The organism is Coleofasciculus sp. G1-WW12-02, assembly GCF_040219735.1.
Lineage (GTDB): Bacteria > Cyanobacteriota > Cyanobacteriia > Cyanobacteriales > Coleofasciculaceae > Coleofasciculus.
On record NZ_JAVJRX010000111.1, the window covers coordinates 1 to 47889 of the forward strand.

Sequence of the window (47889 nt, forward strand, 5' to 3'; positions counted from 1 at the left end):
CAACCCCAGAACAAACGTAAAAAATATAACCAGAACAGAGGGTCATTTTTGCCCCTAAATGCTAATAGCGAATGCTTCGCCCAACCCCAGAACAAACGTAAAAAATATAACCAGAACAGAGGGTCATTTTTGCCCCGGCGACTAGAAGTCGCGGCTACACAAACAAAGTCCGCCTTCGCGGACTGGACGATAAAGGAGATAATCAACTCGAATATCGTATTAGACGGACATAATAGCACCCAAACAACGAACCAAGGACAACGGACAACGGACAAAAGACAGAGGACAAAGCTTCAATTTTCCTTAACCTTAGCGTTAGCAACTGTCTTAACCTTGCCAACGTTAGCCACAGCCCAATCACCAAATTTACGAGTAGTCGTTAATAGTACTCAGGATACAATTTCACCCGATGAGTTGCTCACATTACGGGAAGCGATTGAATTAACCAATGGTGACTTGACGGTTGATCAATTAAGTGATATTGAAAGGACGCTGGTTACGTCTTCTGAACAATCCTCCCGAATTGAGTTTAGTTTACCCCCCCAAGACACCACGATTTATCTGAATGAATTATTACCGCCCTTGGCAAGTCCAGGACTCGTGGTGGATGGGACAACGCAACCGGGTTATGATGCGACAACATCGCCCACGGCGGAAATTGCTATTCCCCAACCGATTGTGACGATTACCCCTACACCGGGTCAATCGATTTTGCGGGGATTAACGATTGTAGCGGATGAGGTGACGGTGCGAGGCTTGAGTATTTATGGCTTTAAATCCGTAAACGAGGCAACTTTAGCCACCCCTCCGGCTGATATTTTTATTTCCCATACTTCACCGCCCCCGGATATTAGTCAGCAACAACAGCCGAATTATCGGTTTCCTTTTTATCCTGATGATATTCCGCCCAAAGATGTGAGAGTTGAGTTCAATTGGTTGGGAATTCCTCCGGATGGGGAAATGCCCCAAAATCTGTCTGCTTTTGGGGTGTATGTGTTTAATAGTTTAGGCACAACGGTTTACCGAAATCGGATTAGTGACCATGAAGGAAGTGCGATTATTACCTCCGTGCAAGCGAATAACTTACAGGTGAGCGAAAATATTATTGTGGGGAATGGCATTGAGGGAATGCCCGATGCGATTCGCTTAGAAGGGGTGATTGATGATTCGCAAATTACCGGAAATTTGATTTGTGGCAATGATGGAAGTGGCGTGTATTTGTTTAAACCCGAAGGGGCGGTGCAAATTCGCGATAACCAAATTATTTTTAATGGGAGACGCCTGCGACGGGCGGCGGTGTATTTGATGGGAAATAATCACCAAGTTGTGGGGAATCAAATCGCCTATCAACCGGGACCCGGTGTGGTGGTGACGGCTTATCCGGATAGCGATCGCAATGTGATTGAAACCAATCGTTTTGCGGGGTTGGAGGGGTTGAGTATTGACCTGAACGCTCAGCAGCATCTGGAACCGATTCATTTCCAAGTCGGGGATGGTCATAATCCCCCCCGTACTACTAAATACCAACGCCAGACTACAGGGAACAATGGGATTAATGCCCCTCAATTTGTCTCCGAGGAGTTCTTGCAGTTGGGTGATCAGATAGAGGTATTTGGTCAAGCTGAACCGGGTTCAACAGTGGAACTCTATCGGGTGCGGGAACCCGCCGAGAGTTTCTATGGTCCGTTGAGTGAACCGATTGGTAGTACGATAACCGATGGGGAGGGTCAATTTAGCGTTACGCTGACTGGGTTACAGCCTGGGGAGACAATTAGTGCGATCGCAACCACTTCCCAAGACGGGACATCAGAACCCGCCCTGAATGCGGCGGTGAAGTTCTCCGATGGTACAGTTGTGCCGAACCCAGAACCATTACCACCGGTGATACCTCGATGTCTCAGCCAAACCACACCTCCACCACCCCCCGCAGAATTCACTCCACCCGTTCAACAACCCCTGACGCTGCGGGTTCCTCGGAATATACATTTTGCCCTAGATCGTTCCGATATCTCTCCAGAGAGTGCGGCGATACTGGATCAAGTGGCGGCGGTTCTGCAAGAGTATCCCTTCCTAACTGTTGAACTACAAGGACACACTGATCCTCGCGGGAATGTCGCCTATAACCAAGCGTTGGCAAACCGTCGGGCGTTAGCGGTGCGGAATTATCTGTTGCGTCAAGGAATTGCTCCAGAACGCATGACGATTCGATCATTTGGCGAAACCCAGCGCCGGACAACGGGTAGCGGCGTTGTGGATTATGCACGCGATCGCCGAGTGGAAATTATTTTCCAGGATTTGAGAGGCTTGGAGATTATTTTTGAAGACCAAGAAACAGACTTACAAATTGAACCGACGGGAGGGGGAAGATAATGCTGATTTTAGATCCATTGCTCAGTTTCTGTTGGCTAATTGTCGGGGCAAGGTTTAGTGGTAAAAGCGTTCCCAACAAGGGCATCAATACTGCCTGAAAGAAACACCTGTAGGGGGTATTTAGGGAGCGGTCGCCTTATCTAAATCTCAGGGCAATAGCTACTCCATTGATTGGGTCGCTTAATAGATTCCGTCAAGAAGCAAAAGACCTGATAACCCCTTGTTTTTAAAATATACAGCTAATTGAAATTTGCTATGCGTCAGAAGAAAAAACCTAGACTTATTCATAGAGATAAATCGCCGTTTTCTGGGTTTAGACAACGCTGGATTCGATTTATCGCCTTAGTCATTTATGTGGCTAATTTTGTCACGTTTTTAGGAGCGCCACCGCCAGTTTTAGCGCAAACACCATTCCCCTGCGATCCCACACTCTATATTAGTCAAGCAGAAGGAGCACAAGACCCCACTGGACTCAACCGACTGATTACGAATGTGAGTCCATTTAGACTAGAGGGCATCGGTGGGGCTACAGCACGGTACAATGCTATAGGGTTTAACGTGCAAGATGGCTTTATCTATGCGATCGGTCCAGATCCGGTTGATGGGGCTTTTCCGGTTTTCCAAATTGATCAAAATGGCGCTACTGCTCAAATTGGCTCCATTCCTATTGCTGGAACTAATATTCCAGCAGATACTCGATTTATTGCCGGAGATATTGATGACAGGGGTAATTATTACGTCTACTCTCCCCCAAATGGAGTCCTGGCTAGGCTAACTGTTTCAGAAAATTCGGTAGCATTTAACTCTTTCACAACAGTGAATGGTGCTCCTAACTTTGCCGACATAGCTTTTAATCCAGTAGATGGGAATTTCTATGGCTATGCCAGGAACTCTGTAGGTACTAACGTAGGTCGGCTTGGATTCTTTCCACGAGTAGAAAACTTAAATAATCCCCTTAATGTCACATTTTTCAGTATACCATTTGAATCACCAGAGTCCTTTGGAGCGATATTTTTTGATGCGAGTGGTCAGTTATTCGCCTATCAAAATGATATTAATCCTCCGGGCCAGCCAGATGCTAATGGAGTCTTATACAGTATTGATGTTGGGGTGAATGGTATGGGTGCAGGTGAATTTATACAACGCAGTGTAGCTCCAGCCGTTAGTCAAAATGATGGTGCTTCCTGTGCCTATGCTCCAGTTGTCCAGAAAACTGTTTCACCTACAGAGGTGACGGCTGGAGATATAGTAACGTATACCTACCGATTTATTAACCGCAGTTCACTCGACATTACACGGGTTACCTTTACCGATAGGCTTCCTTCTGGTACTGCTCCTCCTGACGGACGCACATTCTCAAGAATAACCAACAATGTAGGATTGCCAATTAACGGTGATATTACTGGGTTAGGCACTAATGAATTGACCATTACAGGTATAACGGTTCCTAGGAACTCAGAACCAACACTGGAGATAGAAGTTCAGATACCCCAGACTCTAAATATCGATTTGCCAGGTACATTCCTTAATCAAGCTACCATTGAAGGAATCGTGGGTGAAATACCCCCCAATCTTCCCGGTGTACCAACGACAGCGGTTTCTGATTTTCCAAATTCACCGGAATTCCCCGATCCAACACCGGTAACGGTTAATCCCAACCCAGTTAACTTAGTTCCCACTAAGACAGTGGAACCCCTCGATAGCAATGGGAATGGTGCGGCTGATCCGGGTGAAGAACTGCGCTACACGATCACTATTCAAAATACAGGTACTGATACAGGTACTGGAACATCAACCAATACCATTCTCACCGAAGACATTCCCGCGAATACCACGTATGTCCCTGGTAGCGCTACATTAAATGGCAATCCGATTCCTGATGTAAATGGCACACTACCATTCGTGAGTCCCACTGGGGGTTCCGTGGGAAATATCGCTGGAGGAGAAACGGCTACAGTTACGTTCCGAGTCACCATCAACGATCCCCTACCCCAAGGCGTCACTGAGATTAACAATACAGCGACGGTGACTAGTGACCAAGTAAGAACACCCGTACCATCAGATGATCCCAATACGCCAGGGAATCCCAATGATCCGAATATTCCAGAAGACCCAACAAGCGTTCCTATTGGCGGCGGAACGCCCCCTGTAGCGCCTGTAATTAATAAATCAGTACGTTTCCTCAGAGATAATGATGGGAATTCAGCGTTGACTATTGGTGACGATGTGGAATATACCATTATCGTCCGCAATCCCAGCAATACTCGCACCATTAATAATGTGGTGGTTAGCGATATTGTGCCGATTCAGGTTCGCATACTGCGGGATGGTTCTAATCCAATTGATATTGATATCGACGTCCCTGATGATATCGACGTCCCTGATAACTTAGGATTTGCCCTAGCGCCAACATTGCCCAATACAAGTTTTGATGGCACCGGTGAACCTGTTCAGTTTACCAATGGTGGCACCCTACCTCCTAGCGCACAAGTGACGATAACCTATAATGCCAAAATTTTACCGGGTTCATCCAGTCCCATTACCAACCAAGGGTTAGCCAATTATGCGGGTGATGGTGGAACTCCCGTCCGTTCAGATGCTAGTGATTCTACCAATCCTGATGAAGAAGGCTCTGGAAACAACCCTGGAAACCCGCGTCCTGTTAACCAGGGGGGTGATGTAAACCAACCTGCGGGGGGTCCAGACGACCCAACGATTCTGAACTTTGTCTCACCCGTCAATCCAGCCGGAACCAAATCGGTACGTCTATTTGAAGACGTTGATGGTAGTGGTTCGATTAGCACCGGAGATATTCTGGAATACACGATTACCTATACCAACAACGATCCTCAGACAAACATTACCAACTTCCAGGTAACAGACACAATAGCTAGTGGTTTAAGCTTTGTTCCTGGCAGTTTGGACATCAATGTCACCCCTGGGACAACGGTGACGGCTAATCCCAACTATAACGGCACACCTCCTACCAACAATGTCCTCAATCAACAAAACGACAATTTAGCTAGTGGTGGTGGTCAAGTTGTATTCACCTATCGCACACAAATCACCGCAGGTCCTGGAAGTTCGATTACCAACCAAGCCGTTGCTAACTTTGAAGATAATACCGGGACTCGCTCTGTACCGACTGATGCCATTCAAAGACCTGGAGATTTACCGCAAACTAATAATGGTGGTGATCCTTCCGATCCCAGGTTCGATGACCCGACGGTGTTGACAATCGAAGAGCCAACGACGCCCACGCGCCCAGTCGCTAATAAATCAGTGCGTTTCTTGAGAGACAATGATAACAGTGGTAGTCTCACCATCGGTGATGATATTGAGTACACAATTATCGTCCGCAATCCCAACCCGACTCGGACTCTCAATAACGTAGTGCTGAGTGAAATCCTGCCGATTCAGGTGCGAATCTTACGCGACGGTTCTAACCCAATTAATCTCAATAGCGGATTTTCCCTTGCCTCAAACCTACCGGTGAGTAGCTTTAACGGCACAGGTAGCCCGATTCGGTTCACCAATCCCGGAACATTACCGCCAACGGGTGAAGTCGTTCTCACGTTCAACGCCCGGATTCTACCGGGGGCGGCTAATCCAATTACTAACCAAGGGCTGGTCAACTTTGACGGAGCTGGCGGAAATCCCGTCCGCACCGACGCCAGTGATACCCGCAATCCCCGACAGCCAGGTTCTGGGGATGAGCCGGGAAACCCTGATTCTGTAGGGGAAGGGGGTAATGTCAGCCAACCGAATAATAGTCCCATCGACCCCACGATTCTCAACTTTGTCAGCCCTGTAACTCCTACCGGAAGTAAATCGGTGCGTCTGGTTGTCGATGCTGATGGGAGTGGAGCGGTGACCACGGGTGATACCCTGGAATATACGATCATCTACACCAACCCTGGAGCCAATGCTCCGATTACGAACGTCTTAATCACGGATCAAATCGAAGCCGATAAGGTGAGTTTTGTGACCGATAGTTATAACTTCCGGCGTACTGATGGCAGTGGACCTGCCGGGAATACTACAGTACAGGGGAATCCCAGGTTCAATGGCACCACGGATCAAGACCTGAGTGATCCCAATAATCGAGGACAACTGGGAACTGGCGGCGGTCAAGTCATGATCATGTACAGTGTCCGTGTCACCGCCGGGGCTGGCACACAAATTCAAAACCAAGCCACAGCCCAATCTAATGGCGGTTCTGTCGAGTTCTCTCTCACCGATGCCCTTTCGGGGTTAGGAGATGATGGCACACCAGATTTGCCCCAAATCAATGATGATGGAGAAAATCAGGGTAACCTTCCCGGTACTGGCGATGATGAGCCAACTATTGTCACAGTTGGTAGTCCTGGCAATCCACGTCTGCGGTTAGTCAAGCGGATTACCACTATCACCCGAAATGGTGCACCGATTAGTGGTATTGACTTCAACAGCTTTAACGATGACCCAGCTAACCCCGATGACGATGCAGCCGGTTGGACTCAACGTCCGCCTGTGGGCATTATCCAGTTAGGAGCGGAAAATACCCTGCAAAGCGGTGATGATGTGGAATACACGATTTACTTCCTCTCCGACGGTGGGAGAACCGTTAACGGTGTTCAGGTTTGTGACGCGATTCCCGAAGGCACAACCTTTATCTCGGATAGTTTTTCACCGGGTGAAGGGATTTTGTTGAATCAAGCGGGAATTGATAACCGTCTAACTAATGCCTTAGATGCAGACTTAGGCACATTTTTCGGAGAGTTGACCCCAGTCAATACGTTCTGTCCCAATCCCAATAATCCAGATGGATCAGTATTAGTTAATGTGGGAAATGTGTCAACAATTAGCCCAGATAATATTGGCTTTGTCCGCTTCCGCGTCAGGATTGATTAGATAAAATCAGTTAAACCACCCTCTGTAGGGGCGCGACATGTCGCGCCCCTACAGAGGGTCTGTGGGTAATTGACAATTGACTTATTCTTGATTAGAATTCACTAACTGTGGTTAGTAAATCGCCACTCTAGGAACTCAGCCAATCAGCGTATTCATATTAAGAACTTTTACGGAGGTATTCACTTAGGGATTTAGTCGATAATTAGAATAACCACCAAAACCTTTATAGATGCACTGTCCGATGATTATACCGTCTCTCCTGATTCTCGCGATCGCTCTCGTCGCCGTTTATATTCATACCCATGTCACAGAGGAATTGGTGCAGGTAGGGGCAACGATTATCGCTTTGCTTTGTCTGGTGTTGAATCTGATTTTAGCGCCACTAGCGATAAAATTTATAATTGTCGGGGCGATTTTACTCACAGCAAAACGGACTTCATTAGCGCTTTTTAACTCGCTTCTCCAGTAATTCGTCCTTTGTCATTGGTAAGGGATTGAATGTTGTTTATGAATTTTAATATCGTTGAGTTGATTTAGCGATCTACTCAAAGGGGCTATAGGATAGTTCTACCAAGTTTAAGGGAATCTCGATCATCAATTCTGTTCCTTTCCCTAGACTAGAAACACAACTAATATTACCGTTGTGTTTATCCACAATAATCTGATGGCTAATGGCTAACCCCAATCCTGTACCACTTCCGACAGGCTTGGTCGTAAAAAATGGGTCAAAGATATGCTGACGCACGTCTTCATTCATCCCACATCCGTTATCAGCAATGCGAATAATAATACATGGGGACAGTTTTGACCCTTCAGGACTTTCGAGGGAACCTGGTTTTGAGTGTTGAATTAATTCCTTTGTCTCGCTTATCCTATTGGTGGATACTTCAGTTGTGATCTTAATCCATTGGGGTTCGGGTTGGTTGCTTAAGGCTTCAATGGCATTATCTAAAATGTTAATAAATACTTGATTTAGCTGACTGGCATAACAGTTAACTTGAGGGAGTTGACCATACTCTTTGAACACGATGATTTCCGGACGATTCCCTTCGGCGCGGAGTCGGTTTTGTAATATAAATAGCGTATTATCTAAACCTTCATGGATATCCACCTGTTTTAACTCGGCTTCATCTAATTTTGAGAAACTTTTTAGCGATCGCACAATCTGTTCGATGCGTTGAGTTCCCAACTGCATGGAGTTGATCAGCTTTGACCAATCTTTGATGAGAAACTCTAAGTCGATCTCGTCACTCAGTTGCTGAATCTCTGGTGTGGGACTGGGGTAGGTTTTTTGGTAGAGTTGCAGCAGTGCGAGTAATTCTCGGAAGTATTGACGGGCATAAGTCAGATTGCCAAAGATAAAGTTAGTCGGGTTATTAATTTCGTGTGCCACACCTGCAACCATGCGCCCTAAACTGGACATTTTCTCGGTTTGGATCAGTTGGGATTGAGTGCGTTTTAATTCTTTTAAGGTTTGTTGCAATGCCTGAGCTTTTTCCCGTTCCCTGGTTTCAGACTGCTGCAAGGCGATCTCGATTTGTTTGCGATCGCTAATGTCTCTATGCGTCCCACTCATCCGCACGGGTAAGCGATTCTCATCCCAAGCGACCACTTTACCATAGTTACAAATCCATTTCCATGTCCCGGATTTCGTCAGCAGTCGATAGTCAAATTGGTAGGGAATTGAGCAGTTTTTTAAATGCGCTTGTAACAGGTTCATCACCCAAGGTTTATCATCGGGATGGATCAGGTTTTCCCAAGTGCTGATATCTGTAGGAAGTTCATCGGACTCATACCCCAACATATCACTCCAACGCTGGTCAATATAAAAGTCTCCCGTTGTGATCATCCAATCCCACAACCCATCCCCAGAAGCGTTTAACGCAAGCTGCAAGCGTTCTTGAGTCTGGTGCAAAGCTTGTTGCGATCGCTGGCGTTCAATGGCAATTGTGGCAAGATAAAGGGTTTGGGCGATTAAGTCTTGATCGAGATCGGTTGCTGTCTGCGGTTGGTCATAATACCCACCAAAAGTCCCCAAAACTATCCCATCACTCGACAAAATCGGCATCGACCAACAGGCTTTAAGTCCGTAGGATAATGCCAAATCCCGGAAATTTACCCACAACGGGTCGTTGGCAATATCGGATACAATGACAGTTGCCTTACGATAGGCGGCGGCACCGCAAGAACCAACATCTGCACCAATCGCTAGACCATCGATGGCTTGTGTGTACTCTTCGGGTAGACTGGGGGCGGCGGCGAAGTGCAATTTACCCTGTTGATCCAGCAACAGAAACGCCGATCGCATTTTTCCCGATTGTTCCTCAACGAACCTCGCCAAAGCGTCCAGGATGTCTGGGAGAGGTACATCAGAGGCAATCAGTTTCAGAATCTGGTTCTGTCCAGTCAGCAGCATCTCGGCATGTTTGCGATCAGTAATATCCATCGCTGTTCCGAAGAGTCTGATCACTTGCCCCTGTTCGTTTACAACAGGTTCACCTCTTGCCTCGACATGGCGCACTTCACTACTTCCCTGATTCCCCCTAGGGAGAGATTGCACATCAGCAGCATGGGTTTTACCTCGGATAATGCGGAAGTCAAGATTATACTTTATCCCCTGTGCGATCGCGCGGTCTACGGCGTTTTTCCACAGGTCTCGATCTTCTGGATGAATCGTCCCCAGCAGTTCAGCATGGGTGGGTTCACCCTGTTGAAGATCACGTCCCCAAATGTGAAACAATTCCTCTGTCCAAGTCATTTTTCCCGTAGCCAAATCACAATCCCAACTGCCAATATGGGCAACTGTCTGGGCTTGTTTTAGAGAGGCTTCACTATGGCTGAGTTTTTCTTGGATACGTTGGCGTTCTACTATCTCTTGTTTCAGTCGGGTATTTTTAGCCAAGAGTTGTTTGGCTTGGGTTCTTAGACGCAATTGATGCTTGACCCGCGCCATCACTTCTTGAAGCTGAAATGGTTTAGAGATATAGTCTGCCCCACCCACTTCAAAGGCTTTAACTTTATCGAACCCTTCTTTCAACGCGCTGATAAAAATAACCGGAATATCTTTAGTTTTATCATCTGCTTTCAAGGATTGACAGACTTGATAGCCATCCATCTGTGGCATGACAATATCCAGCAAAATCAAATCGGGGAGATTGGCTTTGGCAGCTTTGAGCGCCAGAATGCTACTGGGGATAGTCCTGACTTTGTACCCTTGCTTGGATAACATATCGGTTAACAGGTACAAATTAGCCGGAGTATCATCTACAACCAGGATACTGCCTTTGTTATTTGTCCGTTGTCCTTGAGCATTCGTCATTTTTCCTTTGTCTTATGTCTTATGTTATACTCGCGAAGCGCTAAGCCAGCTACGTCCTTTTTTTCTACCCAGGACTAATACAGCGTTGGGGCGTGGGGCGACTTGCTCAACATTTCAGAGAAGATAAGGTGCATCCTCTTCTTTTGTAACATCTTATTATCTTTTATTAAAATAATGCCGCGATAATGTAAAGAGTTGATGAAGTTTTTCTCAAGATAGGAGTTGCTACATTAGGTTGGGAAACCCAGGTTCTGTCTGCCGTAGCCTCCTATACATTGATTCCCCTTAACTCCAACAATTTGGGCGTAGACGGCTAATCGTTTCTCCGACTTGGGTTAAAACCCAAGGCTAAAAGCTGAAGTCGTCTTTAGACGACTGGATAAGAGTTTGATACAAAGTTGCATTCAAAGAGATAACTTTCTCGTCCCCTGCTCCCCTTATCTACTACGTTTGAGCGCAACTCTGTATGAGTTTATTTTAATTCAACTCCCATTTAAGTTTGAACGATCGCGTAACTCCGAATCTGCCAAGGTGCTATCCTCAAGGCTTGCAGCGTCGGGGACTCTGGAGACTGATCCACAGGACGTTCTAACAAATCCACGGAAGCATCTATCGCCAACCCTAAATCACTATTTAACAAGAATTCCGCTTCCTTTCCCTGACATTCATAACACCGCAGAATCCACCGTTGTGGATTATCTTGCGATCGCTTAAACGCAATGATCACTAAATTTTCCGCCGATAACTCCAGCAAGGAACCCCCAGGGGGCAACGACTTAACCCCCTCTGTCGCCGTATCTTCCAGCCTGACGACTTGCAGGGGGAAATTTAACTCATACCCTCGCTGAACGGTTCTCGCGGCTTGCCAAGTGTCCGAATGAGGATAAATGGCGTAAGTGAAGTGGTGAATTCCGCGATCGGCATCGGGATGGGGCCACATTGGACTTTTGAGTAAAGTTAATCGGAGTTGAGAGGGTTGGGCGTCATAGCCGTATTTACAGTCATTGAGTAAACTCACGCCATAAGTTTCATCACCCAAATCCGCCCAACGCAATGCTGGAACCTCCCATTTGGCTTGTTCTGCGGGGGTTTTGGGTTTGGTGGGGCGTTGGATTGCGCCGCAGGGAATCTCATACGTGGCGTAGTCGGCTTCTAGGTTTAAGGGGAATGCGGCTTTGACTAATACCTGGCGTTCCTGCCAATCTACGGTTGTGGCTATTTTAAGTATGGGTGAATCTGATGTCAGGATGTAGTCTTGGCAAAACTGGGATTGTCCTAATTGGCGAATAACTTGAAGACGCGATCGCAGGTTTCCCTGTTCTAGCCATTGAATCGATTTCAGTTGGGTTGGCGGTAGGGGATGCTGATAATAATTGGGGTCAATATTCCAGGCGTCCCAATATTGTCCTTTGTCTTCAAAGGCTTGCAGTTGATTTCCTGCACCGCTTAATATTTCTCGCTGGTTTTGTTTATCAAAGATGCTGCTTAAGTCGCCAGTATTTGGATCGACGATAACTCGCAGGTATTCATTTTCGAGGATAAATTCTTTATTGGGATTGGGGTTATCGTTTTCTGGGGGAGTATCAGTGGGACAAATCCAGACTATTTTATAGCCGATTGCGGGGATGTCTTTAGCCTGAAATAGCAGATGGGTTTGTCGGGGCTGGTTTAGGGATTCTTGTTTGGCTATTGATGATAAATTTTGTTCAAAACTCGCCCTGACTAAGGTTTGGCTGGGGATTTTTTCGCCGTCACTATCGTATAGTTGCCAGGTTTGATTGTTGGTGATTGGGAACTGTTTTTCCAACGCAGAGGTTCGCAGAGGTTCGCGCAGAGGGGCGCAGAGGGAGATAGTAATGAGTTCTGAATGTTGCCAGTTGAGGGGGTTGAAAATGATTAGGGGTTGGGCGTTGGGGTGGGGGGGTGAGGGGAGGGTGATTTGGGACGCGATCGCGCTTAGGGATTCGGCTATAATATCTTGGGTTACTGTCTCGACATCCTGCCATGCTTGGTTGGCTTCAACGAATACTTCTGGAATGGAAGTTCCGGGTAAGATATCGTGAAATTGATTAAACAGAACTTTTTTCCAGGCGGCTTCTAATTGAGATTGAGGATAATTTGTCTGGGTGATTAAGCTAGCGAGAGAGGCAAAGAGTTCGGCTTGGTAAAGTAATCCTTCACAGCGACGATTCCAGCGTTTTTGATCAGCGTGGGTGGTATAACATCCGCGATGGAGTTCTAGATAAAGTTCGTTATTCCAAATCGGATTAGGAATTGAATATTTGTCCGGGTGGGTGTCACTATTATCGTTTTTTGTTCCCCTGATGTGACTAAACCCGCCCCCGGAGACGCGCCGTGGCACGTCTCTACACATCATCTCCCTATCTCCCATTTTTTCTAACTGATGTCTCAGATTCTGCAAATACTTCAACGCGGTGGTAAATTCTAAATTGGGGAAGAAGGGAGACTGTTGCCAACGCTGTGCCACTTCTAACATATCGCGGGTGGGACCACCGCCATGATCGCCTACACCAGGTAACCAAAATACATCCTTAATCTTTGTTTGCTTTTGCCAATTAATCCCATAATTTGTCATGGTAATTGGATTGGTATCCATGACTCCGGTTATATTGGGCGGCGACATTAAACTGAGAATTTTAGTCCCATCCGGTGATTGCCACCAAAAGAGGTGATAGGGGAATTCAGTGGTGTCATTCCAATGCAGCTTTTGGGTAATAAAATAGTTTATTCCCCCTTTTTTAAGAAATTGAGGTAACTGCCAATTAAAGCCAAAACTATCCGTTACCCAGGCAATTTGAGTAATTTTACCGAATTTTTCTTGGGTATAACGTTGACCATAAAGAATTTGCCGGACAATGGATTCACCGTCAATTAAATTTAATTCCGGTTCAACCCACATCCCCCCAACAATTTCCCAGCAACCTGCCATCACTTGTTGTTGTATTTTGGTAAATAAGTCGGGACGATTCTGTTCTACCCAGGCATAAAGGGCGGGTGTAGTATGACAATAGGTTAAATTAGGAAAATCTTGCTGTAAACTGAGAACAGATTCAAAGGTTCGCACTGCAACATCCCAGGTTTCTTGAGTAGACCATAACCAAGCCATATCTAAATGGGCATGACCTAATAGGTGAAATGTGGCGTTAGGGGTTATATTTTTGGATAGCAGAGTTTGGCGCAATTGGGTTAGCGATCGCGTAAACTGATCGCCATGGGATACCCTCTGCCAGTCAATCTCAGCCACAGCAGCAGCCAGTGTTTCTAATTTTTCTGGTGCAAAGGCGGTTAAATAGTTCTGCAATACGGTTAATTCATCAGCAACAAATCCAGGATCAATCGAATGCGTTGATTCATAAATACAGAAAGACCGCATTAAGCCGCCAATATCATGACCCGGACTCACTAACCGCAACATGACGGTAATAGTTTCCCCAGGACTAACGGCTGAACTTAGGAAGACTCTATCTGAAGAATCAAATAAGTCTCCTTCTTGGACTAACTCACCATTAACAAAAATCTTGGCATCTTCCGCCCACCAGGTTAGCGCTAGTCGTAAGGTTAATCCAGCTAAAGGATAACCTTGTAAATCCTGGGGAATAACAAATTGTTGACCGAACCACATAACTTGGTGTCCGGCTGACCAGATAATATAGCCTTTATCATTGAGTTCACTACTTGACCCCTTGGCAAAAATATGGTTACTTATCTCCTCCAGAGGTAGGTCTTCAGACCACAGTTTCCAATTAGTCTGCACATTCACCTGAGTCAAGGCGCGGAGTTTAGCAATAGATTTAGACAGGAAGGGTAAGGAGGACATAGTAATGGATGATAAACGTTAATAACTAGCAATTAGGATTAAGAAATTTTTAAATAACAAAGTACCTGTCGCATTAATCAGCCTTGGGTTTAAACCCAAGGAACCAAAAGCTTGCATTCGTCTTTAGACGACTGGATAAGAATTTTAGTCCATTTTAATGGACAGTAGCTCTTAGCCCGGAGTTTGAACTCCGGGCGGATGATTAAGTTTCTGGGAATCTTGTCCCCGGGTGCATGTCACAGTATGAAATAATAAATGAGTCATCGCTGCTTCTGCTTGCATCACTATGTCTGCTTCTACCCCAGGTCGCTACCGCAGTCGATTGTTCAATCTTATCAATCACCATTCTCGCCGATTCATCGATCGCGGTGAACGGGCAATCCGAAATCTGAAAGTAGCTGCAGTTTGGGGAACGCAGATTCTCCTCTATCCTATATATATGGTTGTCCAAGGCAGTCTCACGGCTGTTCGGCAACTTTCGGCAGAGGCAAAAACGGGATGGACTCGATTAAAAGCTTTGACCCAATCCCAACCGTCAGAACAACCGCCTGCTGTTGATACCCCGATTCAACAGGTTCTCAAGCAAGTTGAAACTTTACTTCTACCTGAACCATCTCAGTCACAACTCACATCTTGCACCATTCTCAATAGGGCGGTTAAAACCGCAGCTACACAAACGAAACCCGCCTTCGCGGGTTCCCAAATCCTTGTTCCGCCAGTCCGCGTTAACGAAGCTTACCGAAGGTTAGGCGGACTGGGTTTGTCTAGCTGCGAATTCCATTCGCCAAGGCTTATTGGAATAGACATAAATAAAATAACCGATACCTCATCCCCGAATCAGAATATTTCCACATCCTCACGGGTAGAAATTCAAGGCGTAGCCACCCTCCTCTCCACCCGAACTCTAGTTCTCGTTTCCGTCGCTAATGAAATTCTGGATATCCTCACCCCAGAACAACAGCAAAAATTAGCCGCTAAAATAAGCTGGGAACTGGCTACCCTGTATCGTCAGTGGCGTTTAGTTGATAATTTAAAGACTTCTGGGGTGCAACGCCAACTCACTCACTTGGCTAAACCCTCTCTCTTTCTCCCCTTAAGACTATTCTGGCAACTCATGGCATGGGTACAAACCAGTCCCGTTGCGATCGCGATTAATCTCTTTGGTGAGTCTACCTTCTCAGAACAGCAAGAACCGACTGTTGCGATCGCATCTGGCGCCAAGAGCCCCCAAAACCTTGCCTATTCCTGGCTGAAACAATTTGCACCGGGGGGAACATTAGCCGCTATAGATGATACTATTGCCCAATGGGAATCGCACCCTTTACAGACATCCAATCACGTTGCGATCGCACTCCGTCAACGTAGCCAAACTCTACTGCAAACCTTCAAAACCTCATTCATCACCTATCGAGAGCCAGCTAATCCAACCGAGACATCAGAATCTCACCCCTTTTGGCTGGTAGGATTAATTTACGCCGCGATCGACTACTTTTTTAGTCAGGGTAGTTCTCACCGATTCCGCCAACAAGAAGCAACCTCGATTAACCCCACCGAGGATATTAACCAACGATTCACTAACTCAACCGCTTCCGTAACCCTTCCGGGGACAGCATTCTCCTATACGAATGAACCCGATCCGTGGTTAACCTGGGATGATTTATTTGGCGATCCAGAACCCACTTCCACACCGAATCCTTTTGTCACTGATTCCATTTGGCTGAAGGGAAAACCGCAACCCAACCCAACCCCACTTCCCCCAGGGTTTACACTCAAAAAAACTGCCATCTGGCAAAACTCCATTGGTGCTATTCTCCAGCGTTTAAGTTTCTCCAAAAAACAAAAAAAACTGACTGTAACGGCTCGAAAACAACCAAAGGCACAACCGCCTCAACCCCAGAGGCAAAGGGTTAACCCGACAAGCCCACTTTTCTATCCAGTTCCATTACAAAATTCATTAATTACGGGATTATCGAATAATTCACAAAATCGAGTATTTGTCAAGGTATCTCCGGCTACGTTCTTAGAGCAAACTCCTACAAATTCTCCTACTCTATTAACCCATTCAACCTCTCTAACACTCAACACTCAAAACATTCCAGAACAACCCATTCAGCATTCCCCAATTAGTGATATCGAACCAGCACCCGACTGGATTGAAACTCAAGCAATTCCCACAGGGTATGTTAAACACCCCTTAGAGGAAATCATGGAATGGTTGGATGTGGGTATGCTTTGGCTGGAGGAGGTAACAATTAAAGCTTGGCGATGGGTGCGACGGCTTGTCGTTAAAAATAAAGGGTAAATCGCCTTTAAACCCTTACTGTTCCCTGTTAAGAGTTCCCTAATCTCAACCGTTAACTTTAATTGTGTCCACCTACTCATTGGGATTATAGGGTTCTCCCTGCGGCAAAAATTGTTGCGGCGGTTAAATTCAATTCCGGAAACGTTTTTGAGATAATTTTGTCATCGCCTCGAAATTGGCGAATTTGATATTCATCATCAATCAGTTCGCATACCGTCAACGTTGGCTGCTTGGGAAAACCAATATGGCGACGCCCTCCTAAGCCAAGATAGTCAACAATCCAGTATTCTTGGATGGTTAAGGCTTCGTAGTCGGTTAATTTATGACCATAGTCATCGCGCCAATTGGTACTCACGACTTCAATAACTAATGGTACGGATGAACCTTGGGTAATCGTAGAGGCTGGTTTCCAGAGGGGTTCTTCTGGAATAGCCCTTTGATCCAGCACGACAATATCAGGTTTATAGCCCATGTAGAGGGTTTTGGGTTTGATGGTGCAGGTTCTGGGTAAAAAATAAGGGCGCTGCTGACGGCGTATCTCGAAATTTAGTTCGGCAACAATGAAGGCGATAACTTCTTCATGATCACCCCTAGGGTTCACTGCAATAATTTCTCCGTTGATCAGTTCGTAAATGCCGCCGTCTTCAGGATATAGGTCTAAATATTCTTCAAAGGTCAAAGGTTGAGACTGGGCTTGAACCATAGTACTTACTGTCGCTGGTACTCGTACTTGGCTAAAGTATAGTGTATCAGGGTTATCCGAGATTAGGTTAACCGTCTGCCTGGTTGTCCCATAGATTGAAAAAAACCCCCAGTTAGGGAACTGGGGGAAGTCGGCTACAAAAGAGCCTTCCATCCTTGTCGAACTCGATGATGTCTCTAGATTATGCAAACAAAGTGAAAAACTAGTGAACGCCAAAAAAAATACCCCCGCCATTTCGGTAGGGGGTGGGTAATCACTTCCACATCAGGGTAACAACTATGATTAAATCTATCGAACAATTGTGAAGAAAAGGTGAAAAGTCAAAAAAAACTCAGATCTCGGCTGAGGGGGCATAAATATAAAGGAGCATAACCCTTTATAAATTTTCTCTCTTCCCTAAAATTTTACTTTTGATTTCGATAAAGCAGCCACAGGAAATAGAGAGCGCCAAGCGAGTAGGACGATTTAATTTTTTTCCCACCTGAATCGCGAGGGGAATCTTGCTTCAACCTTTACGAAGTGGAGGTAAGCCGTAGGGGGATAGCAGGAGATACAAGGGCTAAATGCCCGAAGTATTTCCAATTATTTCCCGATAGGTGGTAAAATGCTCGCCATGAAACAAGTTCTCACGATAGTTGTAAAGCTTCAACCCACGCCTGAACAGGTTGCCTTCTTAGAGGTAACCCTTCAGGCGTTTGCGGATGCATGCAACTACGTGAATGAACATACAGACCCTAAGCTGACCAACAAGATTGCCATTGTGTCCCTAACCTACCGAACCATCAAGAACGAGTTTAACCTCGTGGCAAATATGGCTGTTAGGGCTTGTGCAAGAGTATCGGCTAACCGTAAGGTGGCTAAGTTAAAAGGCAAACCTGTTAAAAGCTTTGCCCCAACCAGCATGGACTGCGATAAGGACTTGTTTCGACTTCGTGAACACGACTGGACGGTAAGCCTTGCCACCATTCGCGGTAGAGAGCGAGTTGAATTGACTCTGGGTAACTACCTCCAGAGGAAAACTCAAAGGGAGGAACCCAACTTCCGCTCAATTGTGTAAGCACCAAGATGGTCGCTTCTACCTGCACATTCAGATTAAGGATACTCCTCCCGATCCCCAAAATACCGATAAGGTAATTGGTATCGATTTAGGGCGTCGCGACATTGCCGTTACGTCCGTTGGGGAGAAATGGGACGGCAAACATATCCAATCAGTGCGAGAAAGGAAAGTCTTACGCCAAGTGGCAAGACTTTCAAATGTGGGCATTGTGGTTGGCATGGAGATGCCGACTTTAATGGAGCCAATAATATTGCACTTGTGGGGCTGTCTATAAACCAGCCTGGAGGCACGGGGCTCTCGTGCAAGTTAAACAGAACTCCCGAATGTGTTCAGCTTAGCTTGTTTGATAGCTTCAGGGCTACTGAAAACCCAGACCTCTGCTCTTAGCAAGTCTGGGTAGTTTATCTACTGATTTGAAGCCGCGCTGGTCTAGTTTTTCGGTGGCAATTCCCTCACCCAGCGACCCATTGGTACACACATCGGCGTCCCCGCTACCGGGTCAGGCACAATCCGACAGTCCAAACCAAACACTTCACGCACCATCGCCTCCGTCACAACTTGCATTGGCTCTCCTTGTGTATAAACTTGACCCTGCCGCACGGCAACCAGATGATCGGCGTAGCGACACGCCTGATTCAGGTCATGCAGTACCATAACAATCGTCCGCCCTTCGCTCTGGTTCAACTCATACAGCAAATCCAATACCTCGACTTGATGCGCCAAGTCTAAGAACGTTGTTGGTTCATCCAATAGCAGAATTTCCGTATCCTGAGCGAGTGCCATAGCAATCCAAGCTCGTTGCCGTTGTCCACCAGAAAGCGTGTCCAGTACTCGGTCTGCTAGTGGGGTTATCCCTGTAATGAAAAGCGCCTTCTCCACCAAGATTTCATCGTCTTTTGACCATTGCTGCAACCAGTTTTGGTAAGGGTAACGACCCTGAGCGACCAAATCTCGAACCGTCAACCCCTCCGGAGCTACTGGACTTTGGGGGAGAATTCCCAGTCGCTTCGCCACAGCTTTTGTTGAGCGCTTGAAAATATCAGTCCCGTCTAGGTAAACTGTACCTGCACAAGGCTTGAGCAACCTCGCCAGTCCCCGCAACAGTGTTGATTTACCACAGCCGTTGGGTCCAACCAAAGCCGTAATCTTCCCGACAGGAATTGCCAGGTCGAGGTTCGTGATCACTGGTGTTCCATCATACGCCAGAGAAAGTCGGCGAGTTGACAATAAGCTCATTTTATGAATAAATAGGGTCATCGCTTGCGGTTGCGAACCAGCAGATAGAGAAAATAAGGGGCACCGACAGCGGCGGTAATCGCACCACAGGGCAACTCGATGGGCGCAAAGAGTACCCGTGCCAACCAATCAGCCAGCACAATAATTAGTCCACCCATCAGTGCTGCTGTTGGCATTAACCCTTCGTGGTTGGGTCCAACCAACTGACGCCCCAAGTGCGGTGCCATCAATCCCACAAAGCCAATCGTACCCGCCACAGCCACAGCCGCGCCCGCCATTGCCGCACTCATTAGCAATAGCAAACCCCGCTGCCATTCCACTCGCGCCCCCAGTCCTCTGGCAAGGTCATCTCCGAGGGAGAGGGTATTCAGTGGCATCGAAAGCGCCAACGACAGGGGTACAAACACCGCCAGCCAGGGGAATAATGCCCCGACATGCTGCCAACCCCGTCCGTAGACACTTCCCGCCAGCCAAACCAATGCCTGACTGACACTATTAATTTCCCCCAATGTGACCATTAAATTCGTCAAAGCCCCTAGGATAGCGGCTATTCCGACACCGACGAGAATTAACCGGATGGGAGAACTGCCCTTATCCCAAGCCAGAAGGTAGATAAAGATGGCAACAACCAACGCCCCAGCAAAGGCAGACAAAGGTAGGGCAAACAGCGGCACATCTGGAAATAAAACGATTAAACTGACAGCAGCTAAACTCGCACCCGCATTCACCCCAATGATGCCGGGATCGGCTAAGGGATTGCGTGTCAGTCCTTGCAGAATCGTCCCAGAGATGGCTAATCCTACTCCCACCCCAAAGGCGACCAACGTTCTGGGCAACCGCAGCACATTTACAATAAAGGCATAGTCGGGGTTAGCCGTCGGCAACCCCACAATCGTTTTTAAAACAGCCAATGGTGGGATGGGATATTCCCCCTGTCCCACATTGATAACGATCGCCGCGAGAGTAACCAAAACCAATACGAGTAGTACGGTTGGCACTCGCCGTTCTATACGGAACGATATAGGCAATAGTCGGGGACGAATAATCAGCCAGCTTTTTCTCATCGTCTCACCTTGAACCGCGCTAGATAGATGAAGAACGGAGCGCCCACTAGAGCAGTCATGACACCCACGGGTAGTTCTTGAGGACTAATCAACACCCTGGCAGTGATATCGGCGACCAAGAGTAAGATGGCACCAAAAATGGCAGAATAAGGCAGAATCCAGCGATAATCAACGCCCACTAAGAAGCGGACGATGTGGGGAACGACCAGACCAATAAATCCAATCGGACCAGCCGCCGCGACAGCGCTCCCTGCCAGCAAAACCACACTCACGGCGGCGGTTAGTTTCACCCATGCGGTTTGTTGACCCAAGCTTTTAGCAACATCGTCACCAAGGGTTAGGGTGGTCATTTGTTTCCCTAAGGCAAACGCGATCGCTAATCCAATACCGATGTAAGGCAGCACTTGTAAGAACAACGTGAAATCCCGACCCGCCACCGATCCAGCTAACCAGAAGCGGATTTCATCGAGGGTTTGTTGACTAAGGATGAGGATGGCAGTTGTGAGTGAGGACAGTAAGCTCGTCAATGCCGCACCCGCAATCGTCAGGTTGAGTGGAGTCAGTCCTCCTCGACCCAGAGATCCGAGCAAATAGACGGTGATTGCCGTAACACCTGCCCCCCCAAAGGCACACCAGGCATAGACACTCAGGGAAGACGAGCCGAAGAGGAAAACAGCAATGACAACTGCCATTGCCGCACCCGCATTAATGCCCAGGATTCCGGGGGACGCTAAAGGGTTGCGAGTTAATCCCTGCATCAGGGCACCTGCCACCCCAAGGGCGGCACCCACTAGCATGGCAATCAGCGATCGCGGCAATCTGACTGTGCGGATAATCAGGTGGTCGGTAGAGCCATCAAAGTTGGTTAAAGCTGCATATACAGTGCTAAAAGAAATATCTGCGACACCACTGGTAATGCTTGCCACCAAGCTGACTAGCAGAATCAACAGACTCAGTGACAAACCCACTGGGAGTAAAAGGCGCGATCGCACCCTACTTTTCCCTCTTACCGTAGCACTCTCACTTGCCAATCGCTTCTTCCTTCAATCAACAATTATTGCCATTTCAACTAGAAAGGGTTTAGATTTTAGGTTCTAAGTCTTAGAGAGTTTTAAGTTATGAATTATGAATTCATAACTTTCTATCACCTATTCCCCATTCCCCATTCCCTTAAAAAGAAAACTAATTTTGAATCTCCCCATTTTCCCACATTCCCTCCACACGGGTTCCGTCAGCAAAAATATAGACACCTTCCCCCTGCCTTTGTCCATTGCGGAATTCTCCTTCAAAGCTATCCCCACTGGCATAGTTACAGACAGCTTTGCCGTTTAACTGACCCTCACTGAACTGTCCTTCGCAGCGATCACCATTAGCAAACGTATAAATTCCAGTGCCGTTGAACTTACCGTTACTAAACTGTCCTTCGTAACGATTATCATTGGCGTCGGTGAAAACACCTTCGCCATTAAATTGACCGTTACTGAATTGACCTTCGTAGCGGTTTCCATTAGCGAAAAAGTACACCCCTTGACCCTCGGGTTTGCCGTTACTAAATTCCCCTTCGTAGCGATTGCCATTGGGATATTCCCGAACCCCTTTGCCATTGAACTGACCATTGCTAACAGTTCCTTCGTAGCGCCCCCCCTCAGAGAAGGTGTAAACTCCTTGACCATTCGCCTTACCATCACTCAGTTCACCTTCATAGCGATTGCCATTCGCATAGTCGCACACCCCCATCCCATTAAGACTACTGTCTTGAATTTCCCCTTCACAGCGATCGCCATTAGCTAAAATAAAGGCTCCCCTACCGCTGGGATTGCCATCCGTAAACTGTCCCTCATAGCGACCGCCATCAGCGCTAATGTAGGTTCCCGTACCGTTAGGCTGACCATCCTTAAACTCCCCTTCGTAGCGATCGCCATTTTCGTACACCCGGACACCTTTGCCATTGGGTTGGTCGTTGCTAAACTCACCTTCATAACGACCGCCATCAGCAAAGGTGTAGATGCCTTGACCTTTCTTGTTACCATCTACAAAGTTTCCTTCATAGCGATCGCCATTCGCGTATTCACAGACGACTTCACCGTTGAGGTTACCGTTGCTCATTGCCCCTTCGCAGCGACCCCCATCGGGTAAGGTCACGACACCTGCTACTGCGATCGCGGGATTGAGAACATGGCTGGCAATATCTACGCTTGAGGCAATGAGTAACGTTATTCCGAATCGTCCGATTGTACGAAGCATTAGACAAATACCTCCTTTATTGGAATAGATGGGGCTAATTGTTGAGTTATTTTTAGGAATTGCCTCTGGCATTGGGTTACATTCTTACTCTTTCGGTTCGGGAGGGGGTACTTCTTCCACCTGTTCTTGGCGTTCCCGTTCAAGTTGTTCCTGGCGCTCTTGTTCTTGGCGTTCCCGCTCTAGCTGTTCCTGACGTTCTTGTTCTTGACGTTCGCGTTCGAGTTGTTCCTGGCGCTCTTGTTCTTGGCGTTCCCGCTCTAGCTGTTCTTGACGCTCTTGTTCTTGACGTTCGCGTTCGAGTTGCTCTTGGCGTTCTTGTTCTTGACGTTCACGTTCAAGCTGTTCCTGACGTTCTTGTTCTTGACGCTCTTGTTCTTGACGTTCGCGTTCGAGTTGCGCCTGACGCTCTTGTTCTTGACGTTCGCGTTCGAGCTGCGCCTGACGCTCCTGTTCTCTTTGCTGGCGTTCGCGCTCATTCTGTTCTCGACGTTCGCGAGCTTGGCGATCACGCTCAGAGCCTGGTTGTGTAAAGTTAATATTTACTGTGACGGTAACAGAGTTTCTACCTTCAGGTTTTGTAAACTTCATCTTCCTGGCGGCTGCCTCCGCTTCTTGCACAAATTGGCTACGGCGAGTACCGTCAGTTTCAACCCTAAGCGCTCGCGCATTCACTACATTACCGTTTCTATCCAGCTCAACATTGACAGGGACTCTGCCTTCCTCACCTTTTAAAGAGGAGTTGGGATAATCGGGATTGCACCCACTAATACAACGCAATACCCTGCCTCCATCTTCAGTTCGATCCCCCCCGGGTTTTGGTCGCGTAGGAGCTGAGGAATTCGTTGCCACTTCTCCTGGTACTCCAGGATTAGCTATTGAGTCGCCCTCACTTGATGAAGCTCGTTCGCCAGAACTGCCACCGCCCAAGCTTTCTCTGAATGGTTGGGAACCCGAAGAAGAACCTGAAAGCGGTTGGGAACTACTGCTTGGTCGTGTGGGGGCTGAGGGATTGGTCGCCACTGCTCCTGGTGAGCCAGGGTTAGCAATATCACTTAAAGAATCTGTCGATGGGGAAAAACTATCGCCCAAGCGCTCTCTAATGTTTTCGGTAATCTTTGACGCATCAGAAAGTATTCCAGAAACTCCTCTGGGTCGTGGGGGAGCTGAGGGATTTGTTGCCACTGCACCTGGGGGTGTGGGGTTGGCTTCAGAGGCGTCATCATTGGGGGGCGCTGTTGATTCTGTCGTCGTTGGTTCGCTTAAGCGTTCTCTAAGTTTTTCTACGTCTGAGTCAGTCTGAAGCGGTTGGGAATTTCTGTCTGGGCGTGGCGGTGCTGAATTATTAATGGCTACGGGTTCAGGTGGTGATAGAGCCGGGTCTGAGGGTTCACGAATCGGTTCTGAGGGAGGTGTAACAACGGTTCTGCGTTCCCTTGTCGGTTCAGTGGGTGGCTCTACTGAGGTGGGTGCAGGTGGCGTTACGGCTCTTTGAGGTGTTGCTGGTATAGCGGGTACGGGTTGCTTGACGGGTTTTTGAGGCAAAGCTTCCGCCCGTTGCTGCGGTTTAATTGGCTCTGGTATCTGCGTTTTTGTCGGTTGCGGTGGAGTTGGGGTTTCAACTGCCTTTGGTGTTGGCTTTGGCTTTGGAGTCTCTTTTAGAGGTTGTTCTTCTGCCTTAGGTACTTCGGGTTCCTCCACAAGTATGATTTCAATGGGGTCTTCGGCAAGTTCTGGTCTTGTTTCCCAAGCCAAGCTTATGCCAAGGGCTAGCACTATATGCAGTACCGCGCTCCCGGCGAAGCTATAGACGAGAAACTTTTTGAGAGTCTCTTGTTCCTTTTTGTGCTGCTCTATACAGAAGCTTGATATGCTCATAACCCTACACACCTTTCTTGATAAAGGGAGCGCTTATCGTCTCAACTGCTCCAAATTATTGCATATAACTTGCATTAAGTTCTTAACCATAAAATGACGAAGGTGTCATTGTCAAGCAAAGTCACTAGAGGCATTGCGGTAGGAGCGTCCAGCAAAAACCGAAGAAGCACGACGCTTGTATTTTTTAACATTTTGACACACAAGTTTAAATCTCTTACTCTTGTTGAGAAAACTTAAGGTCAATCAATTGACAAAAAATTGCAATAATATGCTAGAGAGCTTGGTGGAATAGGATTGACAGTCCCAAAAGTTGACAAGAAGCCACTGAACCTAGCTACTGTCGGTCTCAAAAACTGCTCTGCAAACCGATGCGAAACGTCAAACCGGGGTGATAAATCCGATTGGCTTTCTCGTACCTCACATCTGCCAAGTTTTCTAAATAAACAACTAGCCCTATGTTTGGAGTGACAGGAATACGGGCACTCAAATCTAAATTGAGCCAGGATGGAATGAACTCTGTAGTACTCTCACCAGGATTGAGAAAAAAGGCTCTACGAGAACCACTGTTGTAACTGGCATAAACGTTAAGCTGCCACCCGGCTGAGGCATAGCCGATACCTAGTTGTGCCACCGAGTAAGGAACCATAGCTAACTGCAAGCCTTTCTCTGAACCCGTCTTAATCTCTGCATCAGTGTAAGTGTAGTTGAGGAAGGTTGACCACTCTGGAGCCATTTGCCACCGAAGTGCCATCTCGATGCCGTTAGTCTTGACAAGACCAATATTTTCCCACCGCCCTACTTGTATTCCGATGCGATCGCTTAAGCTACTCCCGAAGTAGGTAAATTGTCCAATCAAACTCGGAGAAAAACTCACATCTAGTCCAGCCGTCCAAGAAGAACCCGTTTCTGGGTCTAGATCGGGGTTGGGCAACCAGTTATGAACTGTGTCATAGACATATAACTGGTCTAAACCAGGATTGCGCTGCACTGAAACCCAACTTCCACGCATAGCAATACCTGGGGTTATCGCCCATCGTGTCCCAACACTGGGGTTTAAATTACTACCAAACTCACTGTTAAAGTTTTGCCTTAGCCCCAAATCGATTTGGAATGCATCGGTGAGCTTCCAGGTATTTAAAGCAAATAGTGCTGCATGAAATCTATCTCTATTTTCAGTTTCATTTAGGTTACTGCGAGCGGGCGCTGTACTCAATACATCGCCATTTAAAAAGTTGTTTTGCAAATCAACACCCCAAATCAGCTTGTTGCTAGGAGTTAGTTGCCACTGATGCTCTACTCGTGCCGTAATCGCTTGGGAATTGAGTGTGCCTGTGCGATAGTAAATATTTTGAGTCGGTCCATAGGTGTTGAAGTAATCTTGGTTATAGGCAAGTGTAGTGGTAAGTACCGAGTCTTCACCGCCACTCAACAGGGTTTTCCCAGATAGACCAATGTTGAATACATCATGATCTAGTCGGTCTCGTTGTAGGGGAAATCCAAAATAAAGTAGACCCCGACGACTACTGATTTTGTAAGCATCCAAACTGATAGTGTTTCTGGGATTTAAATCGAGCGTGAGATTACCAAAGTAGTTGCTAGTCGCCGTATCTCCATTAAATAAACGACCCTCTGAATCCCGATTGGCTGCACCTTCAGGAACCCGATAATGGTTATCTGCCTCGTATTCCTCATAGCCGAAGTTGTATCTTAAGGAACCATCCGAACCGCCATAGCTAATTCGAGAGTTCAATTGTTCGTAAGAGCCATACTGGAATCCCGCATCCAGTCTAGGAGTTTGTTGACCTTGTTTTGTAACAATGTTAACAACTCCCCCAAACGCTTCTGAGCCGTATAGAGTAGAACTCGTACCACTGGATAATTCCACCCTTTCAATCGCCTCTACGGGAAGGCTATTGAGGTCAGTTGCACCATGATAAGTGTTGATATTAGTCCCAATTGGTCTACCGTTAAGTAGAAATACAGACTGATTGATAGAATTCCCTCGGTAGTAAGTTCCTGTATGAATATCGGCACCAAACCCGAAATCATTAATTGCAAATCCAGGTAAACCTCTCAACACTTCAGCTACGCTATTAGAGCCTCGATTTTGAATTTCTTCTTCGGTAATCACATACACCGGATTAGAGGATTCAGGAAAAACCTCTCTCTCATCAGTGACGATAATTTCTATTTCACTTTGCTCCTCGATATCAGAGGGTTGGTTGGTTTGGGACAGTGTGGGAGTGGAAGAGATTGGTTCGGTGATTAGCAACTCAGCGCTGGTGTAGGGAAAATCTATGTCACTGAGTCGAGGAATGTCTGAGTTTGGCTGTTGTGCAGATGACGCTTCTGTGGTATTTTCCCGCAGCGATGATACAGACTCTTGATTATAGGAAGTTGCATTCGTAGATAAGAATTTTTCTCTTTTGTCTCCATCCCCCTTGTCTCCCCTGGTATTAGGACTCGTATCTGCTTGGTTGAACTCAATAATTGAGGAATCTGAATCTGGCTGAGCGATCACAATTGGCGCAATGCCGCAGCTAAGCAGGATCAGGCTAGGCGCAAAGAGATTCAATTTCATGATTATTTGACAATAATGGCATAGAATTCCCCATTTCGCTTCTTTTAGCAAGTGCTAAGCGAATATCTTTGGCTCTGACCCAAAAAAGCTACAGTTTAGCTTAAGTGATACGGTCATCTACGTCAAAAGACATACTGTCAAACTTCCCTCTTTAGCACCTAACGCCACTCGCACGGTTGAGACCTGACTGACTTGCCTAAAAAAATTTTTATTAAAAAGTTAGCTTTGGTATGCCTGTCAAGTCAAAAATTGTGAGGCAGTTGCAATAAATACCTAGGTGTCAAGTGGTTAAAAAGCAGATACAGCGGCAGTTTTAGCCTTTCTACTCTTTGTAGAAAGTTGATCGTCACTCCTTAAACGCAAGACTTTTTTCACGGAGCTACTTGACAATGAGGACGATTAGCAATAATTTTATTGAAAAGAATTCTCAGTTTGTTTTCGCACAGTCAGCCCAAAAGCTGGCTGATCTTGTTGAATCATAATTGCAAGAGAGGCTATGCCCATTATTCCATTTTTCCAGGCAGGCGGAATCGTCGCTTGGCCCCTACTCCTATTTTCCCTGGCGGCAGTCGCCCTGATTGTAGAGCGATTGTTTTTTTGGTTTCGGGTCACTCGTCGGCAACGCCGAGTTGTGAAAGACGTTCTGAAGCTTTACCGAGAAAAGCCAGACGCGGCTATCAACTATCTACAGCAGAATGCTGATTTGCCGATTGCCAAGATTTTTCTCGAAGCGTTAGAACTCGATAACCCGAACCCAGAGGAATTCCGTCTGGCTTTAGAGAGTGCAGCTCAGGCAGAATTGCCAACGTTGAAGCGATTTAATACCGTGTTTGATACGATTGTTGGTATTTCTCCTCTCCTCGGTCTTTTGGGAACGATTTTGGGCTTGATAACAGCGTTTTCTTCCCTGAATATTGGTGATGTTGGGGGAACCCGCACGACGGGAGTCACGGGTGGAATTTCCGAAGCTTTGGTTTCAACCGTCATGGGGTTGGTTGTGGCAATTTTTACCCTCTTTTTCGCCAATATGTTCCGAGGATTGTATCAGCGACAACTGGCGTTGATTCAGGAATATGGCGGTCAGTTAGAACTGCTTTATCGTCGTCAATATGAGCAAAGGAGAGATGTTTATGCGGCTTCCCGATGAGTCAGAGAAGCCAGGGGAAATCAACATCGTACCGATGATCGATGTGATTTTCTCGATTTTGGCATTTTTCATTATTTCGACGCTATACTTGACCCGTTCAGAAGGGTTGTCAGTGAATTTACCGAATGCTACAACTGCCCAAAATCAGCCGAGTACTGAAATTACGGTTACGATTCAGCCCGATGGAAAAATTGCACTGAATCGCCAGTCGATTGAATTAGAGGCGCTTGAAGAAGCCGTTCGCGCTTTAGTTGTGCCGAATAGTGAATCCCTTGTCATTGTCAATGCTGATGAAAAAGTCGATCATGGTCGGGTGGTAAGCGTGATGGATCGGTTGCGTCAAATTGAGGGAACCAAATTAGCGATCGCAGCTCAGAGACAGTAGAGGCGATCGCACGCTTTGTCAATGACAATTCTCGGCAAGAATTGGCAACAGCAACCTCTCGGCTGAATGCAAAAAGAAGTGATCTCCAGGCAACATACGCAATGAGAATGCAGCCCTGGTATGAATCCGCCACCCTTCCAAATCATTCCAGGTCGCTTCTGGATCATCTGAACCCCCAAAGGCGGAAATCGGACAATTCAGGGGTGACTTAGGGGTGTAAACATAGGTTTCAAGTACCGCAAAATCCGATCGCAGGATAGGCAGCACAAACTGCATCAGTTCGGCATTCTCTAGCACAGCTTGGGGTGTACCATTGAGACGGCGTAACTCTTCCAGGAACTCTGAATCAGGTATTGCCTTTTTACTCAATTGTATTGTCCTAACATCAATGCGTAGTGCTATATCACCGAGGAAAATTTTATGAATTGCCGAAACGTTGCCGAAAGTTCCGAATTGATTCTTCTGGCAGCGTATAGTCCCCACAATGCAAGTCAGCAGCCTGAAACCCTAACCTACTGAGAAATTCGTAGTGATCAACCGATGTTCTCCAATCCAATACTCCTACAGTTGGCTTAAGATCGAAGCAAGAAGAAAGTAGACTGGAAAAAACACAGCCCATTATGTTGAAGGGATTACCTTTAAAAAAATCCTCCATTTCGGCTGGACTCATAATTTTTTCTAGATATCGTGGTAAATATCTCAAACGAGTGATGGGATGTGGCGAGCGCAATACGCCTCCTTCGGTAAAGAGAATATCTTCCTGTGCCTGAAATCGCTCAATAGCAAGTTTTGATACAAAACAGTGGGGAGCTGAATCATCAACAATCAGAGTTCCAGGTTTAACCCGTGTGATATCTAGGACATCAGGTACGTTGGTCGCGCCAATTATTAAAGTTGCCTCGTAAAATTCATCTGGAACTTGTGTCTGTGAGGCTACTATACGCACAACTCCTTTAAAACCTAAATCGCTGACGATTTCTTGCCGAATTTTTTCGAGGAAGCCGAGCTTTGTATAGACATCGCAAAGCGTTATTTCTTCTGGATGCGGCAAACAGTTCAACATGAGACGAAGAGAGCTAATCCCAACAGAACCTAAACCTATGAATCCAACTCGTTCTTGAGCAATGTTACGCCCACTTGCAGCGCAAATTTTTTTGACTGCTAGGACAACAGCAGAACTGGTTGTAGCATGACCCGTCGAAATCATCGGTAAATTCTGCCAATCCACAATTGCTTTGGTAATTGCACAACCATAATCGGTTGCTGAGGGGATAAGACCAGTTAAAGAAACAGTCCGAGCACCGAGTCGTCCAGCAATTTCCAAGGCTTCGACAATCAGATTGATTATATCCTCTCGGTTACTGTAAAGTTCAAAACTAAACCGAGGCAGCATTAAACCAGCAATGCGCCCCCAAGGGGTTTCAATGATACTAGTTATGACAGGAAGGTTGTCAAGACAGTTGTAAATAAGATCATCATGACTCAGACCTTTTTCTTCAAAGTAAGAGGCGTTGATGTTTAAATAACTTAGGGCAACTGCATCGACAGGGGCAATCTTCCCGGTGGCAAACAAGGAAAGCAAAGAGCGGCGTTCTACTTGGAAGAAAGGGGAAGCTTGTTGTAGGGGAAGATTTTCAAAAGATGCAGTCTGGACTGAATCAGAGACAGATTTTGAAGACCCTGGCTTGGGACATTCCTGCTTCTGGAGAAGATTCTCAAGTTCATCCGCTAGCTCAGCAATGGTAGGGTGCGAGAATAGAAGCTTAACAGACAAATTCAAGTGCATTGCTACTGATATCTTTGATACCAATTGTATGGTCTGCAAGGAATGTCCGCCCAATTCAAAAAAGTTGTCGTGGACACCGACCTGTTTAAGTCCCAAGACTTCCGCCCAAATCGCTGCCAGAACTTCTTCTGTGGAAGTACGGGGTGCGACAAAGCCCTTCTCTAGTTCAGGGTGTGCCTGATATGGTGCAGGTAAGGCACGACGGTCTACCTTGCCGTTAGGGGTTATGGGGAGGGCTTTGAGTATCACAAAGGTAGAGGGAATCATATAATTGGGCAGCTTTTTCTTCAAGAAGCGGCGCAGTTTCTGAGTAGAGGAGGCTTGCTTCCCTTTAGGGACAAAATAGGCTACTAGACGCTGATTGCTGGGGTAATCTTCTTGAACGATGACCACGGTCTGAAGTACCTCAGGGTGCCGACTCAGTACCCTTTCGATTTCTCCCAGTTCGATGCGAAAACCTCGGATTTTTACTTGATAGTCTACCCGTCCGAGAAATTCAATCGTACCATCGGGTAAGTAGCGTGCTTTATCCCCCGTTTTATACAGCCTTGGGGAGTGGATATTTTGTCCGCCTAGATTTTCTAGTGTAATAAACTTCTGTGCCGTTAGTTCGGGACGATTGAGATAACCCCTGGCTACCCCAGCACCGCCAATGTACAATTCGCCCGGTACGCCGATGGGTACAGGTTGCAATTGTTCGTCGAGGAGGTAAACTTGGGTATTGGCGATCGCACGACCGATGGGAACGGTTTTGGCGTGATAACGATTACCCTTGTTCTGAACCGGATAGGTGAGGACACCAACCGTCGTTTCTGTCGGACCATAGTGATTGATAATGCGACAGTTCGGTGCAGCTTCCTGGATTTTGCCAACTAATTCCCAGGTGGCTACTTCACCCCCCAGAACTAAACATTGACGCGGTAGGATGGACGCAGATGCAGAGGAGGCTAAGAGGGTAGCCAGGTAAGAGGGAACGATTTTAAGACAGTCAATGGGATGGTGTTGGACGTACTCGGCGAGTGCTTCCGGGTCAGAGGCTCGCTCTTGGGATAGGATATGTAAGCATCCTCCTGTACACAAGGCGGGGAAAATTGCCGTGTTGCCTAAATCAGCGGCAAAGGTGGAAACGGTAGCAAAGCTGACACCTGCTGGTACATCCAATTTTTCGGAAATGGCATACAAGTAATTCAGGATTTGGCGATGTTCAATAGCAACGCCTTTAGGTTCACCTGTAGAACCAGACGTGTAGAGGACATAGGCTAAGGTTTCCGGTGTCACTTCGCTGGTGGGATTGGTATCAGACTCTTGGGCGATTGTTTGCCAATCTGCATCCAGGTACACCACGGTAGGAACTTGAGTATCCTGGCGTTTGAGAAGTCTCTTTTGGGTTAAGAGGATGGGTACTTTGGCATCTTGCAACCGGAAGGCTAAAGGTTCTGGCGGTAATGCTGAATCAAGAGGAAGGTAAGCTCCACCAGCTTTGAGAATAGCCAGCATCGCAATGATACTATGGATTGACCGCTCGGCATAAATTCCCACTAATACTTCAGCACCAACACCCTGGCGTTGCAAATAATGAGCTAATTGATTGGTACGTCTGTTGAGTTCGGCATAGGTGAGTTGTTGGTTTTCAAAGACAAGGGCAATTTTGTCTGGTGTGCGTTCTACCTGCTGCTCAAATAGATGATGAATGCAGTGAGTTTGAGGATAGTGGGTTTGAGTATCGTTGAGTTGGACGAGTAGGTGATGGCGAGTGCGATCGCTGATATAATTTAACTCACTCACTACCATCTCTGGATTGGTGACAGCCTGTTCAACTCCTGTTTGAAATTGTTCGGCAAAGCATTGAATCACTTCTTGGTCAAATCGTTGCCTATCGTAGTGAAATTCAGCAATGATAGACTCTTGTTTGCGAACACAGCGAAGCTTTAATTTAAATCGCTCAAAGCAAACAGACTGCTGATCAATAGAAAACGAAACATCACCACCATAATACTGATCAGACCAGTCATCGAACTCAAAACTAATCGGCAAGTTGGTGTTTTTATCAGCATCTGTACTCTCTTGTCCGGTAAAATAGTCCTGCCACTGGTCAATTTCACCCAAGTTTTCACCCAAGTTTGACAAGAATTCGCTAAATTTTAAGTTGTTTTTTAACGAACAGTGGACAGGTAGCCATTTGGCAAGCAGTCCCATCACTTCATGCAATTCTTCATAACTTCTGCCACTGTAAACTGTATTGACCGTAATCTCTGATTGTTCTGTTAATTGCCAAAGTAAGGCATACCAACAGGCGAATAAGACTTCAGCCGGAGTAAGGTTACTTCTGTGAGCTAAGGCTTCAATGTTTGCCGCAACTGCTGGAGTAAGGTTTACCCGATAAACGTCAGGTTCAAAGGGTACAGCACTTAGAGATTCAGCCTCAAAAGGAAGTGTTATCGTTTGAACGTCTTGCTCACGCCAGTAAGCCTCTCCTGTGGCGGCATCCTCGTCCTCTAGAATTTCATTTTGCCATTCAGAAAATTGCAGGTATTGTACGGGTTCTGCTTCAGATACGTCTTCACCCTGCAAACAAGCCTTATAGGTTTGGCTAATTTCTTTAACCAAGTTTTTTAGCGTCCAACTATCTGCCCATAAAGCGGGTAATATTACCAACAGAATATGGTGATTCTCTGACAGTGTTAGCAGCGATGCAGATACTATAGATTCCAGTTGAGAGAGAAAATTCAAGTCTATTTTTTCTTGAAGTCGTTGCTGAATATGGGCGGATTGGTCTTGCAGACTTAATTCGTTGAGATTGACGTGAGTCCAGGATAGGGTTCCACTTGTTTCTATCACCTGAATTGGCAGTTTAATTCCCGGTTGTCGGTGAAAGCGGGTGCGGAAAATGTCATGTCGATTAACAATTCGTTCTAAGGCTTCTTTTAAATGATCAACATTCAGATTTCCTTGAATCTGGATCGCGCAAGAAGCCTGATAGACTCTACTACCTTGTTGTAATAACCAAAGCTGCTTTTGTTGAGGTGACAGCCGAAATCCTTCAATCGTTTGAGCTTGCATTTGTTACTCCTAAGTTTATGTCAGTGTGCTGAAGGAATGTCAAGCAGTTTAAAACCTTTTAAAATCAGGTTTTTAGCGGCACAAGATGAAGCATTATTGACATTCTTATTGACAGATAAAGCCCACCTAATGAGATATATTCTAGCGTTGCGTTGTGCAGGGGGTATGGGGGAGGCACTCGTCCTATCCCCCTCCCGTCCCCCTTGTGAAGGGGGAAGCCAGATGTTGCTTCGCTTTTTTTACACGGGGGGTCTGGGGGGCTAGTCCCCCAGAAAAAACTGCTATCTTTGACCCTATCTGTGACGAGAATAAAAGCAAGATAGCTCATGCTAGGGTAATCAAATCTGCCATGGCAACAACGATTTTGCGAGAACCGACATAAGGATTGCGACTGTGAGCCGTTAGCATATTATCTAACATCAACATATCTCCTTTCTGCCATGTAAAACTAATTTTACTGGCTTGATAAATTGCTTCAATTTCTTCCATAACTGACTCCTCAATCGGCGTTCCATCGCCGTAGTAAACATGACGCGGTAACTTATCTTCTCCAAATAGAGACAATAAAGATTGGCGAACGCCTGAGTCTAAGCAAGATATATGGTGCAACTGAAGCTGATTGAAAAATACCAACTCTCCAGTTTTAGGATGCTTGGCGACAGCGGGGCGGATTTTGCGCGTTTTCAAACCATTATTCTCTAGCCATTCAAACTCCATATCGGCTTGACGACAGTAGTGTTCCACCTCTGCTTTATTCGTGGTATGGAAGAAATCTTGCCAGCTTACATCTAATCCTTCCGTGTAGTTACGAACATACATTAATTGCTTTTGCTCAAATTTTTCTCGCAATTTAGGATTGAGTCGCTGATAAACTTGCCGACAGTCAAGAATGGGGGTTTCTCCACCCTGTTGGGCGGGTTGAATGCAGAAGAACCAAATTTTTAGCGGCAAACGATGCAAGTGAGAACTTTCATTATGAAATAGGATAGTTTTATCGGGTGGATAAGGGGTGGAACCGTAAACTTTGCCGCTGACGCCTTCGCGGGGTAAATCCCCATAGTCTCCAAATAAATTCGGGTGTATGGCATTGGCAACCTTTTCAAAATCGGCAGCAGAATTAAGATTAAATCCCCGGAATAAAATAGCTCCGTGTTTGAGCAAGTTAGTTTCAATGAATTCTCGGTGGCTAGTTGACCAGTCGGCTAGGTCTATTTCAGCGCTATCGGGTTCGATGACTAACGGTAAGGATTGTCCAGGTTGAAGAGTACGGGTCTTAATTAATTGCCGTTGGGGTAAACTGACGGCTTTGGGTTTGATAGATTTAAATTTGCTAAATTTGACTTGTTTCCGCTGGGTTTGTTCTGTCATTTGTTTTTCTTTTTCAGCTTCACTAAGCAGTTCTAACGTATCAATTCTGGTGTCAGGGTTTTTGAGAATGCGACTGATCAGCGTTTCAAAGTGATGGCAAAATTGGGTAATCCCCTTGGCTTCAAATCGATCAGTATTATATTTAAACCTGCCAATTATTTCCGTCTCGGTTTGTTCCATAAACAGACCTAAATCGAATCTAGCAATTTCCGTATTTATTTCTACGGGTTTGACCGTTAATCCTGAAAGATCTAAGTCAGGTAAAGGAGCATTTTGCAGCACAAACAATACCTGAAATAGGGGGGTATGACTCGAATTGCGATCCGGACGCAAAACTTCTACTAACTTGGCAAAGGGCAAATCTTGATGTTCGTAAGCGGCTAATGCTACGTCTCGTACTTGCTCAAGCAACTCCCGAAAGCTAGGATTACCGGATAAGTCAGTCCGCAGCACTAAGAGGTTGACAAAAAAGCCAATCAGTGGCTCAATATCCTGGCGATTACGATTGGCAACATCGGTGCCAACAACGATGTCTTTTTGATGACTGTAGCGATACAACAGGGTTTGAAATGCTGCCAGTAACGTCATGAACAGAGTGACTCCCTCTTGGCGACTGAGGGTTTGGAGTTGTTCGCTGGTGGCACTAGAGAGGTGAAATGACTGGTTAGCGCTGCGGAATGTAGGAATAGCGGGGGGCTGGCGTTGTATGGGTAAGCTTAAGGTTGCCGGGATACCCGCTAATTGTCGTTGCCAGTAAGACAGTTGGGCGTCTAATACCTCTCCCTGAAGCCACTGACGCTGCCAATTGGCAAAGTCGGCGTATTGGATTGGCAATTCTGGCAGAGGTGATGGTTTTCCGTTAACAAAGGCTTCGTACAACTGGGTGAATTCCCGAATCAATACCCCAAGTGACCAAGCATCACAGACAATGTGATGAATCGTGAACAGAAGAATGTGTTCCGATGCATTTAATTTTAGTAGCTTGATTCGTAATAGCGCTCCCTTGGCTAAATCAAAGGGAAACAGGGCTTCTCCTTTCGCCTGTCGCCGCACTTGAGCCTCTCGCTCAGTTTCCGACAACCCTTGCAAATCGACAACTGAAATAGTTAGGGTCAAAGTGGGAGCAATAACTTGAACGGGTTGTCCATCCACAACTGTAAAGTTGGTGCGTAAGACATGGTGACGCCGGACAATTTCGTTGAAACTATCCTCCAATGCTTGAATATCCAGCACACCTGTAAGACGCACGGCAGCATGCATATTATAGGTAGCAGTCGTTGGCTCTAACTGGTGGAGAAACCACAGCCGTTCTTGGGCAAAGGATAAAGGTAGGGGTTGCTCCGGTGAAACTGGATGTAGTGGGGGAAGGTGTAAATGGGAGTCCTGTATGGTTTGGATAGAATCTGCCAAACTAGCTACCGTGGGACTCTCAAAAAGAGTGCGTAGGGGCAGTTCTACTTGGAAAACATTTCGCACCCTAGAAATAACCTGGGTTGCTGAAAGGGAATGTCCTCCCAAGTCAAAGAAGTTATCCTCAACCCCCACTTGCTGAACACCAAGCACCTGAGTCCATATCCCGGCAATCACCTCTTCAATGGGTGTGCGAGGTGCAATGTAAGTCTGCTCTGGGTTGCGTTGTGACCAATCTGGTGCAGGTAAGGCGCGACGGTTAATTTTACCATTGGGCGTCAGGGGCAGTTTATCGAGTACCATCAATGCCGAGGGAATCATATAAGATGGCAGCTTTTGTGCTAAAAAGCGACGCACCTGAGAACTGGTGAGAGTCTGCTCTGGCTGCAAGACGACATAGGCGACTAAGCTAGGATTTTCCCGTTCATCCTGACGAAGTGCGATCGCAGTTTCTGCCACAGCCGGATGTTGGGTTAAAATCGTTTCGATTTCTCCGAGTTCGATGCGGAACCCCCGAACCTTAACCTGCTCGTCAATCCTGCCCAAATACTCTAGTATTCCATCGGCGCGGTAACGTACTAAGTCTCCTGTCTTGTATACCCTTGGGGGGAGAGCATCCTGTTTAGCCAAATGGTCTAGGGTGAAAAACTTCTCTGTCGTCAGTTCTGCCCGATGCCAATACCCACGGGCTAAACCGACACCGCCAATATACAATTCACCGGGAACGCCTATAGGAACGGGCTGCTGATGGGAGTCTAGAACGTAAAATTCAGTATTCGCAATGGGGCGACCGATGGCAACAATACCCTTATCCTCTTGAGGCTCAACTTTATAGACGGCTGACCAGACGGTCGTTTCTGTCGGACCATATAAGTTCCAGACTTCCGTACTCCGTTCTAGCAATTGATTGGCGAGTTCACGGGATAACGCCTCACCCCCGCAAAGAATTTTCAGGGGAGAAGACTGCTGCCATCCCGCCGCTAATAACAGCCGCCAGGTTGCAGGTGTGGCTTGCATAACAGTGGCTTGCGTCTGGGCTAATTGCTGGGATAACTGGATGCCGTTAGCAGCAATATCACGACGGAGAATGATGACGTTTGCCCCTAGGATTAAAGGGAGATAAAGTTCCAGCGCAGCAATATCAAAGGATAGTGTCGTTACGGATAAGAGACTATCGTTCTGACTCAACCCCAGCGTCTGACCCATGGCGGTGAGAAAATTAACTAAGGCACGGTGGGTAATTTCTACGCCTTTGGGTTTGCCCGTCGAGCCGGAGGTGTAGATGATATAGGCGAGGTTGTCAGGGGTGGCTCGGTTTGGGCAAGGCTGATCACTGCATTGACGAATGCCCTCCCAGTCGGCATCTAGACAGACAACCTGCGCGTGATGTTTCGGCAACGTGGCGATCAAGTTTTCCTGAGTGAGCCACACTGAAACTTGGGAGTCTTCAAGCATGAAAGCTAGACGCTCTGGGGGATAGGCGGGATCGAAAGGAACATACGCTCCACCGGCTTTGAGGATGCCCAATAATCCAACAACCATCTCGATTGAGCGCTCAACACAAATCCCCACCAAGACTTCGGGTTTGACACCCAATGTTTTCAGGTAATGTGCCAGTTGATTGGCTTTTTGGTTGAGTTGTCGGTAAGTCAGTTGCTTGTCTGCAAAGACGACTGCCACAGCATCGGGGGTTTTTGAGGCTTGAGCTTCAAACAGTTGATCAAGACAGTGATTTTGGGGATAGTCCCGCTGCGTCTGATTCCACTCAACCCATAGCTTTGTCAGTTCGGCGTCTGTTAACAGGGGTAAGTCTTTGAGTGGGTGATAGGGATGGGCAACCATGCCTTGAAGCAGGGTTTGGAGATGCCCCAGCATTCGGCTAATGGTATGCTGGTCAAAGCGATGGCGATTGTAAGAGAGGATGAATTCTAATTCAACACCGGGTATAGCGATCGCGGTTAAGGGATAGTTAGTTGCTTCAATACTCCTAACGTTGTGAATTTCTAAATCAATATTCCATTTCTCTCTCCCTCGCTCCACGGGGTAGTTCTCAAACACCACCAAACTCTCAAATAAGGGCACACCTCGTGGTATTTCACTCCACCCTTGAACCTTGACCAGGGGGCTATATTCGTACTGGCGCATCTCCACCAGTTGAGTCTGAAGCTGTTGCAGCCAGGGGACTAAAGCCTGTTCGCTATCGATGGTAACCCGCACGGGCAAGGTATTAATAAACAGTCCCACCATCGCCTCGGCTCCCACCAAATCTACGGGACGACCCGATACCGTGTTACCGTAAATCACATCGCTTTCCCCACTGTAGCGACTGAGCAGTAACGCCCAAGCTCCCTGAACCAGGGTGTTCAGCGTGAGTTGATGCTGCCTTGCCAGGGATTGCAAGGCTGTTGTGGTTTCTGCCGATAGCTGGATGTGCTGTTCCTCGTAGTCTGGTTTTTGGTCAGGGGAGATATCACCCGTCAGACTGATTAGAGGGGTGGGGGCTTGTATTCCACCTAGCGCTTGCCGCCAGAACCTCTCGGCTTTGGCTAAATCTTGTTGCTGTAACCAGGCGATGTAATCTCCATAGGCTCCGCTCGCTGCTAAGGGCAAATCTTGACCTTGACAAAGGGCTTGGTACTGTTGAACAAAGTCTTTGAATACCAATGCGGTTGACCAGCCATCCAGAATCAGATGGTGTTTACTCCAGATAAATTGATAAGCATCCTCAGCAATGCGGATTAGCGTCAGGCGGATTAACGGAGCTTGAGCAAAATTGAAGCCGGAGGCGCGATCGCGTTTCAAAAATGTGTCTAACTGCTCTTGCTGCTCCTTTGCCGCCATTTCTCGCCAATCCTGTTGCTCGAACGGCAGTTTTACCTGCCGATTCACAACTTGTAGCGGTTTGTCAAGGTTTTCCCAATAAAAGCTAGTCCGCAAAACTGTGTGCCGCGCTACCACCCGTTGCCAAGCGTCCTCAAACGCTTCAGGATTGAGATAACCCCGCAAAGTACAGCACAGTTGGACGAAATACACCCCTGACTCTGGAGAGTACAAACTGTGGAAGAGAATACCCTGTTGGGCGGGGGAAAGTTCGTAGATATCTTGGATGTTGTCTGCTTTCATGAGTTTTCGTTCATCGCTGTTGTGCCAAGTATTGCGTCCCTATCGAATTTGCCCCAGCAAGCGATTCAGGTCTTTTTGGCTCACGTTTGCTTTCTGGAAGTCAGACGGGGTATAGCCTCCAGCTTCGGCAGATTGGCAATGGGCAATCAGTGCTTGTAACGCTTCAACAAACCCTTGCGCTAACTGTTCAATCGTGATTCGTTGATGGATTTGTTGGCTATAAGTCCACTCCAGTTGCAGTTGACCCCCAAGCACGAACCCGTTGACATCTATCAGATAGCGACGATTACCTTGGGGACTGCGACTTATACCAGGAGTTGGGTAAACCAGCTCAAATAACCGGGATTCGGATAGAATTTGGTCAAACTGACCCAAGTAGTTAAATCTCACCTCGGCTTGAGGAAGGCTTGACAATTTTTGGATGACTTCTGCATCCTCGCTCAGATAGCGCAGCACGCCATAGCCAATTCCTCGATTGGGAATACCTCGAAGCTGCTCTTTAATGGCTTTGAGCGCCTCCCCTGGCTGCGAAATCCCTTCTAACGTCAGCAGCACTGGGAAAATCGTGGTAAACCAGCCCACCGTCCGTGATACATCGATATCCTTGTCAATTGCTTCTCGTCCGTGTCCTTCTAAATCCAGCAGTAGGAAAGGCTCCTGTGTCCACTCGGCAAAGGTTTGTACCAACGCCGTGAGCAAAACATCGTTGATTTGAGTTTGATAGGCTAATGGCACCTCTTGCAATAAAGCACGAGTTTCTTCAACGTTGAGAGCAACGGATACAGTTTCAGCCGACCCCACTGTGTTCGCACCCTTGGGATACTCTATTGGTAAACCGGAGTAATCCGATGTTGTGAGCCAGTAGTTGCGTTCTTGCTGAAGCTGCTCCGAACGGGCATAATCCTGCAAAGACTCAGACCACTGCTGGAAAGAATAGGTTTTCGCAGGTCGTTGAACCGCTTCTCCCTGGCTGAGTTGCTGGTAAATCTGCTCCAAGTCTTCCAGTAAAATTCGCCAAGAAATGCCATCCACCGCCAAGTGATGAATCACGATGAGTAAGCGGTTCGACTGATTGTCCCCGAGGTGAAACAACGCCACCCGCAGGATTAACCCTTCTGCCAAGTTGAGGCTAGCTTGTAACTCAGAAGCGGTGGTTTCCAGGATGCTTTCCTGTTCTGCTGCTGGAATACCGGATAAATCAATCTCGGACAAAGGTACGGATTCAATCCCATCCAATCCAGCATTCACTTGTTGCCAACCCGATGCTGTGGAAGTAAACCGTAAGCGTAGGGCATCATGATGTTCCATCAAGTGCTGCACTGTTTGCTGGAGGAGTTCAGGACGAATGGATTGTCGTACCTCTAACAGTAATGCCTGATTCCAGTGGTGCATATCATCAAGCTTCTGCTCAAAGAACCAATGCTGAATCGGCGTGAGGGGAATTTCACCCGTCACGGGTTCCTGTTGAGCTTTAATGGTTGCGGTTGTTCCCGCGACTGCGGCTAATCCGGCTATCGTCGGAGACTCAAAGAGTTGGGGGGGAGTGAGTTGTAAACCTGCTTGATTAGCTCTGGAGACAATCTGAATGCTCAGGATTGAATCGCCCCCCAACTCAAAGAAGTTATCATAAATGCTGATGCGATCGCGTCCTAGAACTTGCGCCCAAATCTCGGCGATGGTTTTCTCTACGGGGGTACGGGGGGGGACAAATCGCCCTTCTATCTCTGGTTTAACGCTATCGGGGTTGGGTAGCCCTTGACGGTCTACTTTACCATTGGGGGTAAGAGGTAGGGCTTTCAAGGGTACGAATGCTGAGGGTATCATATAGTCCGGCAATTTCTGCTTCAGGACATCCCGAAGTTCACTAATCAGTACTGACTCCTGACTGGGAACAATATAAGCCACCAAGCGTTTGTGACTCAGTTCGTCTTCCTGTGCCAAGACAACGGCTTCCCGGATAGCAGGATGTTGGTTCAGCACTGACTCAATCTCTCCCAGTTCGATGCGGAAACCGTGAATCTTGACTTGGTGGTCAATTCGTCCTAAAAACTCAATATTGCCATCAGGGAGATAACGAGCTAAATCCCCGGTTTTGTAAACTCTTTTGGGGGGGACATCCTCGCCGCCCAAATGTTCGATAGTAATAAACCTCTCAGCCGTCAGTTGCGGTTGGTTGACATAGCCTCGCGCCACATTATCCCCACCAATATATAGCTCTCCAGGCACTCCGATTGGTACGGGTTGCAAATAATGGTCGAGAATATAAATTTGAGTATTAGCGATCGCACATCCTATGGGTACTGTCTTAGATTTATCCCTAATTCGCTGATGGACAGGATAAGTTAAGACGCCGACAGTCGTTTCCGTTGGTCCATAGTGGTTAAGGATTTGACAAGTGGGTGCGTACTGCTGGATTTTCTCAACCAACTGCAAACTCAGGACTTCACCGCCCAAAATCAGGTACTTTCGGGGCAAAATCTTCTCTGGGTGAGAGGCTGTTAATAGAGCGTTTAAGTGAGACGGAACAATTTTTAGACAATCAATCGGATGGCTGTCACAATATTCTATGAATGCCTCTGGACTGGTTGCGCGTTCCTGGGAGATGATATGCAAACATCCACCCGTACACAAGGCTCCAAAAATCGCCGTGTTCCCCAAATCTGCCGCTAAAGTGGACACGGTGGCAAAATTAGCCCCCTGGGGCACGTCCAATCTTGCCAAAATGCCATGCAAATAGTTGACGAGTTGGCGATGCTCAACCGCGACGCCTTTGGGTTTGCCCGTTGAACCTGATGTGTAAATCACATAGACTAAATTCTCAGGCATTGCTGGACAAGGGGGAGTCTCTTCTGGCTGTTGGGCAATAGTCTGCCAGTCAGCATCGAGACATAGAAGCGTTGCGGTTTCTGCACAAAAATGTTCAACTAAATGCTGTTGGGTTAAGATGACTGATGCTTGGGCATCTTGTACCATGAACGTGATGCGATCGCGCGGAACAATCGGATCAATGGGAAGGTAAGCTCCACCTGCTTTGAGAATACCCAACACCCCAACGATCATATCCAGGGAACGCTCCACGCACAGAGCTACAACAGTTTCAGCACTAACCCCTAGTGATTGCAGGTGATGGGCGAGTTGATTAGCACGGGTATTGAGTTGGGCGTAAGTTAGTTGTTGATTTTCAATAGAAACGGCAATCCTATCAGGCGTTTCTCCTGCCTGTTGCTCGATGAATTGATGGATGCAAAGCTGTTTAGAATAATCAGTTTTGGTGTTGTTGAACTCAACGAGCAGTTGATAGCGATCACTCGGACTTAAAATTTCCAACTCACCAATAGTAACATCAGGCTTGGCGATGACACTGGTTAACAAGGTTTGAAAGTATCTTGCCAAGCGTTCAATATCTTCTCGGTGAAACAAGTTAGCATTATAGTGGAATTCTGTAACTAAAGTGTCATTGCGCTTCCGGCAAGAAAGTTTTACTTTAAATGGCTCAATACAGGCGTATTGTTGGTCAATGGAAAATGATACATCAGCCCCAATATATTGACCAAACTGTTCTCTAAATTCAAAACTATAGGGAAAAAAACAGGAACCCAAGTTTTGTTCAGTCACACCTGCAACCTGTTCCCAATTAAACGCCTCTTGCCATTTCCAGGCATTATGTGTAGATTCATCAATTTGATTTAATACATCACTTAATGGAGTTGTATCGTCTAAATGACTATCAATCGGTAAATATTTAGCTAACAGTCCTAACGTTGGTTCTAGTTCTTCATAGTTTCGCCCATCAAAATAGGTGCCAATAATTACATTTGACCGTCCAGTCAGACGCCAGAGCAGAATAGCCCAACACGCCTGAAGCATTACAGAAATTGAGGTGTTGTAGTTTTGCGCGATCGTGTCTAGATTTAGTACGTTTTCCGAAGTTAAACCAACAGAAATAAATTTAGGTTCAAATCCCCGTTTTTGTGCAGGCATATTTTCCTGAGGAAGCTGCCAATTCGCCAAACCTGATAAATCTTTTGTCTGCCAATACTTTTTTCCGATTTCTACTTCTTCCCCAGCAAATAATTCATTTTGCCATTCGGCAATATCAACATACTGTAATGGCTGATCAACCCATTCCTGATTTTGCAAATCTGCGGCATAAAAGCAGCTAATTTCACGGACAAAGTTCTCGACACTTACCACATCCGAGTTCAGCCCAGGTAAGCTAACCAGCAACATCTGCTTATTGGCGGCAAGAATGACTAGAGAACTATCTAAAACATCCCCTTTCTCGAAGTCAAAACATAGCTGATTTTTCTCATTAAACAGTGCCTCGATTTGAGAATATTGTTTTTCCGGATCTAGATCAGTAAAGTCATGGTAATGAAGGGTTGGTAAGCGGTTAGCGGTGATGACTTGCAGAGGAACATTCATCCCCGGTAACGCCTGAAAATTAGTCCGGAGAATCTCGTACTTTTCAAGAACCTTTTGTAAGGCTGATTCTAAAAGTAGCGTATTGATAGTCCCTTCAATGAGAACAGCACATTGAACGCGATAAGGTTGACTGTTTACACCTTGCTGTAGTAACCACAGATGCTTTTGCTGAGGCGAAAGTCTAAACCCCTCTATCGATACACCTTGCATAGTCTTAACTCCATTATTTTGATTTGAAAATTTTAGTCAAAAATATTTTTTGACCAATGCTATAGTTATCCCAAGCTTAAAAGCGTTTTATGGATTTTTTCTATTTTGAACTAGCAACAGGTTCTGCCATTCCAACGATAACTTTCCGCGCACCGATGAAGGGCTTTCGTCCATGAGCAGAGATCATGTTGTCTAACATCAAAATATCTCCTTCTTGCCACGAGAAAATAACCGTTTCTTGATTATAAATTTCGCGGATTTCGTCTAATACAGAAATTTCAATTGGAGAGCCATCACCGTAATACGCATTGCGGGGAATGTCTTCTTCTTTCATCATTGAAAGCAGTGTTTGATGGACTTCTGAGTTTAAACTGGAGACATGGAACAAATGAGCTTGGTTAAACCACACCGTTTCACCTGTTTTAGGATGTGTGGCAACGGCTTGGCAGACTTGACGAGTCCTTAAATGATTACCCTTTTTCCACTCGAATTCAATGCCAGCATTCTGGCAGTACTGTTCTAATTCTAATTTATTTTTTGTCTGAAATACATCTTCCCATGAAAGGTCTAGTTTGTCAACGTAATTTCGCACATACATCACCTTTTTTTTGATGAATTTATCTTTAATCTTGGGATCGATGCGTTGAAAAACTCTTCGACTATCTGCAATCGGTGTTTGTCCTCCATGTTGAGCTGATTTTAGGCAGCAAAACCAGATTTTCATGGGCCAGATCAAAGAGTAAGCCATCTCATTATGTAAAGGAATCGATTGAGTAGCTGGATATTCAGTTGAAGTATAGATTTTACCGCTAACCTGACTGCGCGGGGTTGAACGATAAGAATAGTCTAGCAACTGTCCAGAAATGGTTTGAATAAATTGCTCAAATTGAGCGACTTCTGTAATGTCAAAGTTCCGGAACAAAATACCACCATGCTGCAACAGCCAAGTCTCGATCAGATCTCGATTGCTGGCTACCCAAGTGACCAAGTTAATGCCTTCAACGGCGGGTTGAATTACTAAAGGCAGCGGCTGTTCGGGCTGAAACAATGTAACTTTAACTAGGTCGGTTGGCGATACTTTGACGGCTTGGCGTCTAGTTGTTTTGAATTTCATAATCTTAGAGTTCAGGAGTCAGGAGTCAGGAGTGATGTTGACTTTTTACTTTTAACGTTTAATTTGCTTTCGTTGGATGTTTCCGAGTTTTTTACGGCGTGCTTTTTTGAACTCTTGTTCTTGGGTAAGCTGCTGCTGTTTTTCGGCATTTTCCAAGAATTCCACTAGCGAATTAATCGGAATGTCGGGCTGTTGGATCACCGTATCGAGCAACGTTTCGTACAATCGAACCATACGAGCGATCACTGATGCTTCAAACCGATCGGTTTTATACTCGAAGAAACCTGTTAAACCTTCGGGTGTCTCTGTTAAATCAAGCTTTAGATCGTACCGTGCTACCTCAGTTTCTACTTCTATAAGGTTGAGCGTTAGACCTGGAAGTTCTACAGTTGGTATGGGAGCATTCTGGAGGACAAACCAGACTTGAAACAGGGGATTGTGTCCCAGATGACGCTCTGGCTGTAACTCTGCCATGAGCTTCTCGAAGGGTAAATCTTGATGGGCGTAAGCTCCCAAAGCGACTTCCCGCACCCGCCTTAAAACATCCTGAAAACTGGGATTACCCGATAAATCAGTGCGTAGGACAAGAGTATTCACAAAAAATCCAATCAGTTCCTCCGTTTCCCGTCGGTTGCGATTGGCGATGGGTGAACCAACGGCAATATCCTCTTGCTTCGAGTAGCGGTAGAGTAAGGTTTTGAACGCCGCTAATAGAGTCATAAACAGGGTGACGCCTTCCCCTTGACTGAGTTTTTTGAGTGCTTCTGTTAAGGCTGAGGACAAGGCAAAGCGGTGCTTTTTCCCGGTAGAGGATGGGGTGGAGGAGCTTGTGCGATCGCTACAGAATTTCAGTACGGGCGGGATTGTTCCCAGTTGTCGCTTCCAGTAAGTTAGCTGATTTTCTAACACTTCCCCCTGCAACCACTGTCGCTGCCAGACGGCGAAATCTGCATATTGTATGGGTAGCTCTGGCAATGGGGAGAGTTGCCCTTGAGAGAAGGCATTGTACAGGGTTGTCAGTTCTCGGAAAAACACTCCAGCAGACCAGCCATCAGCGACAATATGATGTAAACTCAACACGAGCAAGTGTTCCTGTTGGTCTAGCTGTAACAGCATTGATCGCAGCAACGGGCCTTGGGTTAAGTCGAAGAGTTGTTGGCTCCACTGTTTGACTAAAGGTTGAACTTTTTGTACTCTCTCAGCCTCTGACACCTCGCTCAGGTTCCTGACTGACAGCTTCATTGTTAGGGATGGAGCAATCACTTGAATCGGTTGCCCATCAACCACACAGAAGGTAGTGCGTAAAGCTTCGTGACGGCGCACGATTTCATTTAAAGCTTGCTCTAGCGCTGCCACATTGAGGGAACCAACAAGGTGTAGGGCAGTTGCCATATTGTAGGCAATACTACCTGGCTGTAGTTGCTCCAGCAACCAGAGACGATATTGAGAAAAAGAAAGCGGTAGCACCCCGTCGCGAGAGACTCGTTCAATCGGAGGCACTGGCTGTTCCGATTGGCTTTGCATCAACTTTTGAACGCTGGCGGCGAGTTCAGCCAAGGTGGGGGATTCAAACAAGCAGCGCACAGGAAGTTCAACCCCAAAAGCCTTCTCAATTCGAGAAATCACTTGGGTAGCTAACAGGGAATGTCCCCCTAACTCAAAGAAATTGTGATCAATTCCTACTGCCTCAACACCGAGCAACTGACACCAAATCCGGGCTAGTACTTCCTCAACTGGGTGGCGAGGTAGGACAAAAGCTTCTTGGGTACTAGCTTTAGTTGTCTCAGGTACGGGCAACGCTTTGCGGTCTACCTTACCATTGGGAGTTAGAGGTAGTGCTTCGAGCGTGACCAACACCGAGGGTATCATGTAGCTGGGCAGGCGTTCTCCCACAAACCGACGCAATTGCTGGGCTAGCTCATCCTGGGAAGATTGCGCCACAAGGTAAGCCACCAAACGCTGATTACCTGGTTCATCCTCCCGCAACATCACCACTGCTTGCTCTACAGCCCGGTGTTGCCGCAGCACCGTCTCAATCTCACCCAACTCAATGCGGAAGCCTCGCAGTTTTACCTGATGGTCAATGCGCTCGATGTACTCAATCGTGCCATTTGGCAGGTAACGCGCCAAGTCCCCTGTCTTGTACAACCTCCCAGCTACCGGATGGTGGATGAACTTTTGCTCAGTCAGTTCGGGGCGATTTAAATAGCCTCGCGCCAGTCCCGCACCACCGATGTGCAACTCACCGGGAATACCAATCGGCACGGGTTGCCCAGAGGTATCGAGTAGATACACCTGAGTGTTGGTAATCGGGCGTCCAATCGGCACTGTCGCTTTGACCAGTTTGGCTGCCTCTACCTGGCAGGCAGTAGACCAAAT

General features: G+C 46.7%; 23 protein-coding genes. 8 read left to right on the forward strand and 15 right to left on the reverse strand.

What is annotated here, in order from left to right; genetic code table 11:
- Window positions 1–333 precede the first annotated feature (333 nt).
- From RID09_RS18335 to RID09_RS18345, 3 genes are all read left to right on the forward strand, one after another.
- Window positions 334–2370, forward strand: a complete 2037-nt coding sequence (locus RID09_RS18335; RefSeq protein ID WP_446337383.1) for an OmpA family protein — start codon at window positions 334–336, stop codon at window positions 2368–2370.
- A gap of 255 nt (window positions 2371–2625) precedes the next feature.
- Entirely contained in the window at window positions 2626–7263 is a 4638-nt protein-coding gene (locus tag RID09_RS18340) for an isopeptide-forming domain-containing fimbrial protein (protein ID WP_446337362.1), read from the forward strand.
- Between the two features lie 229 nt (window positions 7264–7492).
- The gene (locus RID09_RS18345) at window positions 7493–7732 is read left to right on the forward strand and encodes a hypothetical protein (RefSeq protein WP_446337363.1); all 240 of its coding nucleotides are present in this window, start codon (window positions 7493–7495) and stop codon (window positions 7730–7732) included.
- 72 nt (window positions 7733–7804) lie between these two features.
- On the opposite strand, the gene RID09_RS18350 is transcribed toward RID09_RS18345, so the two are convergent.
- The gene (locus tag RID09_RS18350) at window positions 7805–10582 is read right to left on the reverse strand and encodes a PAS domain-containing protein (protein ID WP_446337364.1); all 2778 of its coding nucleotides are present in this window, start codon (window positions 10580–10582) and stop codon (window positions 7805–7807) included.
- Between the two features lie 493 nt (window positions 10583–11075).
- Window positions 11076–14420: an alpha-mannosidase gene (locus RID09_RS18355; protein ID WP_446337365.1), complete on the reverse strand. Its 3345-nt coding sequence runs from the start codon at window positions 14418–14420 to the stop codon at window positions 11076–11078.
- A 286-nt stretch (window positions 14421–14706) separates the two neighbouring features.
- Between RID09_RS18355 and RID09_RS18360 the strand changes: the two genes are divergently transcribed.
- Window positions 14707–16722 (forward strand): hypothetical protein, encoded by a 2016-nt coding sequence (locus RID09_RS18360; RefSeq protein ID WP_446337366.1) that lies wholly within the window; start codon window positions 14707–14709, stop codon window positions 16720–16722.
- An 85-nt stretch (window positions 16723–16807) separates the two neighbouring features.
- Here RID09_RS18360 and RID09_RS18365 read toward each other — a convergent pair whose 3' ends face one another.
- Window positions 16808–17425 carry a Uma2 family endonuclease gene (locus RID09_RS18365; protein ID WP_446337367.1) on the reverse strand — a complete coding sequence of 206 codons (618 nt, stop codon included), beginning with the start codon at window positions 17423–17425 and terminating at the stop codon, window positions 16808–16810.
- A gap of 613 nt (window positions 17426–18038) precedes the next feature.
- On the opposite strand from RID09_RS18365, the gene RID09_RS18370 reads away from it, so the two are divergent.
- Window positions 18039–18482 carry a hypothetical protein gene (locus tag RID09_RS18370; protein ID WP_446337368.1) on the forward strand — a complete coding sequence of 148 codons (444 nt, stop codon included), beginning with the start codon at window positions 18039–18041 and terminating at the stop codon, window positions 18480–18482.
- Window positions 18475–18756, forward strand: coding sequence for a hypothetical protein (locus RID09_RS18375; protein WP_446337369.1), 282 nt, complete (start codon window positions 18475–18477; stop codon window positions 18754–18756). The genes RID09_RS18370 and RID09_RS18375 overlap by 8 nt, the downstream gene beginning before the upstream one ends.
- Window positions 18757–18911: 155 nt before the next feature.
- On the opposite strand, the gene RID09_RS18380 is transcribed toward RID09_RS18375, so the two are convergent.
- The 6 genes from RID09_RS18380 to RID09_RS18405 all read right to left on the reverse strand — a co-directional run bounded on the left by RID09_RS18380 (window position 18912) and on the right by RID09_RS18405 (window position 27482).
- Entirely contained in the window at window positions 18912–19718 is an 807-nt protein-coding gene (locus RID09_RS18380) for an ABC transporter ATP-binding protein (protein ID WP_446337370.1), read from the reverse strand.
- 17 nt (window positions 19719–19735) lie between these two features.
- Entirely contained in the window at window positions 19736–20782 is a 1047-nt protein-coding gene (locus RID09_RS18385) for a FecCD family ABC transporter permease (RefSeq protein ID WP_446337371.1), read from the reverse strand.
- A complete protein-coding gene (locus tag RID09_RS18390) occupies window positions 20779–21774 on the reverse strand; it encodes a FecCD family ABC transporter permease (RefSeq protein ID WP_446337384.1) in 996 nt (331 codons plus the stop codon). The genes RID09_RS18385 and RID09_RS18390 overlap by 4 nt, the downstream gene beginning before the upstream one ends.
- Window positions 21775–21964: 190 nt before the next feature.
- Window positions 21965–23026: an MORN repeat-containing protein gene (locus tag RID09_RS18395; RefSeq protein ID WP_446337372.1), complete on the reverse strand. Its 1062-nt coding sequence runs from the start codon at window positions 23024–23026 to the stop codon at window positions 21965–21967.
- A gap of 84 nt (window positions 23027–23110) precedes the next feature.
- Window positions 23111–24901, reverse strand: coding sequence for a TonB family protein (locus RID09_RS18400; RefSeq protein WP_446337373.1), 1791 nt, complete (start codon window positions 24899–24901; stop codon window positions 23111–23113).
- A gap of 346 nt (window positions 24902–25247) precedes the next feature.
- Window positions 25248–27482 carry a TonB-dependent receptor plug domain-containing protein gene (locus RID09_RS18405; protein WP_446337374.1) on the reverse strand — a complete coding sequence of 745 codons (2235 nt, stop codon included), beginning with the start codon at window positions 27480–27482 and terminating at the stop codon, window positions 25248–25250.
- 496 nt (window positions 27483–27978) lie between these two features.
- Here RID09_RS18405 and RID09_RS18410 point away from each other — a divergent pair, with 496 nt between their 5' ends.
- Together RID09_RS18410 and RID09_RS18415 are read left to right on the forward strand one after the other, a co-directional pair.
- Window positions 27979–28629 (forward strand): MotA/TolQ/ExbB proton channel family protein, encoded by a 651-nt coding sequence (locus RID09_RS18410; RefSeq protein ID WP_446337375.1) that lies wholly within the window; start codon window positions 27979–27981, stop codon window positions 28627–28629.
- Window positions 28613–29014 (forward strand): ExbD/TolR family protein, encoded by a 402-nt coding sequence (locus RID09_RS18415; RefSeq protein WP_446337376.1) that lies wholly within the window; start codon window positions 28613–28615, stop codon window positions 29012–29014. The genes RID09_RS18410 and RID09_RS18415 overlap by 17 nt, the downstream gene beginning before the upstream one ends.
- A gap of 18 nt (window positions 29015–29032) precedes the next feature.
- Here RID09_RS18415 and RID09_RS18420 read toward each other — a convergent pair whose 3' ends face one another.
- The 6 genes from RID09_RS18420 to RID09_RS18445 form a co-directional block, all read right to left on the reverse strand.
- Window positions 29033–29383 (reverse strand): thioesterase II family protein, encoded by a 351-nt coding sequence (locus RID09_RS18420; protein WP_446337377.1) that lies wholly within the window; start codon window positions 29381–29383, stop codon window positions 29033–29035.
- 49 nt (window positions 29384–29432) lie between these two features.
- Window positions 29433–33860: a non-ribosomal peptide synthetase gene (locus tag RID09_RS18425; RefSeq protein ID WP_446337378.1), complete on the reverse strand. Its 4428-nt coding sequence runs from the start codon at window positions 33858–33860 to the stop codon at window positions 29433–29435.
- 324 nt (window positions 33861–34184) lie between these two features.
- Window positions 34185–39761, reverse strand: coding sequence for an amino acid adenylation domain-containing protein (locus tag RID09_RS18430; RefSeq protein ID WP_446337379.1), 5577 nt, complete (start codon window positions 39759–39761; stop codon window positions 34185–34187).
- A 39-nt stretch (window positions 39762–39800) separates the two neighbouring features.
- Window positions 39801–44396: an amino acid adenylation domain-containing protein gene (locus RID09_RS18435; protein ID WP_446337380.1), complete on the reverse strand. Its 4596-nt coding sequence runs from the start codon at window positions 44394–44396 to the stop codon at window positions 39801–39803.
- A gap of 100 nt (window positions 44397–44496) precedes the next feature.
- Window positions 44497–45510 carry a TauD/TfdA family dioxygenase gene (locus RID09_RS18440; protein ID WP_446337381.1) on the reverse strand — a complete coding sequence of 338 codons (1014 nt, stop codon included), beginning with the start codon at window positions 45508–45510 and terminating at the stop codon, window positions 44497–44499.
- A gap of 51 nt (window positions 45511–45561) precedes the next feature.
- The coding region (locus RID09_RS18445; protein WP_446337382.1) for a condensation domain-containing protein at window positions 45562–47889 on the reverse strand (2328 nt) is incomplete at its 5' end.

What these genes read in the sequence shown, in the direction of transcription:
- RID09_RS18370 (WP_446337368.1), top strand. Translation starts at nt 18,039, where the DNA reads ATGAAACAAGTTCTCACGATAGTTGTAAAGCTTCAACCCACGCCTGAA.
- RID09_RS18385 (WP_446337371.1), bottom strand. Translation starts at nt 20,782, where the DNA reads ATGAGAAAAAGCTGGCTGATTATTCGTCCCCGACTATTGCCTATATCG.
- RID09_RS18440 (WP_446337381.1), bottom strand. Translation starts at nt 45,510, where the DNA reads ATGAAATTCAAAACAACTAGACGCCAAGCCGTCAAAGTATCGCCAACC.
- RID09_RS18430 (WP_446337379.1), bottom strand. Translation starts at nt 39,761, where the DNA reads ATGAAAGCAGACAACATCCAAGATATCTACGAACTTTCCCCCGCCCAA.
- RID09_RS18435 (WP_446337380.1), bottom strand. Translation starts at nt 44,396, where the DNA reads ATGCAAGGTGTATCGATAGAGGGGTTTAGACTTTCGCCTCAGCAAAAG.
- RID09_RS18400 (WP_446337373.1), bottom strand. Translation starts at nt 24,901, where the DNA reads ATGAGCATATCAAGCTTCTGTATAGAGCAGCACAAAAAGGAACAAGAG.
- RID09_RS18340 (WP_446337362.1), top strand. Translation starts at nt 2,626, where the DNA reads ATGCGTCAGAAGAAAAAACCTAGACTTATTCATAGAGATAAATCGCCG.
- RID09_RS18360 (WP_446337366.1), top strand. Translation starts at nt 14,707, where the DNA reads ATGTCTGCTTCTACCCCAGGTCGCTACCGCAGTCGATTGTTCAATCTT.
- RID09_RS18350 (WP_446337364.1), bottom strand. Translation starts at nt 10,582, where the DNA reads ATGACGAATGCTCAAGGACAACGGACAAATAACAAAGGCAGTATCCTG.
- RID09_RS18355 (WP_446337365.1), bottom strand. Translation starts at nt 14,420, where the DNA reads ATGTCCTCCTTACCCTTCCTGTCTAAATCTATTGCTAAACTCCGCGCC.
- RID09_RS18345 (WP_446337363.1), top strand. Translation starts at nt 7,493, where the DNA reads ATGCACTGTCCGATGATTATACCGTCTCTCCTGATTCTCGCGATCGCT.
- RID09_RS18410 (WP_446337375.1), top strand. Translation starts at nt 27,979, where the DNA reads ATGCCCATTATTCCATTTTTCCAGGCAGGCGGAATCGTCGCTTGGCCC.
- RID09_RS18425 (WP_446337378.1), bottom strand. Translation starts at nt 33,860, where the DNA reads ATGCAAGCTCAAACGATTGAAGGATTTCGGCTGTCACCTCAACAAAAG.
- RID09_RS18415 (WP_446337376.1), top strand. Translation starts at nt 28,613, where the DNA reads ATGCGGCTTCCCGATGAGTCAGAGAAGCCAGGGGAAATCAACATCGTA.
- RID09_RS18380 (WP_446337370.1), bottom strand. Translation starts at nt 19,718, where the DNA reads ATGAGCTTATTGTCAACTCGCCGACTTTCTCTGGCGTATGATGGAACA.
- RID09_RS18365 (WP_446337367.1), bottom strand. Translation starts at nt 17,425, where the DNA reads ATGGTTCAAGCCCAGTCTCAACCTTTGACCTTTGAAGAATATTTAGAC.
- RID09_RS18395 (WP_446337372.1), bottom strand. Translation starts at nt 23,026, where the DNA reads ATGCTTCGTACAATCGGACGATTCGGAATAACGTTACTCATTGCCTCA.
- RID09_RS18405 (WP_446337374.1), bottom strand. Translation starts at nt 27,482, where the DNA reads ATGAAATTGAATCTCTTTGCGCCTAGCCTGATCCTGCTTAGCTGCGGC.